The following is a 50,054-nucleotide window of genomic DNA, read 5'->3' on the forward strand; positions in this document are numbered from 1 at the left end:
TGAAAATCCGCGATTCAGACAACAGAAGCCGCTATCATCTTGTGGAAGTTTATGGGGTGGGTTAGGTGTTCGTCTGTTTCCGGGTTGATGTCCGCTCCAATGCCTCTTGGAAATCACGAAAACTCGACACCACTGAAGCGTTAAAGATTTTGCAGCCGCTTGGAACTATTATACCGTGATTTCCCGTTGACGGTCAACCTTTTTTCCACTTTTCAATCAAGAAAACCCCATAATCCTACGAATCCTTAGAACCCTGTCCATCCTGCTTCAGATTTGCAATATCACGCCAGATGTGGTAAAATATAAGGAATCAAAACTCATGATACGAACATGTTAGGAGAAAATCTATGTATAAAATCGGCCTCATCCCCGGCGATGGAATCGGCCCCGAAGTGACGCGCGAAGCAATGAAAGTCTTCGGGGCAGCAGCCGCACAAGCAGGAATTCAATACGAAACAGTTGAATACGATGTCGGTGGCGACCGGTATCTTGCGACCGGTGAAGTGTTACCAGATTCAGTTTTAGAAGAACTTCGCGGATTAGACGCTATCTACCTCGGTGCGATCGGACACCCCGATGTCAAACCCGGCATTTTAGAGAAAGGCATCCTGCTCAAGGTCCGGTTTGAACTCGATCTCTATATCAACCTCCGTCCCGTCAAACTCTACCCCGGTGTCCCGACCCCGGTGAAAGATAAAGGACCTGAAGAAATCGATTTCATCATCGTCCGCGAAAATACCGAAGGTCTATACGCTGGCATCGGCGGTTTCCTGAAACGCGGGACACGCGATGAAGTCGCGATTCAAGAGATGATTAACACCTACAAAGGTGTAGAACGCTGTGTACGTTATGCGTACGAACTCACCAAAAAGCGCAACAAGGAAAACACCTTGACGCTCTGCGACAAGGCAAATGTCCTCACTTATGCACACGATCTGTGGCGACGTGTTTTTGACGAGGTAGGCGAAGACTATCCAGACATCAAGAAAGAATACGCATTCGTCGATGCGACAACAATGTGGATGGTGAAAAACCCAGAGTGGTTCGATGTCGTTGTGACCTGTAATATGTTCGGAGACATTATCACCGACCTCGGAGCGATGATTCAGGGCGGTATGGGTGTCGCAGCATCTGGCAATTTAAACCCAGAAAGCGTCGCTATGTTTGAACCGATCCACGGTTCCGCCCCACGCTATACCGGCAAAAATCAGATTAATCCTATTGCTGCAGTAGCCGCAGCCGGAATGATGCTCGACCACCTTGGACACGGAAAAGAAGCAGCAAAAGTAGAAAAATCTATCAGTGATTTGCTCGCAAGCGGGAAAATCAAAGATCTGGGTGCCGGACGAATGGGCTACACGACTGAAGAAGTTGGCGATCTTATCGCAGAAGGACTGTAATCGTTTATAGGTAGACGCGTTTTCATTCGGTTTATGGGATATATTGAATGTTCTTGCCGGACAAACCAATTGGAGGTTAGCAAATGAAAAGAGTTTACCAACACTTCACGATTCTGTTATTGATCCTTGCCCTATTTTTCCCATCCGCCTATAGTAGGTCGGATTTACCCGAGGGTGCCAAGATGCGCCTCGGAAAAGACCAAATACAGGATCTTCAGTTTTCGCCTGATGGCACGCAACTTGCTGTGGCATCTTGGATGGGCATCCAACTCTACCGTGTCTCTACCGGTGAAGAAATTGACCTCCTCATCGGACATTCAAGTGGTGTCTATACTGTGTGCTTCTCACCCGATGGCGAGACCATTGCCGGTGGTAGTGGTAACTTTTACAGTGACAACTCCATTCGGCTATGGGATGCTATTCGGAGAAAACACCTGAACACCCTTATAGGGCATAAGAATTTTATCAATTTCATATCCTTTTCACCGGATGGCAGGACCCTCGCCAGTGCAAGTCATGACGATACCGTTTGGTTATGGGACATCAATACCGCGGACCACCTAAAAAGACTCAAATGGCACATGGGGACTGTCACCAACGCATCTTTTTCACCCGATGGTAAAACCCTCGTAAGTGGGAGTGAAGACAATACCCTTGTCCTATGGGATGCTGTCGCGGGAGAACACCTGAAAACACTTAGGGGTCATACGGGGTCTGTCCTGAGTGTCCGTTTTTCACCGGATGGCAAGATGATCGCCAGCGCGAGTGAAGACCACACCATCCGATTATGGGATGCTACAACAGGAAAATCCACAGACACACTCATAGGACATGAGAGTTTTGTTTCCAGCATATCTTTTTCACCAGATAGCAAAACGATTGCCAGTGGAAGTTGGGATGCGACTGTTCGGTTATGGGATACTGTTACAGCGGAACACTTGAAAACGCTCACAGGACATACGACTTTTGTCGTCGGTGTGGACTTTTCGCCCGATGGTCTGACCATCGTCAGCGGCGAAAGTGGTGGCACAATTTTCTTATGGGACGCACCTTCAGTTGAGTGATGCATCTCTCCAAAGAAAACTGAAGGGTTATCAGTTATTATACCATTCTATTTGGAGGGTTTCATAATAGGTCTTCCTTAGCAGTCCGCTGATTAAGAAGCGGCATCTGGACCTATCCATATTTCAAAGCAAACGCGCTGTAAAATTAATGCGATCTGAATAGCGGTTCCAACGGTTGAAGGTGTACATATCGTAAGCACTGAGCGGTTTGTAGCCAGCTGCCTTGAGCAGGTCATTGACCGTACTCACTTCAAAGATTCGCTGCTGGTGAACCTCCTCATAACGCCTAAATAATTCACCTTCTCGGATAAAAAAAGTCAACACTGTGCGGCACATTTTGGAGTGCTGGAGGTAGTTGTTTTTCCAAATGTAGGTATAATCGTCATGGTTTGAAGCGAACGTTTTATTGTGGAAATGCTCAACGATGTTCCGTTCTGTTGTCACGTCAAAGATAAACAAGCCGTCCGGTTCGAGATGCTCAGCAACACACCGAAAGACCTTGCTTAATTCGGTTTCATCGTAAGCATAGTTAATGCTATCATAAGTGCAGAGAACTGCGTCAAATTTTTGATTCAGTTGAAAATCGCACATATCCCCGTGATGGACTTCGATGTCTACCTCGTGCGCAGCCGCTTTCTCCTTCGCGATATCGAGCATGCCAACAGCCCGGTCCATGCCGCTCATTTCATAGCCTCTGAGCGCGAGTTCTATAGTCAAAGCACAAGTGCCGCATGCCACATCGAGAACCGTGCGCGGTTTGTAATCATATTTCTCAAAAAGCGACTCAATGTAATGCGTCCAACGTGTATAGTTGACGTTCGTCATCATTCGGTCGTATGCGTAGGCGAATTTTTCATAGGGGGGAGTTAGCTGTGTCCGCATTGTTTAAGCGTCCCTTGCAAATCAATCATGCAAGTCACTCAATTCCTCCTTTAACTCCGACAGAGGCATCCATCATCCGTAGGAGTGTGTTAATCTCATCAGCATCCCAAGATCCATCATTGTTCGCTTCTTTTGCATATCTGCCAACGGCTCTGATTTTACGGAGACTGATTTTTCCGGTAAGAAAACTGAACGGCAGCTGCATCCCAGCCGTTTTGACGCGATCAAATGTAGCTTCAATGTTATATCGATCTACACCTTCAGGGGCTTGCTGAATGAGCGCGTCCTCTACCATGTCTACACCAAAACCAAATAATTCTCTGATGATAAACCACTGTAAAACTGCGAGGCATACCATAAAGATTAAGAGAATGGTTAAAGTTTTAACGATGTGCCGTTTCCATGTTCTCTTCTGGTCAGTCATGCTCAATTTACCTCTGCGTTGGATTCTATAACTACCTCTTATACTAACACTTTGCACGGATGTTGTCAATAGATTTTCTGTAGGTACCGGTAGGGTTAGACCCTTCGTTAGTGAAACAAAATAGGTTCATAAAAAAATGAAGATAGGCATTGTAGGCAGACCACAGGTCGGAAAAACGACGGTGTTTAACACCTTAGCACAGTCCAACGCTGAAATTGGGGGCTACACCAGCCGCGGGCAAATAAACCTCAGTACGGCTAACGTTCCAGACGGACGTTTGGAACAGATAGCAAAGACATTTGAATCCCCTAAAATGACCCCCGCAACGATTGATTATGTAGACGTTGCCGGGGTGACCAAATCTGATGTGGAACAGGGGGAGTTAGATGCTGGGATGCTCGCTGAACTCCGCACAGTCGATGCGCTTGCGCATGTCGTCAGACTTTTTGAAGATGAAGCGGTTCCGCATGTCGATGGAAGTGTTGACGCAGAACGGGATATCGAAAGTATTGCCCTTGAGTTTGTACTGGCAGATCTACAGATCGTTGAAGGGAGACTTACCCGACTCCGTAAGCAATTTCAAAATCAGAAACTTCCGGAACAGCAAAGCGAAATTCGGCTTTTGGAGATGTGTCAACAAACCTTAGAAAAGGGCAAACCACTTCGCACCCTCAATTTATCTGCCAATGAAGAAAAGGTGATACGCGGTTACGGGTTTTTGACACAGAAACCAGTGCTGTTAGTCTGCAATATCGGTGAAACACAACTGGACGCGGCTGACGAGATTCACAAACGTTTCACCAAATATGAAGCAGAACCACACACAGCGATTATTGTACTCGCCGCACAGTTAGAAATGGAACTGTCGCAACTCGATGAAACGGATACCGAGATTTTTATGGAGGAGATGGGATTAGAGGAATCCGCTGTAGAACGGTTCATCCAGACTTCATACCAGTTATTGGGACTGCTCACATTCTTTACAACCGGTCCAGTCGAAACACGGGCATGGACACTGCAAGACGGACAAACCGCCGTTGCGGCAGCCGGTCGCGTCCATACCGACTTTGAAAAAGGCTTCATCCGTTCGGAAACAATTAACTGGGCTGACTTGGTAGAATGTGGTAGTTATCCGCAAGCACGAAGTAAAGGGTTGCTGAGAGCCGAAGGCAAAACCTATCAAGTACAAGAGGGGGATGTCTTACTGATTCTGGCAAATCCAGCTACCTGAGTAGGTTATCCCGCAAGTCCGCAATCGCTTCCATCATCTGATTGCCCATCTGTTGATACATTTCACGCTTCGTCTCAAATCCTTCGGTAGTAAGTTCAAGCGGGTTCCCAAAGGCGACAGTCAATTTTGCTCGGCGTAGCCGCTTACTGTTCCGTGGTAACATCCGTTCCGCGCCGCTGTGGAAAACAGGAATGGTCGGTACGCCTGCCCGGTGTGCAATAAAGCAGGCACCGTCCCGCGCTCTTCCCAACGTGCCATCAACGCTACGGGTCCCTTCCGGAAATATAAGCACCGCGTGCCCCTCTTTCAAAAGCGAAATCGTCCGTCGCAACGCCCCTAAATCAGGGGCACCCCTATTTACAGGATAGGCATTATACGCTGTGATGAGTTTCCCTAAACCCGGAATGTCGAATGCATTACTCCGCGCCATATAATGAATCTCACGGTTCGCAGCGGAACCGACGATAACCGGATCAAGGAAGCTGACGTGATTTGAAACAAGTAAAACCCCACCTTCTCTCGGAATACGATCAACGCCGCGTGCTTCAAGCTGTCCCATCGTTTTACAGAAAAGATTTGTGAGTCGATGTCCCCATCGGTAGAGCGCACGGGATGTCCAGAACTGATTATTGGTATACCACATAACTTTACGGCTAACACGCCTCACTTCCATAGATATGTTCGACAATAAAATCAACCACTTCCTCAACGGTTTTACATGTTGTATCAATAACAATTGCATCGTCAGCGGTACGCAACGGACTATGTTCTCGGGTTGTATCCTTTTCATCGCGAGCGCGAATCTCCGTTTCAACCGTTGCTAATGTTGCGTCTACGTTTTGTGCTTTGAGTTCGGCAAGTCTACGCTTCGCCCGTTCTGTTACGGACGCATCAAGGTAGAATTTAAAATCGGCATTGGGAAAGACAATGGTTGTTAGATCCCTACCTTCAGCAACAATGTTGCCTTCTGCGCCGATGCGTTGTTGATGTGCCACAATTTCACGGCGAATCTCGGGAATTTTTGCGACATCCGCAACCCGTCTGTTGACCGCTGGTGTACGGATCTGGACAGATACATTTTCCGCATTGAGTAAAATCGTTTTGCCATTATCCGAGAATTCAATATGACACGCCTTGACACGGTCGATGAGTTTAGGACTATTCGCTTCAAGTCCTTCCTGTATCGCCAAAAACGTCACCGCCCGATACATCGCGCCGGAATCGAGATAAAGCAAGCCGAGTTTTTCTGCGATGCGTCGAGCCACCGTACTCTTCCCAGACCCGGCAGGGCCATCCATCGCAATCGTCACCTGAGATCCTGTTGTTTTCATGCGCCTCCTATGCTTCCCTCCGCTTTTTAACGATAACCTGCGCCTCGAAAAGGACACGCTCAATCTCAGCACGGTTATCCGTTTGAACCAAGGTTTTGAATTCGGTTAAGTTGTCAACGATGTCATCAATGAGTGATAAAAGGACATCGCTATTTTGTGTGAAAATACCGGTCCATAAGTCCGGTGACCCCGCAGCGATACGGGTGGAATCCCGAAAACCGGTCGCAGTAAAATCCAACGCCTTTGTCCCTTCCGTTTCGACATTCGCAACGGTGTTCGCGAGTAGACTCGCCATGAGATGTGGGAGATGGCTTGCAGCACCGATGAGTAGATCATGGGTTTCGGGTGAGAGGAGATATGGCACCGCACCGACAAATTCCCAGAGATCCTTAACCAACTGTAAGGAATCCGCATCGGTATTCTCTGTGGGTGTCAGAATACACGTTGCGTTTTCAAAAAGCGTCGCGAGTGCTGCGTCAACACCAGTTTCGTGTGAGCCTGCCATCGGATGCGCACCCACAAAAGAAACAGCATCCGAACCGCGTTTCGACAACTGTGCCTCAATTGTGTTTACCAACACCGATTTCGTACTGCCCACATCCGTCAACACCGGACGGTGCGGCTGTGTATCAACAAACGCAACGATACGCTGCACCAAAACTGGAACAAGTTCAACAGGTGTACACAGGACAACAAGGTCGCTCCCGCGTAACCCTTCTGTTACCTCCGTCGTAACGGTATCAACCGCATCGTGTTGAAGTGCCTTCTCAAGTCTGCCGATGTTACGTCCTAACCCGACGCGTTGCCCCTGAAATCCGTTCTCCTTCAGAGCAAGCCCAAGCGAACCGCCGATTAAGCCGACACCCCATATTGTAATTCGACGAAGTTGTTGTATGTGTCCCATAACAAGTCTTAGAAACCTTCAATCTGCAAACGTCCCGCGGCATACCCGATACACAAAAGCCTCAGTATATTCTAAGAAGTTCACGCATCCCTGTCAAGTGAAAAACGGTAGATGTGTCTTCCTCACCAAATAAATCGATACATCGGCTTTTCAAGGAAGATACCGAGCAGTCCCCAGACGCTCCCCACTAAGAACTCCCCTAAAATCAGCCCGAGAAAGAACGGTGCCATCCGTCGAAACATCCGCACGCCACCGAAACGCAGAATCGCTAACTTGATGAAATAACTCACAAAGACCGAAAACCAGAAGAAGTTTACAGCCCATGTCCCAGAGATGGCATACCCAATCGGATATAGGGGCCACCAGAAAAAGCGGAGTCGAATTAAGGTGAGACCAAATGCAAACAGAAGCCCGAACATCATAGCAATCAAAGACGGAATGTTAACAGGCATCGGATTCGTTAACCAATTCTGGGTGCGGTTAAACACAGAACCCGACCAGACCTCTATCGCTCCACTCTCATAACCGAGATGCAGTGCTCCCCAAAACGCAGCAAAGGGACTCAGCACCATGGCGAGGAGCATCGCGATTGCCATCCGTCGCGAAGAACTTCGCGACCGTTCCGCCAATTTTAAGCCCTCTAATTGATGCGGCATTGTATTCCCGCGATAAGCACGATTGAAGCAGAACACAAGCGAAAAGAGTGCCAGATTCTGCCCGCCGAGTCTGCGCATCCCAAACATCTTCGGGAGTAAGACATCAGGTCCCATGGAACGTAAGTCATGAATCGGTGGACCCAATTCAGCACGGACACGGGTAATCACCGTCACCGTCGTCAGATGGATAACGAAAACGAGTACCGCTACCCAGAAAGACATCCCCGCCACCCACCAAAAACCTGTCAGCAGCAGAAACCCACCGATCAGTCCTATCACCGCCGTGCGATAGGATATCGGTTCGTTTGCTGCCGTCTCTCTATTCGCACGCCATGCTTGTGTAAACACATTTCGTAAATGTTTCCGCGCACTCCATAAGGTCATCCCCAATACACCGACACAAACCCCAAACGACTGGTCGAAAATGAACGGAAACCCCGGAATTCGCTGCAAGCCAGCAATACTACCGAAGATCATCTCAAACTTCCAAAAGATATAGAAAAACCAGAATGTAAATGAAAGGTCGAGCGGAATAAAATACGCCATCCCGATAACGAAAGGAAACAGGACAATCGGGGTCCAACCAATAGCGTTCCACGGCTTTGTTGTAAACAGCGGACGCAAATCATAGAACTCCCCACCAAGTCCAGGGAAGCTTGGATAGAGAAAATGCAGTCCGTTAACCACATCTATCCCACCGGCAAGGATGATGCCTATCCACAACGGTTTTGAGCGAAAGAAACGCGCCGTTGTCATCTGGTACGGCAACTCAATAATCGGATAACTGAGCCGTTCCACTTCAATCCACTGCTTCCGCAGCATAACATTGATGCAAAACGTCGTGGAAAGCAGAACAATGATAAAGCCACTCCAGGCAAGCACAGGTTGCCACCACAACTGGAGATGTGGACGCAGATAAAGACTGGATTCCCCCGTAAAATAGACAGTCAAACGGCTCTTATCCGTCAAGGCGAGCCATTCGGGAAGATAGCGGTGGAAAAGCGTGCCCCACTCATTCTCTTCTGTTGCCAACCAACCAACTGTGGCGATATTCGTAATGATAACTTCAAACAGATCATGTCCGCAGATAGCAGATGCCACAGATAGCATTGCATAAAGCACCAGCAATTCGCCTTGGGTGAGCACAGCACGCGGTGCCAATCGATGGAGAAATGTATTGAGGGCTATCAAGATGGTAAGCGCGAAGATGGTGTTGAAAAAGAGGGACATCGTCGTCGGGAACCCCTGATCCCAACGTAACGAGGCAAAGACCCAATAGTTATTGAACGGAATGAGCACAAGTCCAAGCCAAATAATCCGCCAACGGATTTTCCTGCGAGGAACAGAGGTAGAGTGGGCAGGCGAGTGTTGCAGCATAGAGATTCTCAGTCGAGGCGTGCGTTGTTGTACCTATAAACGCTCAACAGCATTATACAGCAGAACCGAACCTCACTCAAGATTTTTGTTTGCAAAATTAAAGCAAATCTGATAAAATGACCGTAAAAATTAATGCGAAAATAACCTTCTCTTTTCCTAACCTAAATAAATGGACGCTATAAAAGAAGCACACTACAACCTCGGTATTGCTTATCTGGAAGCAGGACAATACAACAGAGCTGTCCCTGAATTTGAGGCAGCTATAAAACTGGATGCGAATTTCATAAGTGCGCACTGTGCGCTCTGTCGCGCCTACCTCGAACAGGACGAATTAGAGAAAGCAAACACAGCCGTCACAGAAGCCTTAAAACTCGATGCCACGTACCAACCCGCGATGCTGTTGTGCGACACTATAACACAAGCATACTACAACAGAGGCAGACAACATCTCGACGCCGGACGCTACACTGAAGCGGTTCCCACATTCCAGAAAGCCTTAACCCTCGATGCCGATTTAGGGCGCAACCCAGAGGTTTCCGACACTGAAAATAAGCATATCCATGCCCACCTCGGTGCCGCTTATATTGGACTGAAGGCGTATCAGGAGGCAATCAAGGCATTAAAAAACGCGATAGCCTTAGATGCCGATCTTGTCGATGCACACTACAACCTCGGTTATGCTTACGTTGAACAAGGACACCCTGATAAAGCGGTCCCGCATTTTGAACGTGCTATAGCCATCGCACCGAATTTCAAACGGGCACACTACAACCTTGCCCGCGCACACCGAGAATCGGGCAATTTAGAAGCGGCGACATACGCTGTCACAGAAACACTAAGACTCGACCCCAACTATCAACCCGCCCACGACCTCGCAAATGCGATAAAACAGGCACACTACAACAAAGGCATCACTTACTTCAACGGTGAACGCTATAGTGAAGCTGCGACAGCCTTTCAGAACGCCATAACCCTCGATGCCGATTTTATGACTGCGCACTACAACTTGGGGTTAACCTATCTCAAAATGGAAACGTATCCCCGTGCGGTCGAAGCACTGCAGAAAACAATAGCCCTTGATAGTACCTATACGGCTGCACATCACGCGCTGGCTCTCGCTTACCTTGGACAGCAGGAACTTGGAAAGGCGAGAGAAGCAGCGAGAGAGGCGTTGAAATTGGATGCAAATTATCAACCTGCACACGCTCTTCTGGAAGCCATCGATCCAAGCTTCACACCTCTTGAAACACAGACGACGACACCCCCAAAACCGGAGCAACCTATAGACCGACAATCAACCGCAAAATCAAGTCAGGGAACACACTATGAACTCGGCATCGCTTATCGAGACGCGAACATGCTTACAGAAGCGATTGCGGAGTTCCAAAAGGCGATAGATTTGGATCCAGATTTTGTAACCGCACACGTCAGTTTAGGTGAAGTCTATCTTGAAACAGAACAACTTGATGACGCAGAAAACGCAGCGAACGCGGCACTAAAGGTTGACACTAACTCCCAATCGGCGTACCAACTCTTAGAGAATATAAAACAGGCGCGCCCCACGCCTCCTCAACCCACACCGACGAAGTCAGTAAGTACACCGCCATCAGATACATCCGATGTGAAGCAAGATTTAGAGCGAGGACTCGTCTTTCTCAGCAATAAGCAGTATAATCAAGCCGCCGCAGCGTTCAAAAAAGTAATAAAGGTAGATCCCAGTTTGGTAGAGGCGCACTACAGTTTAGCGCAGGCTTACCTCGAAATAGGGGCATTTGACGATGCAAAAGCCGCCACGGATGAAGCATTAAGGCGCAATCCAAACCATCGGCAAGCACGCGAATTCCTCCAAATCATCAAGTTCGCCAGAAACTTAGAGAGAAATAAAAAAATTTGGAAGAAAGTCAGGGTCTATGCTCTTATTTTGGGAATCATCGTGGTTGGCGCGTTTGTTGCCTTCAGGTTTAATATAATTCCGCTGCCTGCATTTTCTCCAACACCTCCTGACCTCTCAATAGCAGTTTCTTTAGAGGAACCTTCAGGGAATGGCTTTCTTGACGCTGGTGAAACAGGTCGTCTTAGGCTCGTAATTAGGAATAGTGGTGGCACAGTTCGCAATGTAGGGGTCAGAATTGATCCGCCCTTTATCTCCGGAGTGCCTTATAACCAACCGGCACAAATTTCAAAACTCGGTAAGAATAACCCAGAAACTATCGCAGTCTCAATATCAGCAGATAAGAAGGTGCGTGAACGAGACCAATCCTTGGAGATCCAACTGTTCAGCAAGGATGGACAGCTACTCGGTAGTAAACAGTTTACTTTGAAAATAAAGCGAATGAGGAAAGGGTAAGGAGTTATCAAATATCCCTACGCTCTTTCTCATAACGACAAACCTACCTTGGACTAATTTTTTCACATCTCTCCTTCATTGGAACCAGTAGACGAGGTTTCAACTACCCCTTGCCAACTTGTAGAACCCGCAGATTTGTAGCAGTACTTCTATTGAAAAAGGAAGCCCATTCCCATTGTCCAATGCCGCTCACCGAACCAGTCCTCTGAGCCGAGTACAAATGCTACATGCCGAATTTATAATCCCAACCAAAGAATACAAAGCACTTATAGTAAAATCCGAAAATAAGTTTACATTTTGAAAAAACGCGTCCTGCTTCATGAACCTTGTAGGAGGGAATTCCGATTCCCGACGCTTCTCCTGGAGGTGTATAAGTAATTACGGGATCTACTATAAAGCACCAGAGCCATTTATAGTAAAATCCGAAAATAAAAGGGCACTTTGGTAAACACAAAACACTTCACCACCGCTGGCGAGGTTTGTAACCTCGCCCTTCCATAATGTCTAATTAATTGTAGGTTTTACTATAGTTTCAGTTTTTTCCCTGAAAATTCGATATAATTTTTTAGTTAGACACAAATTTAATTACTCTTTTTCTCCTTGCATAATTATCAAAATTGACCTATTATAACCAACGTAAGCTTGATAATTAAAAATGCGAATAGGGGACCTGTAGGTTGGGTTGAACGGTAAAGCCGCCTGTGTTTACAGAAGAACGGATGCCCTCCATGAGTCGTTCATAGTCAAAAAGCGTTGGGTTTCACGCGGTCTTTGGTGTGTTGAAGTTTCCTTGTGTTGAGAAGTCTCTTGTGTATGCACGTTTACTTGATCCGCGCTCAACCCAACCTACAGACTGGAAATTCGTTGTTGAGTTCCCTAAGTTCCCATAGCTTCAGTAGAGTTTTCTTCTCAAAATACGTATAAGCCATCAATGCAAAGACGACAAAATCTATCCATGGGTAACCAACATGAGAAACCGATGTATTAATGCCGCAGTTGAAAAAGTTAATATGCAAGCCAACGAGCTTCCGCTATTGTGGAGATCCAAACCATCTGTGTATTGGCACCCACTTAGTTTTAACTATACATTAGTTTACCCCCCCCCCCCCCGAAAAATTTAGCGTTTCGCAAAATTTAGCGTTTCTAACAATTTACATCATCACGAGGACAGCAGTGGCAGGAGCCACCTTTCTGTCATTAAAAGTAACCGCACGCGTTCTATCTCATACAGGATGTTCCGCCGCGGTTTTTGTTTGCATGGGTTCAAACCCAGTAGGTGTTTTGCTTTTAACAAAACGAAAATACATCAGCGAGAACAACTGTTGTTTTCACTGTTCGTAAGTTCCAGGACATTCTTTGAATGTCCATAATGATGCTTATTTCAAACTCACGTTACTATGCATAAAAATAAAAACACGGCGGGTGCTACTTAAAAATTTGACCGTCCCTTGGCACTAAATTAGTTCTGCTTTCAGCATACCGCCCTAATATTATAATTCAAACCCCAATAAAGGAATAATCATGAACACACGAATGATCGAAAAATACTACGCTAAACAACGTAGAAACAGAGCACTGGTATTCTCTTTGATAGCACATGCAATCGCAATTATTTTCACAGCGATATGGTTATTGAAACCGTTGGTAGAACAGATAGAAGATACGATTGCTGTAGATTTTATTCCACCACCGCCTCGGATACACAAACCAAAAAAGATAATCCGAGAGGTCAATCAGAGTGCTGCTGCTGCCACGGCATCCATTCAGAGTCCAGCAGCGAAGCGGCTACCCTCATTAATGTCCTCAATTCCGAAAGTCAACGAAGAACCGAAGTTAGAAGCACCACCGCTTTCGACAGTGGTAAAACTCGCGCCTTCACCGGAGTCCATCCTTGCAGCCACTAAAGCGAACTCAGCAACAATAGAAAGAGGAAGTGGAGAAATTAAGGACGGGCGAGGTTATCGTCAGGATGGAACAGGCTCTGGATACGGAAATACCCCTGGTAAAGGTACGGGAGGTGGCGGTTCAGGGAAAGGTCTTGGAAATTTAACACAATCAGGAGGCACAGGACAAGATGCATTCGCTGAAGGAATCTCGGACCTTGTTGGTACTTACGCAGACGAAATCGGCGATCAACTCGGCAGCATTATTGATGAAGAGGACGGCATCGTACGAGGGCATATTCGCCTGATCCGTCTAAAGCATCAGATGAGCGACTGGTGGCAAGATCCGACAGCGATCCCATCCCTAATAAAATGGTTGCGCGATCACACGCCATCAATCACTGCTGATATGAAATACGCCGGTGGCGCGCTATCACTAACAGATGAGGACATCATGAATGCACCACTAATGATAATGACAGGGCACGACCAAGCGATGTCCGTATCCTATCAACGGTTAGCCGACCGCAATTCACAAGCATCAGGGTTCAGCAGTGAGGAGCGCGCAGCCCTTCGGAAATACATTCTCGATTACAACGGCATGCTGTTTTTCGACTATTGTGGTGATGGCGGTAACGAGAAATCGTTTGCGAGACTCGTAGAAAACGAGTTACGCACGGTGTTCCCTGAGTATCCGATGAAAACCCTGGATGATATACGACATGAGATTTTTCAGTGCTATTTCAAACTGAAAAAAACGCCTGTCGGCGGCTCAACGTTCTGGGGAACAGGGTACGAGGGTGGAAACGTCCAATGGCGATATATTAAAGGTATTTTGGTACCAGGGCGGTTAGGCAAACCTCGCTTGGGGGTCGTATTTTGCCCGCTCGATTACTTATGTAGCATGGAAACCGCCGAGGTCGATAGCCGGGCTCCCCTCGCATCACGACGCTCTTCGGATGTCTATCGGTTCATGACGAACATGTTTATTTACCAAATGCGACAGAGAGCAGCAACAGAAAAATAATAACAAAAACGGGCGCGCTTACAAAGCGCGCCCAGTTCAGCCAAAACCTTGTAAAACCCACGCCGTAAGCGTGGATTATCTATCCACTATTCTTCCTTAATCACAAAGAATTTTTCCTCTTTAATCCGCTCTTCAGGATAACGCGCACGCGCCCAGATCGCTTTCGCATTCTCAATCATCTGTGGATGTCCACACGCATAAACAACAGCATTGGTGTGGTCATAACCGAGTTGATCGCCGTACTTTCGGATCACATCTTCAGCACGTCCGCTCTCGCCTTGCCACTCCGGATCCTCCCACGGACGACTCACCGTCGGAACAAACGTGAACCACTCCTCCTGTGCCGCGAGTTCGTTGAGTTCATCCATGTAATACCCAAGTTCCCACGAACGGCTTGCACCGACAATTGCTAAGATCTGATGTGGACTCGTCTTGCCCTGTTCCTGCTCAATTTTTTGCGTTCGCGCAATACTAATATACGGCGCAGCTCCGGTTACAGTGCCTGCCATAACATGGCGTGTCATTCCGCTCTCCGTGTCCATCACGAATTTCCCGACGAGGCGTTCCCGAAAAAACACAGTGTCTCCCAACTTCAATGCCCAAAATAGGGGCGTGGTTGCCCCTTCTGGCACCAATTCCACGAAAACCTCCATAAACGGTTCGTGTGGTGAAGATACTATTGAATAGGGACGTTGGACAATCTTCCCATCAACCTCAAAGCCGATAGTCGCATATTGCCCTGGTATAAATGGCAACTCTTTATCAACACGGAATTTGAACGCGGCTAAATCTTCAGAAAAGTCCTCACGTTCAATTAACTCACCTTTACAATATTGCGTCCTGGCGCGTCTTCTTTGCATAATTTTTCCCTTCAAATTTTTTATAACAAGTTCAGTCCGTTCCCAGTAGCGAGTAGGAACCCCGGCGTAGCAAACTACACCGAACTAAAAATGATGGAATTTTGATGACTTCCCCACATATTATACTGAAAACGAAAATCAAGGTCAAGTCTTTTTATTCGGTTCTAACACTTCTGTGCTTGATTTCAGACACTTTTCGTGATAAACTGAAATACAAGCAACAAATTAAATCTGCCCGATTTCGTGCAATTCCGTACAAGGTACGCCCAATTTTGTGCAGTACTTCCTGTGCATTTTGCTAAGAACTTCACCAATGTGGTATCGCGCAAATCGGCACGGAATTTGCTATCCAATATGATATAGATATTTCAACACTAAAACCATTTCCCAAAAGGAGTTCAGGTTGATGAAAAAGACCCACCTTCTCTATATCGTATGCCTTCTACTTACCAACTTACTCTTATTCGAGAGTCTTGCACAAGACTTCGCAGCACAGTGGCACCTACCCGAAGGTGCGAAAGCGCGTCTCGGAAGAGGTAAATTGATTAACATCAAACTGTCACCGGACAGTACCCGAGTCGTCGCCTCAACAACTGTCGGCATCTGGATTTATGATGCCCAAACCGGCGAAGTCGTTTCACTGTTCACAGAGAAACAAACTAAGAAAAAAGATGGTTTCTTTATCAAAATACCACCAGAGACACTGACCTTCTCAACTGACGCATTAATTATAGCGACTGCTCATGGAAACAGTATTTACGTCTGGGACACCTTCACAGGCAACGCGTTCGCCATGCTCGATGAACACCCGGATTCAATTAACGCACTCGCACTTTCACCGGACGGCGCGAAACTTGCCACCGCAGGTGGAGATTGGACGGTGCATCTATGGGAGGTCAACACCGGCAAATATATCAAAAGCCTAATGGGACATCCGAGTGCAGTAAACGCAGTCGCTTTCTCACCCGACGGTAAGATTCTTGCGAGTGCGGGAAGCACGCTCCGTCTGTGGGATGCTAACACAGGTGAGTTGCTACATGCCGACAGCAAAGACTTGGGATCCATTGATCTGATCGTCTTTTCACCCAACGGTAAAATACTGGCAACTGGTGGGGGCTGGGATGACACGGTGCATTTGTGGGATGTCGATACCGGTACGCTCCGAACGGGTCTCAAAGGACACACCGATACAGTTCGGGACATCGCCTTTTCACCAGACAGCAGCACACTTATCACCGCGAGTCGCGATAAAACAATGCGGCTCTGGGAGGTCAACACTGGCACCGAACAGAAAAGCCTCCCTACGCCGGATGATGCAATCAATCCACTTGTGGCAGCAAACCGAATGCTCAAGTTACTTGAGCAGGGCATCCTTCCCAAAAAACGGGATGACGTTCATAGTGTGAAATTCTCTAAAGACGGTAGCCAACTCATCAGCGTTAGTAGCGACGGTAGCCTCCATGTCTGGGATGTGAACACCGGACGCTACCAACTATCCTTCTCTCTTGGTGCGTACGCGAAGTGGGTAAGTGCCCTCACCTTTTCCGCAGACAGCAAATACCTTGTCAGTGATAGTACAATTGAAGAAAGAGCGCACGTTTGGAGCGTAGAAACCTTTACACAAGAGGCCATCCTTACACCCCCTCAAGATGTTATGGGACTCACGTTCTCTCCAGACCTCAAAAAACTTGCGGGACGTATTTTTCTCGATGGAATTCAGGTGTGGGACGCTACAACGAAAGAACATCTGGCTACCTTGGAAGGCGCAGACCGGATGCATGACTACTGGCCCCTGCTATTTTCACCAGACGGGACAATGCTTGCGGGTAGGGGTAGAATAGGAGCTTTGGGCAACAAGGTGCGGATTTGGAAGACAGACACCGGTGCCGAGCTATTCACACCCAAGGAACACACACACAGTGTGAGCGAATACACATTCTCACCCGACAGCACAATCCTCGCAAGTGGCGGCGAAGACGGAACCATCATTTTATGGGACGTCGAAACGGGCAAAAGCCTATTGAACCTCATCACGGGAAACACGAAGCCTATCAGTGCGTTAGCCTTCTCCGCAGATAGCAAAGTGCTCGCAAGCGGAAGCGGAAATAAGATTTATCTATGGAACGCCCACACTGGCGATCCGATGGGCACCATCGGTGTTCGGGAAAACGTGCATGCGTTAGCCTTCTCTCCAGATGGAAAGACGCTTGCAATTGGAGGTGGGGACGGGGAAGGATCAATTCAGGTATGGGAATTAGAACCCAATCACAAGATACAAACCGTCTTCACAGGACATCAAGGATCCATTTATGTACTGATGTTCTCTCCAGATGGCAAAACCCTCGCAAGCGGAAGTGCCGATGGCACAATCCTCCTCTGGGATATGAAACAGTAGGAACAACCGATGAAAAAATCACGCTTTCTCCTTATACCACTGTTGTTCATCTGCGGCGTGCTGTTGCTCAGTCTGCTACTCCGTTGGATAGGTTCACGGTATTTAGCAGAAACCCCACCAGACTCCCAAACACAAGTAGCGGCTCCTGCTTATGCCCAATGGCAACTGCCTGAGGGTGCGACGCTACGTCTCGGGACGGGGCATATCACGGACATAAAGTTTGTACCGGACGGCACACAGTTCGTCGTAGTGACGAGTATCGGTATTTGGTTATACGATGCACACACCGGCGTAGAAATCGCACGCCTCAACGAAAAAGTGAGAAATATCAAAACCATAGCCTTCTCTCCAGACGGAAAAACACTGACGAGCAGCGATTATACAGGGGACATCCAGACGTGGGATATATCCACAGCCAAGCTTCGCGCAACTTTCCCAGGTCCCAAAAGAATCACGAATGCAGTCTCTGCCGTCTCCGCAGATGGAATCACGCTTGCCAACGAACGAAATAGACAGATTCGTTTATGGAAGTTCAGACCCAACACAACCGAACCCATTATTACGGAAACAAAATCGGATTCTAAATTGGGATACAGGGTCGTCATAGCGCTCTCACCGGATGCTACACGCCTTGCAACCGTTTCATCATCGGAATATACAATTCATCATCCGATTCAGATATGGGATGCGAATACCGGGGAACCGTTGTTTAGTTTGGAGAAGCACACGCTACCGGTTAAGATATTGGCATTTTCACCCGACAGCAAAACACTCGCAAGTGGTGATACAGGCAACAGAATTCGGTTGTGGAATGTGGATACCGGTACCTTTCGCGCAATCTTCAAAACATCTACAGGCAGCTTTGACGCGTTAACCTTCTCACCGAACGGCAAACTCCTCGCAAGTGGAGGTAGTGACGGAAAAGTTCGGTTGTGGGATGCCACCGCCAAAGAACAGGAGAGCTCGGGCATGCTCGGACAGTATACCCCTCTGCTAACGCTCAAAGGACATAAGAATCAAGTCTCCGCGTTAGCATTTTCGCCGGACGGGAAAACGCTTATCACAGCCAGTCGCTACGGTAACATCCGAGTATGGGATACCACCACCGGAAGTGAGCGCTTCACCTGCTCAGGACACTTCGGAAATCCGTTGGGGCTGGTCTTCTCTGAAACGGGGGCCACTTTTACAAGTGTGTATCCTCTCACTTGGAACAGCGTTCAACTGAAGGATTGGGATATCAACACAGGAAACCGAATATCCGTTCGCTTCTTGAATATAGAGAACGCGTTTGCGGCAATTTCACCTGATGGTAAAACAATTGTCGCTCACGAATACTGGAAAAGGAACATAACACAGTTGTCGGATGTGACCGCAAAACGCGTGTGTGCCACCCTGAAGGGACCACCGAAGGAGAAAAGAAGGGTAGCAGGTGCATCCTCCTTCCAAGCTGGATTCACTTTCTCCCGCGACAGCACAACCGTAGCAAGCGGCGGCAAGGACAATGTGGTCCGTTTATGGGATGCCACTGCGCGGCAACCCTCTGGCATCAAGAAATTTTTCGGTTTTGCCGACACACGCCATCCTCAACTGACGATTCAAGGACACCCGGTTCACGTCCGCACATTGACATTTTCACCCGATGGAAAAATGCTCGCAGGGGGTAGTAACTTGGGAGCCGTTCATTTGTGGGATGCACACACAGGCACAAAACTTTTCACACTCAAAGAACATAACAACAAGATTCGAGCATTGGCGTTCTCACCGGACGGGAAAACACTCGCGAGTGGAAGTGCAAATGGGAAAATCATCTTATGGGATACAGAAAACGGTAAGCAAAATAGCACCAATATCACCGAGCCGCGGGTAACAGTGAGCCAGTTGCTATTTTCACCGGATAGCAAAATCCTTGTTAGTGGAGACGGAAGCGGTATACTCCACCTATGGGATGTCCACGCGGGCAGACTGTTATCCTCACACGCAGGGCACACAGATTTAATACAGATGCTGCTACTATCCCCAGATGGCAAAACACTCGCAAGTGGAAGTACCGACGGCACAATCCTCCTCTGGAATTGGGAGGAATTCAAAAAGGTAAATGACAAATGATTTGGCTATTGGCTGACTGCTGACCGCTGATAGCCACTTCTACATCTCCGCCAATTTCTTCTGAAGCCACCGCGTCATCGGCGCGTGCCCCGGATCACAGACCTCAATGAAATGCCCCGGCAAGGGTTGTCCGATCAACGCTTCAATATCTCGTCTTCGTTCCGCAACAACTGTGGGATGGTCACTCGCGACATTCACCTTCTCTTCGGGATCGTTTCGGACATCAAAGAGCTCATCACCCTTTTCATCGTTATAACCTACCGAAGTACAGAAGTTCCAGTGATTATCGCGGACACTGACGCGTCCACGCGCATTACCCGTAGCAAAGCCTGCCCAACCCGTGATAATCCGTTGACGGAGGAGTGCTTTCTCCTGCGTAACGAGCTGCCACATATCCTCACCATCCGTCCAACCGCACGGAATGTCAAGTAGATTCAGGAGCGTCGGCATCAGATCGTGGTTCTGCACAAATGCGAAAATCTCCTTGTCGTTCGGTCCCTCCGGATGCCGTATCATGAGATTGAGTTGCGTATTGAACGGATGCAGTTTGTTCGCGCCCTTCCCGAAACTCCCGTGATCGCGAAGTTGTGTGCCGTGGTCGGACATCAGCACAACCAATGTATCGTCTTTGATGTTCAGCTGCTCTATCTTATCAAGTAGCACGCCAACCCATTTATCAACAAACGTAACCTCTCCGAGATAGAGAGCCTCAATGCGGCGCAGTTCATCTTCCGTAGGTCCATCGCCTTCGTTCCCACTGCCCGGTGTGATGAAATCCTTGCCCGAATAGTCCGAAAAATAGATGTCTGCGTAAGACTTCGGCGGATCCCACGGTTCATGCGGATCGAAACTATCCACCCATAAAAAAAACGGACCGACAGTATGATTATCCTCAAGCCAGTCAGAAGCAGCACGAAAAACGCGCGCACAACTATAGTCGTCCTCCGATTGGCGATGCCGTTGCGACAACAGGTAGTTGACGAGTCCAGCATGTCGCTGCCAATTGATCGGTTCACGGACATGTTTTCGGAGCTCCGCTTCAATCAGTCTCGGATCGCCGCTGTGCCAGTTATCAGACTCTTGCCCGCGGATGAAATCGAAATGCGCAAATCCCCGCGAGAAATTCATCGTCGGCTTGAACATGTGATAGGTATCGGCAATAAGGGCAGTGAGGTAACCGCGTTCGAGTAGGACTTCGGCAATCGTATCTTGCTCCGGTGGAATCTTGTGCCAGCCGGGTGCGTGGTGCCAATGTCCGCGCCGATCGAAGTTATACCGCCACGGAAAACTCCGCATCCCCGTAAAGTTACCACGACGGATCTGAAGTGTCGGTTGCCCCTCACCAAACGCGCGCGTAAAACGGACAGACTCCGATGCAAGGGCATCGAGGTTAGGCGTTTGAACGTGGCTATATTTCTTACCTTCGCCGATGATGTCGGCACGAAACGTGTCCAAACAAATACAGACGATATTCATATTTTTAAGCCTCTCTCATCTCATCAAGGATCATTTCGGCAGCTTCCAAAGGATCCTCCGCCTCAATAATAGGTCTACCCACAACAATGTAATCTGCGCCGCGCCGAATCGCCTCCGCTGGCGTGGTGATACGACGTTGATCGCCGCTCTCTGCCCATTCTGGTCGAATGCCCGGTGTCACAATCAAAAAGTTATCGCCACACGCTTTCCGAACCGATTCAATCTCCAACGGCGATGCGACGACACCGTCTAATCCGGCTTCCTGTGCTAATTGTGCGAGATAGACGACCTGCTCTGAGAGCGTCCGTGCCGAGGCAAAACTCAATCGAAAGTTGGTTTCTTCGATGCTTGTCAGAATCGTCACACCGAGTAGAATAGGTCTCGGTATATTTGCTTCGTATGCGGCATCATCCGCGCTTGCTCTTGCCGCCTTCATCATCATAAGTCCACCGGAGGCGTGCATGTTAATCATATTTGCGCCGTATTTCGTCATCATGCCGACATCGCGCGCCACCGTGTTCGGGATATCGTGGAATTTCAGATCAACAAAGACTTTATGCCCGTTCTGCTCGAACCACGGAAAAGCTTCCATCCCAAGCGCACTGAACGCCTGAAAGCCCATCTTAAACCAACGGACTACATCCATAAGCGTTCCAGATAACCAATCAATCTCTTCACCATCATCCGTATCCAATGCGACGATTAATCTATCTCTCAATTTTCGCCTCCTTATCCGTGTTTAAGAGTATTGGTGTTTTCTGGATCTTGCGCTTCAGAGTAGTGAGTGGGACCGGATTTCGCGTTAGGTACCTGTTGTGCTCTACAGTTTTCAATATGCGCAGCCAGTTCTGGCATCTGTACATGGTCATATTTTTCAATAAGCAGGATAGCAAATTCCATCAATGGCGCGAAAATGTGATTTTCGTCTTCACGCACGACATCGGTTAAGTCACCAAGCAGGACTACAAGGTGTTCGTAGTCGTCTTCGGTCACAGTCGGGATATTGTCGTCTTTGTAGGCACCAACCGCGTGAATTAAAACTTCTAAGGCTGCCGCAAGTGATTGCGGATTGCTACGCGGGTCGTGCGTTAATTCTACTCGCGATACGTCAGATATACGGCGTTCTTCAGTTACCATAATTTACTCCTAACATTTTTCAGTAATAGATTTCACTCTCTCAGGACCTCCATCTATCATATTCGGGGTGTGTCAACACACGATGGATAGAAACCGTTTGCCGCCCATAGTGGATGAATGCTATAAGGCGAGCCTTGTTCCCTCCGATATTGAAAACAGTCCAACCTTCAACTCGATCAGCGTGAGGAAAAACCTCACGCAATTCTGCAATCGAACGAAAATTTCTCCCGCTTATCAATCTATACCAATGATCAAGTGCCGATCTGGTATTCGGATGCTTCTGTGCAAAATCCCGCAGTAGTGTGTACGGACCTGTATGCATCGATTCTTTATATTCCTTCGCTTACAATATTATCTAAACCGGCACTTTTAAAACTTCATTAACGATTCGGAGGGTCTCTTGATGCGCGTTCTCAATTTGGGTCTGACAATTATAGATATGCAACGCGATTTCACCCAATTGTTTCTCAAAATTAGTTATCATCCGATGAACTTCCACAGGGGACGTGCCGCCGAGGCTCTGGTTATTCTGAATCGCTAACTCTGCATCCAAAATCTGTTTCAGCCGCGAAATCGGTATGTCAATATTTTTTTCTCTCAAGAATTCCTGCGTTAACTCCCAATCGGCAAATGTCTTTTCTGACTGAACCAGTTCCCCGACAAGCCATCCGACAACTTCGTGGCACTCCCGAAAACTCATCTGATGCTCTTTAACGAGATAGTTCGCCAACTCCGTTGCCGTGGCAAAGTTCGCATTCGCCAATTCAGCCATCCGTTCTGTCTTGAAATCTGTCGTCTTGAGGAGTTCCGGTAGCAGACCGAGGCACGCCTTCACAACATCGAATGCCTCCCACAGCGGCGGTTTATCCTCTTGAAAATCGCGGTTATAGCCCATCGGCAACCCCTTGAGGTTCGTCAACAAGTCAAGCAACGCTCCGTAGACGCGTCCTGTACGACCCCGCGTAAGTTCCGCGATGTCAGGATTTTTCTTCTGTGGCATGATGGAGCTCCCGAAACTATACGCATCGTCAAGCACCGCCATCCCAAATTCATAAGTTGTCCAATAGACCAACTCCTCGCTAATCCGTGAGAGGTTCGCCATCACAAGCGATAACGCGAAAAGCACCTCTGCAATAAAATCCCGACTGCTGATAACATCAAGTGCGTGTTCGTGTGGTGCGTCGAAACCGAGCAGTTTCGTTGTCAATTCTCGGTCAATTGGGAAGGTTGTACCAGCCAAAGCACAAGCACCGAGCGGATTCGTATTGGCGAGTGCGTATGCAGACTGTAGACGTTTCTGATCCCGCAGGAACATACTCACGTACGCCGTTGCCCAGAAACCGAGACTAATCGGTTGTGCGTGTTGCGTATGCGTATAACCCGGCATCACAGTGTCAGCGTGTTTTTTGGCAATCCGCAGAAAGGCATCGCAGAGCGTAGAAAGTCCACGCTGAATGTTGAGAATCTCATCGCGGATGTAGAGGTGTGCATCCACGAGTACCTGATCGTTACGAGAGCGGGCAGTGTGGAGTTTGCCCCCGAATTCGCGTCCAGCATTCTCAATCAGATACGATTCGACGTTCATGTGCACGTCCTCTTTATTCGGATCAAGGGTAAAATCACCGTTCTGGAAATCTGTCGCTGCTTTCTGGAGCCAGCGCAAAATTTCGCGTAGATCGGCATCGGAGATAATCCCTTGCCGCGCGAGCATAATCGCATGCGCTTGGCTTCCCCAAATATCGTATCCAATGAGGCGCGTATCGGCTTCAATGGAGTGCGTGAAGGCTATTGTTTCTGTAGTGAGGCTCGTGCTAAAACGTCCACCCCAGAGCGTCTTTTCAGGTTTTCCCATATTCCATCAATTTATGTTTGTTGTGCGTGGTATAACTGTTATTAAAGCATAATCTGAATCTGAAAAAGGCACACTCAAAACCAGAACAGGTCGCGTCTTTGCTACGAATCCGAGGTCGGCTAACCAGATCTCACCACGTTTAGGCATCAATATTGCCCTCTAAATCTTCATCTTTCTCAAACATTTGAAAAACCTCCGCTGCTACAGAAACCTGATCTTGCTCCGTCCAGATTCCATAGTCATCATCATAAATGATAGTTTCATGACGAGCTCGATATAACTCGCGAATAACTCGCTCAATGTGTTGCAGTTCATCAGTACTAAGGTTCGTCAACGACGCTTCTATCTCTTGAACCGTAAGCATCATGAACCTCCTTTGCCTTTCACAGATAAAGACATAATTCGCCTGCTATGTAACCCGCGGCGGACGACGTATCGATGTCGGTTGGATAATCTTACGTTGGTCTGGGGTTAGACGTGCCAACAACTCGTCTGAATGCGGATAGTCAAAACGTTCGCGGACATACCTCGGAGAATAACGATAGACAATCGACCGGCGATACCCCTCATTCGTCCGTTCCGCCGAACCGTGCGTAATCGCGTCTGTGAACATGACGACATCCCCCGCTTTGAGATAAATCTCCTTCGTCCCAAAGGCTGTTCCTGCGGGTTTACCGGTTATGCCATCGTAAACCAAGCCTTTCCCGTCATGCTTCAAACGCGGGTGAATCTCCGTGCATTTATGGCTTCCCGGCACCAGCACAGGCGCGCCATCTCCCGGTCCAATATCGTTCAGTGCCATTAGGACGTTAATCTGTCCTACCATCCATTCGCCCGTGTTCTCCTGCCGGAAGGTCAGATAACTTAGAGGGACGTGTCCACCGCAGTGGATATGAATGAAACCGCCGGGACCGCGGACGTTAAGGAAATTCTCGTGGATAGAAAGCCCATTGACTTCATGGACGTATTTCCGTACCAGCCCAACCCATGCGGGATGGTCAATCAACTTCTGAAAAACCTCACCACCCTCAATGATATTCTGGAAATTCACGCCATTTTCAATATTGTAAGTATGCGTTTCAATGTTCCCAATCCAACGCGGAATCCGTCTGTCGTCTCCGTTTTCCTCCCACGGATGCTCAACGTACTCCCAATGTCTATCAATCCATTCGTTCATTTTATCCAGATCGTCTTCTGAGATGGCATTCTCCAAAAGCAGATAGCCTTGTAGGTCGAACAGATAATCCTGTATCTCTTGATCCATGTTCTGTCTCCTTAGTCATATCATTTCTGATTGAAAATTTTTCAATAGGATTTTAACGAGAAGGTTCCGCCTTGTAGCATAAACTGTTAAGAGAAAATTCACTTCGTGAAGTTCGTTAGCAAGCACACGCCTTTAACTGTGCCATCGGGGCTCCATTGGATTTCTTTACAACTACAGTCCGAAATACAGCTGCGGCGGTTCTGGCTGTGCGCGTGCCTTGGCTTTGCTAACCAGTTCGCCATCAACAAATGAGACCCCTTCGGGCACAGGAACAGGGCGCAGCTTCATGACCATGGACGGATGATTGATGGCATCCCATGCCTGTGAGACGCTACCTGTCAGGGCGCGCGCCAGTCGTTGCAAGGACTCCAACGCCTGTTTGCGGGTCCGACTCACCCAGGAAACCGAGCGACTAAACAGCGTCGCCAGCTCAGCGTCCGACACCTCCACCGGTATTCCATACGACCGCGTGAGGATGAAGCGTTCGGTTTCTGGCAGAAATCCCAAAAACCAATCCAAATCGTATTTGATCTCCATAAGTTTAATGTCGGTATCTTCTACCGGCAGAATGTCCGAAAGGGTCATCCTTTTGTCATCCGCGTCAATTACTGGTGCATCCAGCGAGACGAGCTCTCTGGCATCAAGAAGAGCGTGGAGTTCGACGTGCCGCAAGGAAACACCTGATACGGCGGCGATCTCCTCAAAAGATGGCGCATCATTCCCCGATGCCGCTAAGGTCTTTTTGGCTCTTCGAATCTTGCCTTGCCCCTCACGTACCCACTCGGGGAGCCGGATAATTCCATTAAGCAAGGGGCTGCGTCCAACAGCATCATGTATAGCCAGATATGCATACGTTGAGAGCCGACACCCCATTTCAATAGAGAACTTGTCAATCGCTCGCATCAACCCCTCCACGGCATCACCCATCAGGTCTTCAGCGAGAATCCCCTGATCGGGGCGTGCATAACCCAAGGCGATCTTATGGCAGAAACGCATATTTAACAGAATCAGACGTTCGCGACTCATCTCATTCCCCGACTGCGCCTCACGAATGAGTTGAAACTCTTCGGAGCGACTGAGCAGATCATGTTGAAGTAATTGACTATAGTTCATCAGATGCTTCCTTGCGAATCTCTGTGAGAACCAGATGATGCACCAGCACATCAACTGTTTCACCAGAAAGAACGAGGTAAGATTGATTTTCTTCAACGACTACAGATACGCGTCCAATTCTGCTTCCGTCGGGGTTGGCGTAGAGATACCCGCTTCAGGGATTTCCACCTTCGCTGTCCATGCGATTGCGTTGAGAATAAACTTACGGAGTGTGTCATCCGCCCAATTCCGATGGAGGTGTCCGCCAGTAAATCCAAAGCCACGTCCACCATCTGGACGCTCCACACACCATCCTAAGTGCTGTGGCTCACCCTTTGCCACTGATTCTCGGACATGAGGGTTGCCGCTATGCGGGCCATCCGGTCTTTCGAGCGTTGATGCGGGGGCGATTGCACTCAACACAGGTGTCACACCTTCCATATTTTCACGAAACCGCATGTGATAATACCACTCGTCTTCCAACGAAAACGGTTCTACCCCGCGTGTTATCGGATGGTCAGGAAAGCCAGTAAACGTCGCTGTCCAGTAGGGATTGACTGAAAGGTGCGTCTCAAAGTAGCCACCGATCCAATCCAAGAAGCGATTCCCCGGTTCACCCTTCGGCACTTCGACTGCATAGTGCAACATCGCAAGTCCCATGCCCTGATCCATTAACCCAGAGATCTGTTCAAGATGCGGAATGCTAAGATGCCCAGCACCACCATCTGAATAAACAATAATTGCATCCGTATCGGCGAAAGTTGCTGGATCTTCGGGCCACCCTTGAGAGACGACGGCTTCCACGCCATCCACATTTTTGTTCAATTGATCCGCGAAAAAAGCACACCCAGCGGGATGTTCATGCGAACCACCACCATGACTTGCGCTTCCTGCCACCATAACAATTCGAGATTTTTTTGACATACTTCTATTAAATCCTCCATTCGGAATATCTATCAGTTTACCATATCCTACGTCTTTCTGCCCCCTTCAAGGAGTCCCTACCAAACTGTCACCATTGTGTGTCCAACAGGTATCTCACTACATATACTCCCTAAATTCTGGGAGCTCAGCGTCAAAATCGTCAGCGATCTTGATAAGTCCTTTGAGGGTACCCGCTTGACGAGGGGGTTGCAAGGTTTTTAGACCCTTCCTATAAAACAGCTCGTGATATTTCACGTAGGTCTTATCCAACAATTTAAAGCAGGCATCGAGTTCCTTAGATAGCGGTATATTTTTCGACGCATGCTTTGCGCAATAGACCAGTCGTTCATCAGCAAACGCTTCGCATGCTTCTAACGCCGATGTAAGTTGTTCTATGTCTTCAGTTACCATCTCTGGACAAATATGCGTACTTATAACATCTGAACATGAAGCGGAATCGGACATATCCTTCGGATCTGAACGGTCAGAATTACAGGAGGTGTGGGGCAATTCTTGCGGATTTTCAACAATCTCATGGAGTAATCCCACAAAGGAGATATGCCCTTTATGTGGCTTAAGTTGTCGACGCAGACTGGCGATCACATGATCAAGATACGAGCGTTCGAGATATCCATAGTGAAAATCCTGGGTGCGTCGATGTCCATCAATTATAATTTGGATTTCCCAGAACACTCTGGCATCCCGAAGCAGTAACCGAATCTCTGGTTCAATAGTCGTCATCCATTCACGCCACTTCTGAAATTTTGAATTTATCAACTTCTTCTCGCTCATAATCAAGTCCTCTAAAATAAAAGAGAAGCACAGTTGCAGTAGGATCCTGCAGATTCAAATGTGAAAACTGTGAAAAACAGAAAAATGTCTTTATCGCAACGCTAAAGTATTATACACCTTCTCGTTGCGGATGTCAATTTTTCAACTTGACAATCCTGCATAGCAGCCTTAAAATACTCCCAAACGCAATACAATGAAGGAGTACCACAATGGAGAAATTTCCAATCGTTGACACACACGTTCACCTCTGGCACCCCAAACAACTGAGATATCCGTGGCTTACGGAAGCACCAGCCCTAAACAGACCTTATCTCCTAAAAGATTACGCCGACGCGTACGGCGAACTGGAAATCGAATCCATGGTCTTCGTGCAGTGCGATACACATCCCGATGACGGCTTGAAAGAGACAGCGTGGGTTACCGATCTCGCGACGACAGTAGAACCTCGGATTCAAGGCATCGTTGCCTGGGCACCGCTTGAAGAAGGCAAACAGGTAGCCCCTTTCGTTGAAAAATTGGCACAGAACCCGCTCGTCAAAGGTATCCGTCGCCTCATCCAATCCGAAAGCGTGGATTTCTGCGTTCAACCGAACTTTGTAAGTGGTGTCAAAACGCTCTCTCGCTACGGATTGAGTTTCGACATCTGTATTTTCCACCCCCAACTCGCCAATGCAATTCGCTTAGTCGAACAGTGTCCGCATGTCCAATTCATCTTGGATCATATCGGCAAACCCGACATCAAAAACCAACTTTTTGATCCGTGGAAGCAGGAAATCCAGACACTTGCAGCGTTACCGAACGTTCACTGCAAAATATCAGGTCTGGTAACAGAGGCGGACCTTGACACGTGGACACCCGACGACCTACAACCCTATATTGAACACATCATCGCCTGTTTCGGTTTTGACCGCGTCATATACGGCAGTGACTGGCCCGTCTCCACGCAAGCGACTGATTATCCACGATGGGTGCAGACATTGAAAGAGGTTGTATCAGGATGTTCATCCGAGGAATTGCGCAACCTCTTCCGTGACAACGCCATCAAATTCTACAGACTCGATTCGTAGAGGAAAAAGGAAAGGGGAAGCACAGAAAGATAGATCTTCCATACTTCCCCTTTTGTAGTAATTTTCCTCGTTAACTGCCAGATTTAACCTCCCGTCGGCGCGGATGTAGCACAAACTCCGTATACCCGTTCGGCAGCTCACACCCCTTGAACACGAGGTCCAAAGCCGCCTGAAATGCGACACTCTCGTCATAGTTTGGCGACATGTCCCGATAATTCGGGTCACCAGCGTTCTGTCCGTCAACAATCTTTGCCATCCGTTGGAACGTCTCGGTTACCTGCTCCTTCGTAACGATCCCGTGGTGCAGCCAATTCGCAATGTGTTGACTTGAAATCCGTAGGGTCGCCCGATCCTCCATCAAGCCGACATCGTTAATATCCGGGACCTTTGAGCAGCCGATACCTTGATCCACCCATCGGACAACATATCCTAAGATACCCTGTGCGTTGTTGTCCAATTCTTGCTGAATCTCATCGGGTTGCAACTGGCGTTCCCTTAATAGTGGTGGGGTCAACAGATCTGCCATACTCGCACGCTGTCTCGCGGACAATTCCTTTATCCAGTTTCCGACATCAACCCGGTGGTAGTGCATCGCATGAAGCGTTGCGGCTGTCGGCGACGGCACCCATGCGGTTGTCGCCCCTGCTAACGGATGATTCACCTTCGTTTCAACCATCTCCGCCATGTGGTCAGGTTTCGTCCACATCCCCTTCCCAATCTGTGCGGTACCAAGCAAGGCGGTTTCAATTCCGATATCGACGTTCCAATCCTCATAAGCAAGCATCCACGGCTCGTTGCGGATGTCCATTTTGGGGGTCATGGGTCCCGCTTCCATACTCGTATGAATTTCATCACCGGTCCTATCCAAAAATCCGGTGTTAATAAAGACGAGTCGCTCCTGTGCCACCCGGATCGCTTCTTTGAGGTTGACCGTCGTTCGGCGCTCTTCATCCATAATCCCAATTTTAATAGTATTCGTCGGAAGCCCAAGTGCAGACTCTATCCACTCAAACATCCGAATTGTCATATCCACTTCTTCGGGTCCATGGAACTTCGGCTTGACGATGTAGATACTACCCGTTTTGCTATTGGTATGGAGACCATTACCTTGGAGGTCATGCATTGCGGCGAAACTCGTTACCATGGCATCAAGGATGCCTTCGGGGATTTCGTCCCCTTCTGCTGTCGTGACAGCATCTGTGTACATGTGGAGACCAACGTTCCGAATCAAGAGAAGACTCCTACCCGGTAACGTCAGCGTGCTTCCATCGGGGGCGGTAAATGTCTTATCCGGCGCGAGGCGACGGGTCAGCATCTCGCCATTTTTCTCAAATGTCGTCTCCAGCGTCCCCTTCATGATACCGTTCCAATTACTATAGACGCGCACCTTATCTGCCGCATCTACTGCCGCGACGGAATCCTCACAATCCTGAATCGTCGTGATCGCAGACTCAAGGATAACATCGACAACCCCAGCAGGATGTGCTTTCCCCACCGGATGTTCTCGGTCTATCTGTATATCAATGTGCAGCCCGTGGTTTCTAAGCAGAATAGCACTGAGTTCGCCACCGTTTTGTGTAAAACCCACGAATTTGGTCGGATCCGCCAAACCCACCTCACTGCCATCGCTGAGTGTCGCTCGCAACTGTTGCTCACCGTGAACGGCTTTGAGGGCAAATTCTGTAACGTCAGAGAAACTCCCAGTTTCAAGCCCTGTCATTTCATCTAAAAACTGCTCGGTGTACGCGATGACCTTCGCCCCTCGGACAGGGTTATAGGTCGTTCCTCGTGTAGCACCGTCCGACTCATCAATAACATCGGTGCCGTAGAGCGCATCGTAGAGGCTTCCCCAGCGCGCGTTCGCCGCGTTTAGCGCATAGCGAGCGTTATCGGTCGGTACAACCAACTGTGGACCTGAGATGAGCGAAATCTCTATGTCAACGTCCTCGGTAATCACAGTAAAATCCCGTCCTTCAGGGAGCAGATAGCCTATCTCGGTAAGGAACGCTGCATACGCCTCGCCATCAATCGGTTCATCTTGGCGTGCCAGATGCCATGCGTCAATCTGTTGCTGAAGCACATCCCGTTTTTCCAATAACGCCTTGTTTTCAGGCGCGAATGCCGTAACGATGTCGCCAAACGCTTTCCAAAAGGCATCTGCTTCTATGCCTGTGCCGGGTGCGATCTCATCTCGCACCAATGCGTACAAATCTCTATCTATTCTGAGGTTACCGATTTCAATTCGGTTTCCCATGCTATTCTCTCCATTCTAAGGTGCTTTCATAGGATGTTGGATCTCTGTCAACTGATGCTTCGTTGCACCGACAAATAATTCCGCCTGAGTTGCCATTTATCATAGCAATGTATCCATAGTTTGTCAATTGTTTTTTTCATAAATTATGGCTTTTTAGTTTGGAGATTTTCGCCGATCCTTCCGCCGCGATTTAAACACATCGCTCGTCTGTTCAATATGTTTAACACGATCAAGGAAATACAAGCGCATGGGTGCCGCAGATTTATAATGCGGGTTATCGAGAAAAACATCTGGCTCACCTAACAATTCATTGATGAGACCTTTTGTCCAACCACGTTCAGAGATGAGCCGTGTCTGAGTGATTTTTTCTTTCTCGCGTATTGCCTTACGTGCTGCAGCTTTCTCCTGCTTTTCGGTTTGCCACAACGTTTTGTAATCGTCTGAACGTTCGACTTTGCGAACATCGGATTTTAGATAAATTGAATAGGTTAAGCGCCCTCCTAAAAAAGTTATAGAGAAAGACTCAGACGACAAGAATCTATTCACGCGTTCGGGAGTCCAATGTCCACGCTCCAACAATTCTTCGTGCGAAAAGTGAGTGTCGGGATGTTCTTCCATTTCTATATTCCAAATCTGGCAAAATCTTTTTCGCATTGAAACATCGTTAAAATTCTCAAGCATTAATTTTTTTTCTGCTTTCTCAATATCATTGTAGCGAAAGAGCCGAACCGTGTTTAAATCCTCTAATGTAATCACAGTAACATCACCTACCTTTCTCCCTAATTTTCTTTCGACTTCAAAATCATGGAGTTGGGATTCAGAGAGAATCGTGCCACGTTTTCCGAGTTGAGATTTGGTAATGTATCCACCTTTTCTTATCGTAAAATTACGCGCGGGTTTCCGATGCTTTTGCTGTTTCATGCTGCATACCTCCGGGCAGTTTTGTGTCGAGCTCAAGACGGTTTCAATGTCAGATTATACTACACTTATAGGCAATTGCCAACTCATTTTTGATGGAAGCACCCACACCCTTCTCATGCGACTTGCGAAAATGTAAAGTTTGTGTTAGTATGTTAAGCAGAATAAAGACTTCCCTTTTTCACTGAAGCGAAACATATTACGGACGGTGTGAAAAGTTACACCACAGAATGGCTTGCAACAGATGCACAGACAATTAACACGAACGCAAACAGAACGACGATGAGGCTATTGGAGGTCAATGTCATGGGTTCTAAAACTGAAGGTTTCTTTCCGAACAGTAGAAAAGTGTACGTTTCCGGTAACGTGCACCCTGATATCCGCGTCCCTTTCCGTGAAATCACACTCACCCCGACACACGTCGCTGACGGAACAGTTGAGGAGAATGAACCGTTACGTGTTTACGACACAAGCGGTGTGTGGGGCGACGACTCACAATCCTGTGATGTCGAATCTGGGATTCCGCCGATGCGGCAAGATTGGATTCAGGCACGTGGCGATGTTGAAGCATACGATGGGCGGGAAATTCAGCCACAGGATAACGGCTATCTCACCAAAGGACACGAACAGTACGCTCGTATGCGATCGGAATCAAAGGGTGGGTTGAAAAACTTTCCGGGTTTGAAACGGAAACCGCTGCGCGCAAAGAACGGCGAAGCCGTTACACAGATGGCTTATGCGAAACGCGGGATCGTAACACCTGAGATGGAATACATCGCTATCCGCGAGAATCTGGGGAGAGCACAAGCGTACGAAGCGATTCACGGTGATTATCGGACGCGCAACCGATTGAACCATCAACATCCGGGTGAGACGTTCGGTGCGTTTATCCCTGAATACATTACGCCTGAGTTCGTCCGAGATGAGGTCGCGCGCGGGCGTGCGATTATCCCAGCGAATATCAATCACCCCGAAAGTGAACCGATGATCATCGGCAGAAACTTCCTCGTGAAAATCAACGCGAACATCGGTAACTCTGCCGTTGCCTCTTCAATAGAGGAAGAGGTCGAAAAAATGCGATGGGCAACGAAATGGGGAACCGATACGGTGATGGATCTCTCAACTGGTAAAAACATCCACGAAACACGAGAGTGGATTCTGCGTAACTCGCCCGTCCCCATCGGGACAGTACCGATCTATCAGGCACTGGAGAAAGTCAGTGGTAAACCGGAAGAACTGAGCTGGGAAGTGTATCGGGACACCCTTATTGAACAAGCCGAACAAGGTGTCGATTACTTCACCATTCACGCTGGTGTTCGCCTCGCCTACATACCGCTGACAGCGAATCGATCTTGTGGTATTGTCTCTCGCGGTGGTAGTATCATGGCGAAGTGGTGTCTGGCACATCATCAAGAAAGTTTCCTCTACACCCATTTTCCCGAAATTTGTGAGATTATGCGTGCCTACGATGTCTCCTTCTCTCTCGGTGATGGACTGCGTCCGGGTGCGATTCCCGATGCGAACGACGAGGCGCAATTTGCGGAATTGGAAACACTCGGCGAACTCACGAAAATCGCCTGGGAACACGATTGCCAAGTCATGATTGAGGGACCTGGACACATCCCGATGCATCTCATCAAGGAGAATATGGATCTGCAGCTCAAACATTGCGACGAAGCACCGTTCTACACGCTCGGTCCGTTGACGACCGACATCGCCCCCGGCTATGATCACATCACCAGTGGTATCGGTGCAGCAATGATCGGGTGGTTCGGATGCGCAATGCTCTGCTACGTGACCCCGAAAGAACATCTCGGATTGCCGAACAGAGACGATGTGAAGGAAGGTGTGATTGCCTACAAGATCGCTGCGCACGCAGCAGACCTCGCGAAAGGACATCCAGGTGCGCAGGAACGCGACAATGTGTTGTCGAAAGCGCGTTTCGAGTTCCGCTGGGAAGATCAGTTCAACCTCAGTCTTGATCCAGAGACCGCTCGCGAATACCACGACGAAACCCTTCCCAGTGAATCAGCAAAAACCGTTCACTTCTGCTCTATGTGCGGTCCGCATTTCTGCTCAATGAAAATCACGGAGGATATCCGTAAATATGCCGAGGAGAAAGGCATCACCGCCGAAGAAGCACTTACAGAAGGGATGGCGGAAAAGAGCGAACAGTTCAAGGAACAGGGGCACCAACTCCATATCGCATCCGATGCGAAGGAGGAAGATACCGAAGCGGCTGATTAACAGAACAAATTACGATCCGACCCCAGTTAAGGTAGGTGCGGTTTCCTAACCGCACCATAACTGTCAATTTTACAAAAAATAATCGTTGTAGTCCAGGACCGGTAGGCGCTGTTTCCAACTGCGCCGGGTTTTAGCCATGAACTTTGTACACGCCAGAAACCCTCTTCAGTCCCGTAGGGTTTATTTGCTTGGGTATTTCTGCAGCATCTGTGTAGAAAAACGGTCGCGCCCCCGATCAAGCCCCGTAGGGGCGGCATTTGAGGGGACATTACCCCAAAAGATGGTTTCCGTGAAAATCCCTAAATTGACACCTATGGTGCGGTTTCCCAACCACACCGGATAGTTATGTAGGTCAGATTGAATCGAAACTGATAAGCATCTGAAAGGCAAACGTAATATATGAAGATTGGAATTATTGGCTGTGGCACAATCAGCAGTGCCTATTTTGAGGGGGCGCGAAAAACCGACATCTTAGAAATTAAAGCCTGCGCAGACCTCCGAATGGAAGCAGCGCAGGCACAAGCCGAAAGATACAACAGTCACGCATGTACCGTCGATGAACTGCTTGCGGATCCAGAAATAGAACTCGTTGTGAACCTCACCATTCCGAGAGCACACGTTGAAGTCGGTTTACAGGTCTTGGAAGCAGGCAAACACGTCTACAGTGAAAAACCGCTCGGCGTGGATACCGAAAGCGGAAAGCAATTGATTGACACCGCAACAGCAAAAGGGCTCCGCGTCGGATCGGCACCCGATACCTTTCTCGGCGCAGGAATCCAAACGTCGCGACAAACATTGGATGCTGGGAAAATTGGTAAACCAATTGCTGGAACAGCGTTCATGTGTGGACATGGACACGAGAGTTGGCACCCGAACCCCGCCTTCTACTATGACCTTGGCGGTGGCCCAATGCTGGATATGGGACCTTACTACGTGACGGCACTTGTCAATGTCCTCGGTCCCGTCAAGCGCGTCGCAGCGATTACAACGAAAGCCTTTGAAGAACGTATCGCAACGAGTCAAGCCGTGCGTGGCTTACGTATCCCGGTCAAAATCACGACCCACCTCACCGGCACCATTGAATTCCAGAACGGCGCGATTATCACGATGATCATGAGTTTCGATATGTGGCGACATAGCCTCCCCTGTATCGAAATCTATGGCGAAACCGGTTCAATGACGGTGCCTGATCCGAACGGATTCGGTGGACCCGTAAATGTCTGTCCAGCCGGAGGCGATTGGGAACAAGAGGAAATCCGTTTCCCCAACAACGCTCGGATGATTGGGGTCATCGATATGGTATCCGCCATCCTTTCGGGACGAACGCATCGGGCAAACGGAGCGTTAGCATATCACGTGCTTGAGGTGATGTGTGCCTTCGACAAATCCTCCGAAACAGGTGAACACGTCGTTATTGAAAGCACAACGGAACGTCCCGAACCTGTCCCACTCGGTTTAAAAGAATGGGAAATAGACTAAACTATATCAATCCGACTCCACAACCCCGATAGGTGCGGTTAGAAATCGCACCATAACTGTCAATTTTAGAGCAAATAACCGTTGTAGTCCCAGGTCCGGTAGGGTTTTTGCTGGGGTATTTTTTCACTGTTTCTAACTGCGCCGGGTTTTAGCCATGAACTTTGTACACGCCAGAAACCCTCTTTAGTCCCGTAGGGACGGCATCTATGTAGAAATGGGAATCAAAGCAAGATAAAGCCCCGTAGGGGCGGCATTTGTAGGGACATTCCCGCAAAATACCGCCAAAAATCCCTAAATTGACAGTTATGGTGCGGTTTCCAACCGCACAGGATAAATATGTGAGGATGAAGCATAACTTTTGTAGGAGGGCAATTTATTGCCCGTTAGCAGACATTTAGAACGTGCGATGAATCACACTACTACAAACTTAAGGGCAGCAGTCGGGATTCGGAAGTCCTTCCTACAAGACGAATTTATGTTAGACCGCACGAATCCTTAAGCACGCTCGAATTGACCCAAAACCTGCCTGAAACGAAGTGGAAGGCAGTCCAGGAGCTCATAATTAAAAAAATGAAGATTGGAATTATTGGCTGTGGCACAATCAGCGGTGCCTACTTTGAAGGGTCCCGAAAAACTGACATCTTAGAAATCAAAGCCTGTGCAGACCTTCGAATGGAAGCCGCACAAACGCAAGCTGAAAGATACAACTGTCACGCATGCACCGTCGATGAATTGCTCGTAGATAGTGAGATAGAACTCGTCGTGAATCTCACCATCCCGAGAGCGCATGTAGATGTTGGACTCCAAGTCTTGGAAGCAGGCAAACACGTCTACAGCGAAAAACCGCTTGGCGTGGACATCGAAAGCGGAAAGCAGCTTATTGACACTGCAGCAGAAAAAGGGCTCCGCGTCGGTTCCGCACCCGATACCTTTCTCGGCGCGGGAATCCAGACATCGCGACAGGCGTTGGATGCGGGGAAAATTGGGAGACCCATCGCTGGCAGTGCGTTCATGTGTGGACACGGACCGGAAGGCTGGCACCCGAATCCTGCTTTCTTTTACGACATCGGCGGCGGACCGATGCTGGACATGGGACCATACTACGTGACGGCACTCGTCAACATCCTCGGTCCCGTCAAGCGCGTCGCAGCGATTACGACAAAGGGATTTGAGGAGCGAATTGCAACGAGTCAAGCATTGAATGGCATGCGTATCCCCGTCAACATCACAACGCATCTGACAGGCGTGATGGAGTTTGAAAATGGGACAATTGTCACGACAATCATGAGTTTTGATATGTGGCGACAGAGTTTGCCTTGTATTGAAATCTATGGTGAGACCGGCTCAATGACAGTCCCCGATCCAAATGGATTCGGCGGACCCGTAAATGTTTGTCCCGCGGGTGGCGATTGGGAAGAGCAGGAAATCCATTTCCCGAACAACGCTCGGATGATTGGAGTTATCGATATGGTGTCCGCAATCCGTTCAGGACGCACACACCGCGCAAATGGCGCATTGGCATACCATGTACTTGAAGTCATGCTCGCCTTCGATAAATCCTCCGAAACCGGTGAACACGTCATCATCAAAAGCACAACAGAACGTCCTAATCCTGTCCCACTCGGTTTAAAAGAATGGGAAATAGATTAGATTTTTAGTTGCTGGTTGTCAGTACTCAGTTGTCAGTTAAAGAGAGGTTCTTTGACCAAGACACCTCTTAACTGATAACTAATAACTGAAAGATTTTTCGCAGAAAAATCGTACTGAAAACTAATTCCTACAAATTAATCGTTATATACGTCTCCACTCGGAACAGAATCGCCACTGTGCCCCAGAAGGTCGTTACGACGAATTCACCCAACACCAAACCGAGGAAGAAAGGTGCTGCCCTCCGAAAACCACCGATCCCGCCATGCTTCGTAATAATCCATTTCAGGATGAAACTCACAAGGAGCGAAAACCAGAAGAAATTCATCGTGAAGGTGCTGGTAACGGCATAACCCGCTGGATGGAACGGCATCCACATCCACCGTCCGCGTAGGAACGCCAAGAGCACAGCGACAACTGTCCCAACACTGACCGCACTCAGCACTGCGGTATCGGGACCCGCCGGTTGCACGAGCCGTCTACCGAGTCGACTGAAGGTCTCCCTGCCTGCCCACGCTGTATAAACACCGTCCTGATAAGAGACGTGCAGATATGCCCAAATCGTCGCGACAATACTCACACCGATAGCAACAATCACCGCCCTTGCGAAGGTCTTGTTTTCGATGCTGGCACGCTCGGCTATTTTCAATCCCTCAAGATGGTGTGGCATCAACAGGCAATCGTACGCACGATTGAAAAAATAGAGATACGCCAACCCTGTCAGATTGCTCGCACCGAGCTGTTTCGCCCCAAAAACCGAATACATCATCCTGTCAGGACCGGCGTAATGCTGGTCGTGAACGGGTGAACCGAGTTCGGCACGCATTCGCGTAATCCCCGTCGCCAACCCGAAGAAAAGTCCAAAGAAGGTCGCGATCACCCACAACGACATCCCGAGCTTGTAGCAGAACCCGACAAGGAACACCACACTCAACACCATCCATACCACGGCTGCACGGTAAGAAATCGGTTCGTCCGTGTCTGTGAATGAAGATTGCATACCAAACAACCGACGAAGCACTTGTGTCAAGTATCGGCGCGCACTCCACACCGCAATGATACCGATACCGATATAGGCACCGAAGGATTGCTCCGCCGCATACGGGAAGGGTGCCGACAAACCAACCGCACTGCCTAATACACGGAGTGCTTGCCAATACAGATAAAAGAACCAACAGGAAAACGACAACTCCAACGGCATGAAAAACGCCAAGCCAACGGCAAATGGATAAATGCCAATCGGGAACCACGTGATTGCGTTCCACGGACGGACGGTAAAGAAATCGGCGATGTCATAAGCGCGGATACCGCTCAGTCGCGGCACCTGTGGGAACAGGTAATTAACTCCGTTGAGGAGGTCAATGCCAGCGGCAACTGCAAATCCGATCCACATCGCTTTGCTACGGAAAAACCCGCTCCTCGGATTCGCCATCGCCAACGGCAATTGGATCAACGGATAACTCAACTTCTCATTCTCGGTCCACTGCCTTCGGAAAATGAAGTTGATACTGAGCATCACCGAAAACAGCGCGGCGAGAAAGAGTCCCCACCACAACAACGGGATGCTCCATGCCACCAAGTGTGGATAAAACGTGGAACCACCGTCGAAAAAATTAGCAAGCCCGCGCTTATCGGTCACCGATGTCCATGACGGGATATAGTGCCAGAACAAGGATTGCCAATCGTTCTCCGGTGTCGCGTAGGCGAAAGCGTAACTAATAATCGGAAGGAGAATCTGTACGCACATGTGCCCACCGATAGCCGTCGAGAGGCACAGCATCACATAAATTGTTAGGAGTTCAGCGGTGGAAAGAGATAGTTGCGGCGAGACTTTTTTCGTGAAGCGGTTTACGATTGTCAGTGCGAAGAGCAGCGTGATCGTGTTATAGAGCAGGGAGATCATCGACATGTGCGCGATGTCCCAGCGCAGTCCCATCATCTGCCACATCGCATTCATCGGAATCAGCAATAGCCCGATGCAAACCGCTTTCAAACTGAGAGGAGAGCGTTGATGTTTCACGCAGAGTAGTTATCAGTATTCAGTTGCCAGTTATCAGTTAATCGTCTGAATCTGGATTTTCAAGATTAGAGGATTTACAGGATTACATCCGTCTCACGTTTCAACCTCCAAGGTTTTGTATAAAACCGCTTGACCCACCGCTGGCGAGGATTGTATCCTCGCCTCTTTCGTTTTGACCCACCGCTGGCGAGGATTGTATCCTCGCCTCTTTCGTTTTGACCCACCGCTGGCGAGGATTGTATCCTCGCCTCTTTCGTTTTGACCCACCGCTGGCGAGGATTGTATCCTCGCCTCTTTCGTTCCGTTTCGGTGTATACAAAGTTTATGCCCAAGTTCCAGTTCGGTTAGAAAACCGCACCTACCCAGCATCCATTTGGTACGATCAACGCCCGAGTAAACTACTGCTTTTGAGATACCGATAGAGGTCGCTATCCGTTGTCAGGATGAGTTTCGTACTCTCACCTACCGTCTTTCGATACGTCTCCAAGGTTTGAATAAAGGCGAAAAACTCTGGATCCTGACCGTGTGCCTCCGCATAGATTTGGATGGCTTGTGCGTCTGCGTCTCCCTTAATCTGCTCCGCTTCCTTATAGGCTTCAGATTGAATCCGCTCTAACTCTTTCTGTTTCTGCCCCATGATGTCAGCGGCTTCACCCGCACCCTCCGATTTGTACTTCTCAGAGATACGTTGACGCTCCGAAATCATTTGGTCAAAGACTTTCGTTCGGACCTCGTCCACATAGTTAATCCGTTTTATCTGAACATCAACGAGTTCAATGCCGAATTGCGGAACGGTCTCTTGTACCTTCTCAAGGATCATGCGTGTAATCCGTTCCCTGCCAATCTGAATTTCCTCCAAAGGTTCACCCGTCTGTCCCTCCTCACCTTCAAGGACTTCCAGATCCAAGGTTAAGACCCGATTTGAATCCCGCACGACTTCAATCAAGAGTTGTGCCGTAACTAAATCCCGCGCAGCGGAATCAATAATGTCATCTAAGCGGGACTGTGCGAATTGTTCCGTGCCGAGTGCTTGATAGAATTTGAGTGCATCTGTAATACGCCACCGCGCCGTAGTATCCAACCAGATGAATCTCTTGTCCTTTGTCGGAATCTGGTTAGGGGATCCATCCCATTCAAGCACCCGCTTTTCAAAGCGGTGCACCTGCTGAATAAAGGGTGTTTTTATTTTCAACCCAGCGGTGACGATCGGTTGCCCGACAGGACGACCAAACTCGGTAATGATGACTTGTTCACCTTCATAGACGGTATAGAACACACCTGACACAACCAGCAATACCAGAACTATAACGACAATTAAGGGGATGAGAACTATTTTCGACTTCATATTTTTAATTTTCCTTGCGGTTCGATTAGGCGGGTTTGAAGAATAATGTGCTTCTTCGTACATCCGCCCTCCATTACATTACGGGCTACGGGTTTCAATGCCCCGTATAAAGAAATAAAGGAAACTTTTGTGAGACGAACACCTCTTCACCGACTTCTAATTTTACCGGACGGTTTTTATTCCTTGAGTTGCAAAAGTGGGATAGGTGCGTTGGCTTTACCGTCAATGACATAAATCTCTTTCACCTGTGGCAACACTTCTCGCATCGCTTCCAGATAGAGTCGGCGACGGGTAACCTCTTTCGCCTTCTGATATTCCGTGCGAATCGCTTTGAACCGGTCCGCATCGCCCTGCGCTTCGTTCACCCGCTTCAGCGCGTACCCTTGTGCCTCCGAAATTCGCTGTGCCGCCACGCCTTTGGCTTTTGGAACGGATTGGTTGTAATCGCGCCACGCCTCGTTGATTAACCGCTCTTTCTCTTGCTTCGCCTCGTTAACGGCGTTAAAAGCGGACTTCACCGCTTCCGGTGGATTCACATCCTGCAAGGTCACGGTCGCCACATCTAATCCGGTTTGGTAGAGATCCAACGATCGCTGAAGATGTTCTTCAACTTCTGCCGCGATTTCAATACGACCGACAGTCAACACTTCGGTAACAGTCCGATCGCCTACAACCCGACTCATGACCGATTCTGAAAGGTCGCGCAAAGCGCGTTGCGGATTCCTCACAGAGAACAGGAACATTTTCGGATCTTTGATTTTATACTGAACCACCCATTCGACATCGGCGATACTCAGGTCCCCCGACAGTAAGAGGGATTCCTCCGAATAGTCGCGGGTGTCATACTGCGTCCGAACCCCGGCTCGCAGCGTACGGAAACCGAATTCCTCTTTGAAGACTTTGCGGACAGGCACGTTAATCGCCCTCTCAATACCGAGAGGCAGCTTGAAGTGGAGTCCGGGTTCGGCTTGTCGGACGGATTTGCCAAACATCAGCACAACAGCGATCTCGTCCGCCTCAACCGTATAAAAACTCGTTGCTAAGCACGCTAAGACTATCACACCGAGAATCACAAACAGAATCCGTTTAGGCGTGATGAGACGCGTGTAGGGTTGCCGTGTAATTAAATCTTGGAGGTCTTGCATAAGATTTTCTCCTTTTTTATTTTTGACATTTATTATTTAACTATAGTTTGGACGGTTTCTGTCGGCTCGCGCTTTGTTTCCGCCGCCTTTTCCTTTTTCTTTGAGTTCCGTACACATACGCAACCCGCTAAAAAATAAACTCGGATGCCCCCATGAACAGCCCCGTAGGGGCGAAATGTCTATAGAAAAGGCGGACCCCCCGCGGCCAAGCCCCGTAGGGGCGAAATTCTATCCCGTAAAAAAATTGTCCAAAGTCTAGTATTATTTAACGAATACACCCTATTTTAATGCTGCAATAAACGCCTATAATCATAACCGATTTGGTAAAAAGGGTCAAGGGAAGATGTCGGGAATCGGAGTTAGGAAGATCGCGACGCGGAGGCCGCTTCTACAGAAGAGGACGATTGCTCAAGATAGGCTTGATAGAGTTGACGCTTGAGATCCTTATTGATCTCCGGTTGCGATAATTTCGTGAAGAGATCCAACCTACTATTGACGAAACTCAATAAAATCTCATCAAACACCTGATTAAACTTATATTCTTTGTTCGTCTCCGTATTATCTCCGGCGATTACCTGTCGCAGTTCCTCGTTTTCGTGCATCTTTTGGTGAATGGTCTCAATGTCAACCTTATCCTCCACCGTGAAATCTGTCTGATGCGCACTGTTCAGATTCTCAAGGATATTGGAGAGGAAATCCTGCTCAGGTTCCCTAATCGGACGGACATCGCTGCCAATCCCTTCAACCTCACTATCCTCGGCTTCAAGGGAGAGTTGTAACTCTTCGTATGTTCTCTGCACACGAAACGAATCCAAGTCCACAGATGCCAAAACATCTCCTAAGTCCGGGTGATCCCGTTTCGGCAGCTTCTTGTTGAGACTGCGACCAAAAATATACAACTTTTCTAACGCCACATCGGTGAAGGTCATCAACTGTGAAATATACCCATAGAGCCGAATATAACTCTGCAAAGTAGAACGAAACGCCTCTCTATCATCTGTTTCAAGTGCTGCCCATCGCTCAACAACACCATCAAGGACACCTTGCAGAAGTTCGTCAGGCTGATAAGGGTCATAAAAGATACGACAGAATTGATCGATGGTACCTTCATCATAGAGGTCAAAACTCTCCAACTGACGCTGTAGGTCATACAACCGATTCGGGTCAGTCTCCTCCGCGAGCATCGTGGTCTGATAGTACTCCTGAAAAGCTTCCTGTATCTGCTCCGGTTCATTCACAAAGTCAAGCACTAGCGTGTCCGTCTTACCAGTGGCGACGCGGTTCAGACGGCTCAAGGTCTGGACACACTGCAGCCCGTCCAACCGTTTATCGACGTACATCGTCTGTAGCAGCGGTTCATCGAAACCCGTTTGGAACTTGCTCGCGACAATCAGAATCCGATACTCAGGACTCTTGAAACTGTCCGCAATCGAAGTGCTTGGTGGCAACGCATTCATCCCGTTTTCTGTGTAATCCTGCCCCTTGTCGGTGTCGTGCACCGTGTCGCTGAACGCTACCAGACACCCGTAGGGGAGACCCATTTCTTTCATCTGTTTATCAAATTCCAACTTGTATTTGACGCAGTGCAGTCGGGACGGCGTAACCAACATCGCCCGCCCCTTCCCTTCGATCGTCTTTGCAGTGTGTTCAGTGAAGTGTTCCAGCATAATCTTGGTCTTGGTCTCAATGCTATGGGGTTGCAAATCAACGTAATTGGTCAATGTCCGCAACGTCCGCGCTTTCTCGTACTCTCTATCCTCCGGCACACTCTTAACCAGTTGGAAGTACCTCTTAAAGGTGGTGTAGTTCTGCAGCACGTCCAGTGTAAAGCCCTCGCTGATACTCTGGCGCATCGAATAGACATGGAACGGGATAAATTTTCCGTCTTCATCCTTCCGTCCAAAGAGTTCTAAGGTCTTGTTTTTCGGTGTGCCGCTGAAACCGAAATAGGAGATATGCTCCTGCATTCTGCGTTGTTCCATCACCTCAAGGATTTTAGCGTCTATATCTGATACTTCTTCGGCATCATCTTCCGGTACGCCCAGATCAATCCCTTGCGAGAGCGAAAGCCTGAGGTTCCTTGCAGATTCACCACTCTGCGAGGAGTGCGCTTCGTCAATAATCACGGCGAAGGTCTTGCTTCTGAGTTTGCCAATTTCCTCGGCAATCACGCTGAACTTCTGAATCGTCGAGATGATAATATCTTTGCCGGATTCGAGGAAACCTCTGAGTTGTGCTGAGGTCTGATCAACGGCATGCACCACACCGTCGACCTGCTCCACCTGTTTGATTGTGTCCTGCAGCTGCTTGTCAAGCACACGCCGATCCGTCACAACGATGATGGAGTCGAATATCCGATTTGTAGTGTCCGAAGTGCTGAACAGATGCGTCAGCAGGTGCGCCAACCACGCGATAGAGTTCGATTTGCCGCTCCCAGTTGTGTGTTGGATGAGGTAGTTATGCCCAACCCCCTCTGTCACGATAGCCGCCCGCAATTGACGAATCACATCCAGCTGATGGTATCGCGGGAAAACAAGCACACGGTGCCTCTCATCTCTCACCATCTTAGTTTTGGTATCGTAGACCTTCTCTGTAGTCTCCTGCTCATGGATAAAGTTGTTGATCAGTTCAATCAGGTTATCGGGCTGCAGGATGTCCTCCCAAAGATAGGCGGTCTTGTGTCCTTTTGGATTTACGGGGTTTTCAATGTCCTTGTTGAAGGGAAAAAAACGTGTCTTGCCACCCTGCAAGTGCGTTGTCATCGAAACCTTCTCGTTGCCCACCGCAAAGTGCACCAGACACCGCTTGAATCGGAACAACGGCTCCCTCGCATCCCGAGCTGTTCGGTACTGTTTCTCCGCATCTGTGAAAACCTGACCGGTGAGGCTGTTTTTCAGTTCCATTGTCACCAACGGTAACCCATTGAGAAACAAGGTCATATCCAGCGATTTCTCGTTCTTCTCCGAATACTTTAACTGTCGAATGAGGGAGAATCGGTTCTGCGCGTAGAGTTCTTGATGGTCGGGGTTCATGCCACTTGAGGGCAGGAAGTAGATCAGCTTAAAATGACAACCTCTATCCCTAACTCCTTTCCGAAGCACATCCAATACCCCGCGATTTTTAATCTCCCTGCTGACACGATCAAGGAGTTTATCTGGTGTATCCGCGTCGTATTGGCGTTCCAGTTTCTGATACTCCATCAGTTGCGTCATCTGAATAAACCGCAGTGTCTCACTGGATATTAGGCAGCGGGATTTATTGTAATGGAAAGATTTTAATGACTGGTAGCCCGACCGATTCAGGTGCGCTTCAATGTGGTCCTCAAAATTTTGTTCTGTATACGTCGGCACGGTCTAAACCCCGTTAAGCAGATAAAGGTTGCTGCTGCATCATCGGTATCATATAACTGTAGCATAGGCTGTTAGCCTGTGGCACATATCCCCTATAGCATAGGGGACCGTTGGTTTCCTGTGCAAAGGGATACGTCGTCGGTGCTACATCATCAGTATCACGTAACTCTGAATCGTCCATTTCAGGGAGAGTTTAAAGAGAAATGCGTATCTATTTCATCTAAACTTTGCGCGGTCATCGCTTGCTCTAAAAGCGTATCAAGGAGCGATAGGTTGTGGATATTGCTGATTTCACGTGAAAGCACTTCAGGCACGCTCTGAAATCGGAGCTGCAGGAGTTTGAGTACCGCGTCCCGTTTACCTTCCACTTTACCTTGTTCTATGCCTTCTGCTTTGCCTTGTTCTATGAGAAACTCAGCCGTTGTTTGTGCCATCGTTTCTAACTCCTTATCGTCTTGAAAAGTATAGCATAGAAACACCGAAAAATCAACGCTATATGTAGCGCACGCCAGGACTATTTAGTTTTCGGTTTTTTCGTCCAATTTTAGGTCCTCCAGGCCCGGTAGGTGCGGTTTGGAACCGCACCGGGACTAAAAAGGAAAAATCAGACATCTATGAAATCCAATAATTTATCTAAAACTGAATGCCCTGTATCGCACGCCAGGGTCATTTAGTTCTTAAGAGCAGCGAAGAGGCAAAAACCAAGCGGTGGCTGCGCTCCATCCCCCTTCGCGCTTTAGTCCCGTAGGGACGCTATCTATGTAGAAAAATGACACCCACCAGACCTAAGCCCCGTAGGGGCGGCATTGAAACCTCCTCGGAAGTTCCAGTCCCTTTAAAACTAAATAATCCTATATCACACGCCAACTCAGAAAATAAAAAGATAGGATCTACACATCATTTCGGACATCTATTTTGCCGGTCACTGCTTCGGAAATGAGGGATTGACGGTATTCCTTGAGGAGTTCAATCTTTCGCTGCTCTGCGGATACCAGTTCGTCAATCTGTCCGGTTTTGCGGTCAAGGAATTTGACGATTTGTTTCTGTTCTTGGCGCAGAGGAATAGGAAGCTGAAAATTTGAATACTTTTCGCCATTGACATTCTGGATTGTTGAGATGATTATCTGTTGTTCAAGCCAATTTCTATAAAAATGTGATAGTGTTACATAGTAGATAAATTTCGATGTCCAGTAATCATTAAAGTTAAATCTAACGAGATAGCCCGCACTGGTATATTTTCCTGTTTGAAGGTGCAAATAAGATTTTCCTACTGTTGCGCCACTACGAGAGAAAAGCAAATCATAACTATTAAGCATCTGTTCTTGAGGGACACAATCTTCAGGTAGATAAACTCCTTTCTGTGCGAGACTTCCTCCTTCACCAATATCAGTAATTCTGATTAATCTGATCCCCTCTGTGGTATATCTATCTGCCTCAATATTAAGACCATAAGTCACCGGAATTTTGGAAATATACTTCAATCTTGTAAGAGTCCAATGCTTCGGTATCTCCCCAATCCACTCCACGCCCGACGGTTTCATCTCCACATTCGGGTCAAGCCCCTTCGTCACTGCCTGATTTATCAGTACGGTGCGTTGTTCCTGCAGCAGTTCTATCCGTCGTTCTTTGATGCGGATGAGCTCGTCAATCTGTCCCGTCTTCCGGTCGAGAAAGTTAGCGATTTGGGTTTGTTCTGACAAAGACGGATAGAGAACAACAATATCCTTGAAATCCTCAAATCGTAGTTCCCATTGGCCTATTCTCACCCCATAGGATAATCTGTTAAACTCCTGAATGTAAGGCTGAGACCTAAGCAAATAATGGAAATATTTCCCATGAAAATGTCTCTTAGGCTTACAGACAGTATAAGCCGGACTGACAATTCCTCTATATTCCGAAACTCCTAAAGAACCTTGCCAACACTTCATTTTGTTAAACACAAAATCCCCGGGCTCAACGAGTTTATAGTTTGATGTGTCCTCTGATACTCTGTTGTAATTATCATCTCTGCTGTCTCGCTTAATGACTCCATAATCTCTGTAAACAGATAAATTGATTTCCCCAGATGTATTTTTTATATGTTTAAGTTCAAACAGATGAGTACATCTTATCATATTCCAACCCTTCGGTACCTCTTCAATCCACTCCACACCACTCTCTTTATATTCAGGGTAACGATTCATAATTCCAATACCTTTTTGTCTGAATCGCGGATTTCGCGGATTACACGGATGACGCGGATTTTATAATAGAATCCGAAAATATGTTTACAGTTCGTCACGGAACAAACCCTCACTACTGCTGGCGAGGATTGTATCCTCGCCTTTGTGTTGGTGTATAAATAATTACGAGATTTACTATAAGATGTCCTCGTGTCAAATCATTGGCTCTAGCGGGGTTGAAACCCCTCCTAATCCTCAAGGAGGAAGAGGTGTCCAACGACAAGTTTTGGCTTTTTCATTTCGGGCCCCTGTCGTAAGGATTATGTTAATGAAGTCTTCATTAGACTTTACTAAAGTTTGGACAATTTTTAAATACTAAACAGGTTTCCGCCCCTACGGGGCTTAGCTGCGCGGGGGACAACGTTTCTATTCTCACTGCGAAGCAATGTCGCCCCGCTCGGGCTGCGCTTCCTTCTGCTTAGAATCTTTTTCCGTCAGTTATCGGTGTGTGCAAAACTCATAGGAAAATAGAGAACGCTTTGAAAACACAACACGCACGCGACACGGATTGTCCAAACTTTAGTAAATTATAAGACTACATCTAACTAATATTATACAATATTTTTAGGGAAAAGCAAGAAAATTCTGTGCTGTGTGCGATTTTTAGGAGGTCTCCGTTCCACCAAAGGGAAACACCCAAGCAAAAACACCTACAGGAACTCCAAAGCACTTTGTAGCCTCCGCTGTTAGGTTGTGCATAGGTCTTTTGCCCCATAATCTCATCTTCCCTCGCCTCTGCTATGAAATATGTATCCGAGCGGTCTTGGGAAAAGTCGCGTCAATCGCAAAGTGTTAGATAAAGTCATTATTATTTTGTTATTTATGTCAAAAAATATGACCTAATACAACATTTGAATAAACCTTTATAATAATTGACTTTATCGCACTTTTAATTTGATTAATACCGAGATCTGTGATACCATATACATTAACAAATGTGAAAATATGAAACTTCTGACACGACGATTCCCTAAAACTTCACAAAGCCGACAACCATGCCAAACGGACACATTGAAGTCAACATCAACAAAGCGATTTCCACCTCGACTGGAGCAGGTATCTCCGAAGACCCAGCTCCGCGTCGCACCGTCGCGTCATCTGTAGAGACTACTAACAAGCAGTTAGGCTGCCCCCCCCCCCCCACTTTACAAATATAAAGTATTATTCTTCAGAATACGGTATCAGCAGTTATCGTTGTTCGCGATGCTTCGCGCCCGCGCCGCCTCCGTCTCGCACGGAGTCTCTCGTCGCGGGCTATTTTTCGTGTCGCATGACACACCTAAACGCCAATTTGATTGCAAAAACGACAAGGAGATTTAAAAATGAAAAGAGTCATACCTTTACTCATACTCATGAGCCTATTGATATTGATCACTGAAACTGTCGCTCAAGATACCCCAGGACCCCCTACAAATTTTACGGTAACACAAGGGGACCGCCAACTTACGCTGGAGTGGGCACATCCAAGCAATATAAACATTGCTAATATTAGCCGCTATCGACTTAGATCGAGAGCGGCCGGGGCCTCCGCGCCGACGACTACTACTTTATGGCCGGGAGCGACTCTCAATCCTGAGGCTTTTACAGAAAATCCGTCTTACAAATTTATTCACCTTATCAACGGAATAGAATCTACTTTTACGATAGCAGCTGTAAATGACAATGGCCAGGAAGGCACAATATCCGCAGCCAAAACAGGGACACCTATGATGCCAGCACCTGAAGATTTCACCGCAACTTTAGATGCCCCAACTACAGATGATAGGACAGTTACGCTGAGTTGGACAGGCATACCTCAATTACCCTTTCACGCCACCAATCGTGACGTCACCGATTACGAATACAGTCAAAATGGTGGAGCTTGGACATCTATAGGTAGTACCAGCACGAGCCATCTTGTAACTGGATTGGAAAATGGAAGGTCATATACTTTTAG

The 50,054-nt window shown here is 48.1% G+C and carries 38 protein-coding genes; 12 read left to right on the forward strand and 26 right to left on the reverse strand.

Translation table 11 applies throughout. The annotated features are described in order from the left end of the window. Positions 1-347: 347 nt before the first annotated feature. Positions 348-1,400, forward strand: coding sequence for a 3-isopropylmalate dehydrogenase (locus OXH39_02260; GenBank protein MCY3549254.1), 1,053 nt, complete (start codon positions 348-350; stop codon positions 1,398-1,400). Positions 1,401-1,483: 83 nt separating this feature from the next. Continuing rightward, the gene (locus OXH39_02265; protein MCY3549255.1) at positions 1,484-2,464 is read left to right on the forward strand and encodes a WD40 repeat domain-containing protein; all 981 of its coding nucleotides are present in this window, start codon (positions 1,484-1,486) and stop codon (positions 2,462-2,464) included. 123 nt (positions 2,465-2,587) lie between these two features. Here OXH39_02265 and OXH39_02270 read toward each other — a convergent pair whose 3' ends face one another. Together OXH39_02270 and OXH39_02275 are read right to left on the reverse strand one after the other, a co-directional pair. Beyond that, entirely contained in the window at positions 2,588-3,346 is a 759-nt protein-coding gene (locus tag OXH39_02270) for a class I SAM-dependent methyltransferase (protein ID MCY3549256.1), read from the reverse strand. Between the two features lie 34 nt (positions 3,347-3,380). After that, complete coding sequence (locus OXH39_02275) at positions 3,381-3,770, reverse strand: hypothetical protein (protein ID MCY3549257.1); 390 nt, start codon at positions 3,768-3,770, stop codon at positions 3,381-3,383. 136 nt (positions 3,771-3,906) lie between these two features. Between OXH39_02275 and ychF the strand changes: the two genes are divergently transcribed. Further along, positions 3,907-5,001: a redox-regulated ATPase YchF gene (gene ychF / locus OXH39_02280; protein ID MCY3549258.1), complete on the forward strand. Its 1,095-nt coding sequence runs from the start codon at positions 3,907-3,909 to the stop codon at positions 4,999-5,001. On the opposite strand, the gene OXH39_02285 is transcribed toward ychF, so the two are convergent. The 4 genes from OXH39_02285 to OXH39_02300 all read right to left on the reverse strand — a co-directional run bounded on the left by OXH39_02285 (position 4,994) and on the right by OXH39_02300 (position 9,269). Further along, positions 4,994-5,689, reverse strand: a complete 696-nt coding sequence (locus OXH39_02285) for a lysophospholipid acyltransferase family protein (protein ID MCY3549259.1) — start codon at positions 5,687-5,689, stop codon at positions 4,994-4,996. The genes ychF and OXH39_02285 overlap by 8 nt on opposite strands. Continuing rightward, a complete protein-coding gene (gene cmk, locus OXH39_02290; GenBank protein MCY3549260.1) occupies positions 5,655-6,332 on the reverse strand; it encodes a (d)CMP kinase in 678 nt (225 codons plus the stop codon). The genes OXH39_02285 and cmk overlap by 35 nt, the downstream gene beginning before the upstream one ends. A gap of 7 nt (positions 6,333-6,339) precedes the next feature. After that, on the reverse strand, positions 6,340-7,236 hold the full coding sequence (locus OXH39_02295; protein ID MCY3549261.1) for a prephenate dehydrogenase/arogenate dehydrogenase family protein: 897 nt from the start codon (positions 7,234-7,236) through the stop codon (positions 6,340-6,342). A 122-nt stretch (positions 7,237-7,358) separates the two neighbouring features. Then, complete coding sequence (locus OXH39_02300) at positions 7,359-9,269, reverse strand: hypothetical protein (GenBank protein MCY3549262.1); 1,911 nt, start codon at positions 9,267-9,269, stop codon at positions 7,359-7,361. Between the two features lie 169 nt (positions 9,270-9,438). Here OXH39_02300 and OXH39_02305 point away from each other — a divergent pair, with 169 nt between their 5' ends. Together OXH39_02305 and OXH39_02310 are read left to right on the forward strand one after the other, a co-directional pair. Then, a complete protein-coding gene (locus OXH39_02305) occupies positions 9,439-11,616 on the forward strand; it encodes a tetratricopeptide repeat protein (GenBank protein MCY3549263.1) in 2,178 nt (725 codons plus the stop codon). A gap of 1,521 nt (positions 11,617-13,137) precedes the next feature. Then, a complete protein-coding gene (locus tag OXH39_02310; GenBank protein MCY3549264.1) occupies positions 13,138-14,526 on the forward strand; it encodes a DUF4159 domain-containing protein in 1,389 nt (462 codons plus the stop codon). An 86-nt stretch (positions 14,527-14,612) separates the two neighbouring features. Here OXH39_02310 and OXH39_02315 read toward each other — a convergent pair whose 3' ends face one another. Further along, entirely contained in the window at positions 14,613-15,386 is a 774-nt protein-coding gene (locus OXH39_02315; protein ID MCY3549265.1) for an FAD-binding oxidoreductase, read from the reverse strand. 406 nt (positions 15,387-15,792) lie between these two features. Between OXH39_02315 and OXH39_02320 the strand changes: the two genes are divergently transcribed. Beyond that, positions 15,793-17,781, forward strand: coding sequence for a WD40 repeat domain-containing protein (locus tag OXH39_02320; GenBank protein MCY3549266.1), 1,989 nt, complete (start codon positions 15,793-15,795; stop codon positions 17,779-17,781). Positions 17,782-17,790: 9 nt separating this feature from the next. Beyond that, positions 17,791-19,887, forward strand: coding sequence for a WD40 repeat domain-containing protein (locus OXH39_02325; GenBank protein ID MCY3549267.1), 2,097 nt, complete (start codon positions 17,791-17,793; stop codon positions 19,885-19,887). Positions 19,888-19,926: 39 nt separating this feature from the next. Here the strand turns inward: OXH39_02325 and OXH39_02330 are convergent, their stop codons facing one another. From OXH39_02330 to OXH39_02380, 11 genes are all read right to left on the reverse strand, one after another. Next, a complete protein-coding gene (locus tag OXH39_02330; GenBank protein MCY3549268.1) occupies positions 19,927-21,363 on the reverse strand; it encodes a sulfatase in 1,437 nt (478 codons plus the stop codon). A 4-nt stretch (positions 21,364-21,367) separates the two neighbouring features. Next, complete coding sequence (gene pyrF, locus OXH39_02335; GenBank protein ID MCY3549269.1) at positions 21,368-22,081, reverse strand: orotidine-5'-phosphate decarboxylase; 714 nt, start codon at positions 22,079-22,081, stop codon at positions 21,368-21,370. Positions 22,082-22,092: 11 nt separating this feature from the next. Then, entirely contained in the window at positions 22,093-22,500 is a 408-nt protein-coding gene (locus OXH39_02340) for a hypothetical protein (GenBank protein ID MCY3549270.1), read from the reverse strand. Between the two features lie 40 nt (positions 22,501-22,540). After that, positions 22,541-22,822 carry a type II toxin-antitoxin system HigB family toxin gene (locus OXH39_02345; protein MCY3549271.1) on the reverse strand — a complete coding sequence of 94 codons (282 nt, stop codon included), beginning with the start codon at positions 22,820-22,822 and terminating at the stop codon, positions 22,541-22,543. A gap of 33 nt (positions 22,823-22,855) precedes the next feature. After that, positions 22,856-24,352, reverse strand: coding sequence for an argininosuccinate lyase (gene argH / locus OXH39_02350; protein ID MCY3549272.1), 1,497 nt, complete (start codon positions 24,350-24,352; stop codon positions 22,856-22,858). Positions 24,353-24,358: 6 nt separating this feature from the next. Further along, positions 24,359-24,499, reverse strand: a complete 141-nt coding sequence (locus OXH39_02355; GenBank protein MCY3549273.1) for a type II toxin-antitoxin system PemK/MazF family toxin — start codon at positions 24,497-24,499, stop codon at positions 24,359-24,361. Further along, on the reverse strand, positions 24,492-24,719 hold the full coding sequence (locus OXH39_02360) for a hypothetical protein (protein MCY3549274.1): 228 nt from the start codon (positions 24,717-24,719) through the stop codon (positions 24,492-24,494). The genes OXH39_02355 and OXH39_02360 overlap by 8 nt, the downstream gene beginning before the upstream one ends. 42 nt (positions 24,720-24,761) lie before the next feature. Next, positions 24,762-25,616, reverse strand: a complete 855-nt coding sequence (locus tag OXH39_02365; GenBank protein ID MCY3549275.1) for a phytanoyl-CoA dioxygenase family protein — start codon at positions 25,614-25,616, stop codon at positions 24,762-24,764. Positions 25,617-25,787: 171 nt separating this feature from the next. Next, complete coding sequence (locus OXH39_02370; GenBank protein ID MCY3549276.1) at positions 25,788-26,729, reverse strand: sigma-70 family RNA polymerase sigma factor; 942 nt, start codon at positions 26,727-26,729, stop codon at positions 25,788-25,790. Between the two features lie 99 nt (positions 26,730-26,828). After that, positions 26,829-27,632 carry a ThuA domain-containing protein gene (locus OXH39_02375; protein ID MCY3549277.1) on the reverse strand — a complete coding sequence of 268 codons (804 nt, stop codon included), beginning with the start codon at positions 27,630-27,632 and terminating at the stop codon, positions 26,829-26,831. Between the two features lie 117 nt (positions 27,633-27,749). Further along, positions 27,750-28,424: a hypothetical protein gene (locus OXH39_02380; protein ID MCY3549278.1), complete on the reverse strand. Its 675-nt coding sequence runs from the start codon at positions 28,422-28,424 to the stop codon at positions 27,750-27,752. A 209-nt stretch (positions 28,425-28,633) separates the two neighbouring features. On the opposite strand from OXH39_02380, the gene OXH39_02385 reads away from it, so the two are divergent. Then, entirely contained in the window at positions 28,634-29,491 is an 858-nt protein-coding gene (locus OXH39_02385) for an amidohydrolase family protein (GenBank protein MCY3549279.1), read from the forward strand. 70 nt (positions 29,492-29,561) lie between these two features. On the opposite strand, the gene OXH39_02390 is transcribed toward OXH39_02385, so the two are convergent. Together OXH39_02390 and OXH39_02395 are read right to left on the reverse strand one after the other, a co-directional pair. Beyond that, complete coding sequence (locus OXH39_02390; GenBank protein ID MCY3549280.1) at positions 29,562-31,745, reverse strand: malate synthase G; 2,184 nt, start codon at positions 31,743-31,745, stop codon at positions 29,562-29,564. A 153-nt stretch (positions 31,746-31,898) separates the two neighbouring features. Next, positions 31,899-32,666 (reverse strand): hypothetical protein, encoded by a 768-nt coding sequence (locus OXH39_02395; protein ID MCY3549281.1) that lies wholly within the window; start codon positions 32,664-32,666, stop codon positions 31,899-31,901. A 279-nt stretch (positions 32,667-32,945) separates the two neighbouring features. Between OXH39_02395 and thiC the strand changes: the two genes are divergently transcribed. The 3 genes from thiC to OXH39_02410 all read left to right on the forward strand — a co-directional run bounded on the left by thiC (position 32,946) and on the right by OXH39_02410 (position 38,039). Beyond that, positions 32,946-34,910 carry a phosphomethylpyrimidine synthase ThiC gene (gene thiC, locus OXH39_02400; GenBank protein ID MCY3549282.1) on the forward strand — a complete coding sequence of 655 codons (1,965 nt, stop codon included), beginning with the start codon at positions 32,946-32,948 and terminating at the stop codon, positions 34,908-34,910. Between the two features lie 399 nt (positions 34,911-35,309). Further along, positions 35,310-36,389 carry a Gfo/Idh/MocA family oxidoreductase gene (locus OXH39_02405; GenBank protein MCY3549283.1) on the forward strand — a complete coding sequence of 360 codons (1,080 nt, stop codon included), beginning with the start codon at positions 35,310-35,312 and terminating at the stop codon, positions 36,387-36,389. Between the two features lie 561 nt (positions 36,390-36,950). Next, complete coding sequence (locus OXH39_02410; protein MCY3549284.1) at positions 36,951-38,039, forward strand: Gfo/Idh/MocA family oxidoreductase; 1,089 nt, start codon at positions 36,951-36,953, stop codon at positions 38,037-38,039. A 127-nt stretch (positions 38,040-38,166) separates the two neighbouring features. On the opposite strand, the gene OXH39_02415 is transcribed toward OXH39_02410, so the two are convergent. From OXH39_02415 to OXH39_02440, 6 genes are all read right to left on the reverse strand, one after another. Continuing rightward, on the reverse strand, positions 38,167-40,056 hold the full coding sequence (locus tag OXH39_02415; GenBank protein ID MCY3549285.1) for a hypothetical protein: 1,890 nt from the start codon (positions 40,054-40,056) through the stop codon (positions 38,167-38,169). 382 nt (positions 40,057-40,438) lie between these two features. Then, the gene (hflC, locus tag OXH39_02420) at positions 40,439-41,401 is read right to left on the reverse strand and encodes a protease modulator HflC (protein ID MCY3549286.1); all 963 of its coding nucleotides are present in this window, start codon (positions 41,399-41,401) and stop codon (positions 40,439-40,441) included. 176 nt (positions 41,402-41,577) lie between these two features. Further along, on the reverse strand, positions 41,578-42,546 hold the full coding sequence (gene hflK / locus OXH39_02425; protein ID MCY3549287.1) for an FtsH protease activity modulator HflK: 969 nt from the start codon (positions 42,544-42,546) through the stop codon (positions 41,578-41,580). A gap of 359 nt (positions 42,547-42,905) precedes the next feature. Further along, positions 42,906-45,896 carry a type I restriction endonuclease gene (locus OXH39_02430; protein MCY3549288.1) on the reverse strand — a complete coding sequence of 997 codons (2,991 nt, stop codon included), beginning with the start codon at positions 45,894-45,896 and terminating at the stop codon, positions 42,906-42,908. 182 nt (positions 45,897-46,078) lie between these two features. Further along, positions 46,079-46,330, reverse strand: coding sequence for a hypothetical protein (locus OXH39_02435; protein ID MCY3549289.1), 252 nt, complete (start codon positions 46,328-46,330; stop codon positions 46,079-46,081). A 456-nt stretch (positions 46,331-46,786) separates the two neighbouring features. Beyond that, entirely contained in the window at positions 46,787-48,079 is a 1,293-nt protein-coding gene (locus OXH39_02440) for a restriction endonuclease subunit S (protein ID MCY3549290.1), read from the reverse strand. A 1,361-nt stretch (positions 48,080-49,440) separates the two neighbouring features. On the opposite strand from OXH39_02440, the gene OXH39_02445 reads away from it, so the two are divergent. Further along, positions 49,441-50,054, forward strand: a 614-nt coding sequence (locus OXH39_02445; protein ID MCY3549291.1) for a fibronectin type III domain-containing protein, incomplete at its 3' end; no start/stop codon positions are given.

This window comes from Candidatus Poribacteria bacterium (assembly GCA_026702755.1).
In the GTDB taxonomy this organism is placed as follows: Bacteria; Poribacteria; WGA-4E; order WGA-4E; family WGA-3G; genus WGA-3G.

Coding starts and splice junctions, on each gene's coding strand:
- OXH39_02395 (MCY3549281.1), bottom strand. CDS start 32,666: ATGAAACAGCAAAAGCATCGGAAACCCGCGCGTAATTTTACGATAAGA.
- OXH39_02340 (MCY3549270.1), bottom strand. CDS start 22,500: ATGGTAACTGAAGAACGCCGTATATCTGACGTATCGCGAGTAGAATTA.
- OXH39_02365 (MCY3549275.1), bottom strand. CDS start 25,616: ATGGATCAAGAGATACAGGATTATCTGTTCGACCTACAAGGCTATCTG.
- OXH39_02265 (MCY3549255.1), top strand. CDS start 1,484: ATGAAAAGAGTTTACCAACACTTCACGATTCTGTTATTGATCCTTGCC.
- OXH39_02300 (MCY3549262.1), bottom strand. CDS start 9,269: ATGCTGCAACACTCGCCTGCCCACTCTACCTCTGTTCCTCGCAGGAAA.
- thiC (MCY3549282.1), top strand. CDS start 32,946: ATGAGGCTATTGGAGGTCAATGTCATGGGTTCTAAAACTGAAGGTTTC.
- OXH39_02355 (MCY3549273.1), bottom strand. CDS start 24,499: ATGCCTAAACGTGGTGAGATCTGGTTAGCCGACCTCGGATTCGTAGCA.
- OXH39_02360 (MCY3549274.1), bottom strand. CDS start 24,719: ATGATGCTTACGGTTCAAGAGATAGAAGCGTCGTTGACGAACCTTAGT.
- OXH39_02440 (MCY3549290.1), bottom strand. CDS start 48,079: ATGAATCGTTACCCTGAATATAAAGAGAGTGGTGTGGAGTGGATTGAA.
- OXH39_02435 (MCY3549289.1), bottom strand. CDS start 46,330: ATGGCACAAACAACGGCTGAGTTTCTCATAGAACAAGGCAAAGCAGAA.
- OXH39_02385 (MCY3549279.1), top strand. CDS start 28,634: ATGGAGAAATTTCCAATCGTTGACACACACGTTCACCTCTGGCACCCC.
- OXH39_02310 (MCY3549264.1), top strand. CDS start 13,138: ATGAACACACGAATGATCGAAAAATACTACGCTAAACAACGTAGAAAC.
- ychF (MCY3549258.1), top strand. CDS start 3,907: ATGAAGATAGGCATTGTAGGCAGACCACAGGTCGGAAAAACGACGGTG.
- hflC (MCY3549286.1), bottom strand. CDS start 41,401: ATGAAGTCGAAAATAGTTCTCATCCCCTTAATTGTCGTTATAGTTCTG.
- OXH39_02370 (MCY3549276.1), bottom strand. CDS start 26,729: ATGAACTATAGTCAATTACTTCAACATGATCTGCTCAGTCGCTCCGAA.
- OXH39_02270 (MCY3549256.1), bottom strand. CDS start 3,346: ATGCGGACACAGCTAACTCCCCCCTATGAAAAATTCGCCTACGCATAC.
- cmk (MCY3549260.1), bottom strand. CDS start 6,332: ATGAAAACAACAGGATCTCAGGTGACGATTGCGATGGATGGCCCTGCC.
- hflK (MCY3549287.1), bottom strand. CDS start 42,546: ATGCAAGACCTCCAAGATTTAATTACACGGCAACCCTACACGCGTCTC.
- OXH39_02345 (MCY3549271.1), bottom strand. CDS start 22,822: ATGCATACAGGTCCGTACACACTACTGCGGGATTTTGCACAGAAGCAT.
- OXH39_02325 (MCY3549267.1), top strand. CDS start 17,791: ATGAAAAAATCACGCTTTCTCCTTATACCACTGTTGTTCATCTGCGGC.
- OXH39_02295 (MCY3549261.1), bottom strand. CDS start 7,236: ATGGGACACATACAACAACTTCGTCGAATTACAATATGGGGTGTCGGC.
- argH (MCY3549272.1), bottom strand. CDS start 24,352: ATGGGAAAACCTGAAAAGACGCTCTGGGGTGGACGTTTTAGCACGAGC.
- OXH39_02320 (MCY3549266.1), top strand. CDS start 15,793: ATGAAAAAGACCCACCTTCTCTATATCGTATGCCTTCTACTTACCAAC.
- OXH39_02260 (MCY3549254.1), top strand. CDS start 348: ATGTATAAAATCGGCCTCATCCCCGGCGATGGAATCGGCCCCGAAGTG.
- OXH39_02315 (MCY3549265.1), bottom strand. CDS start 15,386: ATGCAAAGAAGACGCGCCAGGACGCAATATTGTAAAGGTGAGTTAATT.
- OXH39_02380 (MCY3549278.1), bottom strand. CDS start 28,424: ATGAGCGAGAAGAAGTTGATAAATTCAAAATTTCAGAAGTGGCGTGAA.
- OXH39_02375 (MCY3549277.1), bottom strand. CDS start 27,632: ATGTCAAAAAAATCTCGAATTGTTATGGTGGCAGGAAGCGCAAGTCAT.
- OXH39_02330 (MCY3549268.1), bottom strand. CDS start 21,363: ATGAATATCGTCTGTATTTGTTTGGACACGTTTCGTGCCGACATCATC.
- OXH39_02390 (MCY3549280.1), bottom strand. CDS start 31,745: ATGGGAAACCGAATTGAAATCGGTAACCTCAGAATAGATAGAGATTTG.
- OXH39_02275 (MCY3549257.1), bottom strand. CDS start 3,770: ATGACTGACCAGAAGAGAACATGGAAACGGCACATCGTTAAAACTTTA.
- OXH39_02405 (MCY3549283.1), top strand. CDS start 35,310: ATGAAGATTGGAATTATTGGCTGTGGCACAATCAGCAGTGCCTATTTT.
- OXH39_02305 (MCY3549263.1), top strand. CDS start 9,439: ATGGACGCTATAAAAGAAGCACACTACAACCTCGGTATTGCTTATCTG.